Annotated in this window: 56 protein-coding genes and 1 tRNA gene (2 of these 57 running past the window's edge); 30 read left to right on the top strand and 27 right to left on the bottom strand. The window is 33.5% G+C overall.

Translation table 11 applies throughout. The features are described from left to right. From ACTU6T_RS12520 to ACTU6T_RS12495, 6 genes are all read left to right on the top strand, one after another. Nucleotides 1-80, top strand: the 3' end of a protein-coding gene (locus ACTU6T_RS12520) for an MIP/aquaporin family protein (RefSeq protein ID WP_460218533.1). 577 nt of this gene lie to the left of the window's left edge; only the last 80 of its 657 coding nucleotides appear in the window; its start codon lies beyond the left edge, outside the window; its stop codon occupies nt 78-80. Between the two features lie 227 nt (nt 81-307). Next, a complete protein-coding gene (locus ACTU6T_RS12515) occupies nt 308-532 on the top strand; it encodes a hypothetical protein (protein ID WP_460220767.1) in 225 nt (74 codons plus the stop codon). 125 nt (nt 533-657) lie between these two features. Beyond that, nucleotides 658-1,119, top strand: coding sequence for a TspO/MBR family protein (locus ACTU6T_RS12510; protein WP_460218532.1), 462 nt, complete (start codon nt 658-660; stop codon nt 1,117-1,119). Nucleotide 1,120: 1 nt separating this feature from the next. After that, nucleotides 1,121-1,588: an SRPBCC family protein gene (locus tag ACTU6T_RS12505; RefSeq protein WP_460218531.1), complete on the top strand. Its 468-nt coding sequence runs from the start codon at nt 1,121-1,123 to the stop codon at nt 1,586-1,588. A 14-nt stretch (nt 1,589-1,602) separates the two neighbouring features. Then, nucleotides 1,603-2,907: a cryptochrome/photolyase family protein gene (locus tag ACTU6T_RS12500; protein ID WP_460218530.1), complete on the top strand. Its 1,305-nt coding sequence runs from the start codon at nt 1,603-1,605 to the stop codon at nt 2,905-2,907. Nucleotides 2,908-2,983: 76 nt separating this feature from the next. Then, the gene (locus tag ACTU6T_RS12495; RefSeq protein ID WP_460218529.1) at nt 2,984-3,349 is read left to right on the top strand and encodes a SnoaL-like domain-containing protein; all 366 of its coding nucleotides are present in this window, start codon (nt 2,984-2,986) and stop codon (nt 3,347-3,349) included. A gap of 107 nt (nt 3,350-3,456) precedes the next feature. Here the strand turns inward: ACTU6T_RS12495 and murA are convergent, their stop codons facing one another. From murA to ACTU6T_RS12480, 3 genes are all read right to left on the bottom strand, one after another. Continuing rightward, nucleotides 3,457-4,773 (bottom strand): UDP-N-acetylglucosamine 1-carboxyvinyltransferase, encoded by a 1,317-nt coding sequence (murA, locus tag ACTU6T_RS12490; RefSeq protein ID WP_460218528.1) that lies wholly within the window; start codon nt 4,771-4,773, stop codon nt 3,457-3,459. A 9-nt stretch (nt 4,774-4,782) separates the two neighbouring features. Beyond that, on the bottom strand, nt 4,783-5,427 hold the full coding sequence (locus ACTU6T_RS12485; RefSeq protein WP_460218527.1) for a DUF4290 domain-containing protein: 645 nt from the start codon (nt 5,425-5,427) through the stop codon (nt 4,783-4,785). Between the two features lie 91 nt (nt 5,428-5,518). Beyond that, nucleotides 5,519-5,812, bottom strand: coding sequence for a YbeD family protein (locus ACTU6T_RS12480; RefSeq protein ID WP_460218526.1), 294 nt, complete (start codon nt 5,810-5,812; stop codon nt 5,519-5,521). A 90-nt stretch (nt 5,813-5,902) separates the two neighbouring features. Here ACTU6T_RS12480 and ACTU6T_RS12475 point away from each other — a divergent pair, with 90 nt between their 5' ends. The 5 genes from ACTU6T_RS12475 (at nt 5,903) to ACTU6T_RS12455 (ending at nt 10,458) form a co-directional block, all read left to right on the top strand. After that, nucleotides 5,903-6,442 carry an AAA family ATPase gene (locus ACTU6T_RS12475; RefSeq protein WP_460218525.1) on the top strand — a complete coding sequence of 180 codons (540 nt, stop codon included), beginning with the start codon at nt 5,903-5,905 and terminating at the stop codon, nt 6,440-6,442. Beyond that, nucleotides 6,443-8,356 carry a RecQ family ATP-dependent DNA helicase gene (locus tag ACTU6T_RS12470; RefSeq protein WP_460218524.1) on the top strand — a complete coding sequence of 638 codons (1,914 nt, stop codon included), beginning with the start codon at nt 6,443-6,445 and terminating at the stop codon, nt 8,354-8,356. Next, nucleotides 8,343-9,296, top strand: coding sequence for a methionyl-tRNA formyltransferase (gene fmt, locus ACTU6T_RS12465; protein WP_460218523.1), 954 nt, complete (start codon nt 8,343-8,345; stop codon nt 9,294-9,296). Before ACTU6T_RS12470 ends, fmt begins: the two co-directional genes overlap by 14 nt. A 197-nt stretch (nt 9,297-9,493) precedes the next feature. Continuing rightward, nucleotides 9,494-9,766 (top strand): HU family DNA-binding protein, encoded by a 273-nt coding sequence (locus ACTU6T_RS12460; protein WP_091424321.1) that lies wholly within the window; start codon nt 9,494-9,496, stop codon nt 9,764-9,766. 131 nt (nt 9,767-9,897) lie between these two features. Beyond that, entirely contained in the window at nt 9,898-10,458 is a 561-nt protein-coding gene (locus ACTU6T_RS12455) for a YqgE/AlgH family protein (RefSeq protein ID WP_460218522.1), read from the top strand. On the opposite strand, the gene ACTU6T_RS12450 is transcribed toward ACTU6T_RS12455, so the two are convergent. Further along, complete coding sequence (locus ACTU6T_RS12450) at nt 10,455-11,300, bottom strand: aminotransferase class IV (RefSeq protein ID WP_460218521.1); 846 nt, start codon at nt 11,298-11,300, stop codon at nt 10,455-10,457. The genes ACTU6T_RS12455 and ACTU6T_RS12450 overlap by 4 nt on opposite strands. 57 nt (nt 11,301-11,357) lie before the next feature. Then, nucleotides 11,358-11,750 (bottom strand): START-like domain-containing protein, encoded by a 393-nt coding sequence (locus tag ACTU6T_RS12445; RefSeq protein ID WP_460218520.1) that lies wholly within the window; start codon nt 11,748-11,750, stop codon nt 11,358-11,360. A 129-nt stretch (nt 11,751-11,879) separates the two neighbouring features. Between ACTU6T_RS12445 and ACTU6T_RS12440 the strand changes: the two genes are divergently transcribed. The 9 genes from ACTU6T_RS12440 (at nt 11,880) to ACTU6T_RS12400 (ending at nt 29,486) form a co-directional block, all read left to right on the top strand. Beyond that, nucleotides 11,880-11,956 (top strand) — tRNA-Met (locus ACTU6T_RS12440). Between the two features lie 425 nt (nt 11,957-12,381). Then, nucleotides 12,382-13,842: an arginine decarboxylase gene (locus tag ACTU6T_RS12435; RefSeq protein WP_460218519.1), complete on the top strand. Its 1,461-nt coding sequence runs from the start codon at nt 12,382-12,384 to the stop codon at nt 13,840-13,842. A gap of 1 nt (nt 13,843) precedes the next feature. Then, complete coding sequence (gene speB / locus ACTU6T_RS12430; protein ID WP_460218518.1) at nt 13,844-14,782, top strand: agmatinase; 939 nt, start codon at nt 13,844-13,846, stop codon at nt 14,780-14,782. Then, nucleotides 14,769-15,746, top strand: a complete 978-nt coding sequence (locus ACTU6T_RS12425; RefSeq protein WP_460218517.1) for a deoxyhypusine synthase family protein — start codon at nt 14,769-14,771, stop codon at nt 15,744-15,746. Before speB ends, ACTU6T_RS12425 begins: the two co-directional genes overlap by 14 nt. Before the next feature lie 10 nt (nt 15,747-15,756). Next, on the top strand, nt 15,757-16,062 hold the full coding sequence (locus tag ACTU6T_RS12420) for a hypothetical protein (protein ID WP_460218516.1): 306 nt from the start codon (nt 15,757-15,759) through the stop codon (nt 16,060-16,062). A 49-nt stretch (nt 16,063-16,111) separates the two neighbouring features. Continuing rightward, a complete protein-coding gene (locus ACTU6T_RS12415) occupies nt 16,112-16,369 on the top strand; it encodes a hypothetical protein (protein WP_460218515.1) in 258 nt (85 codons plus the stop codon). 4 nt (nt 16,370-16,373) lie between these two features. Continuing rightward, entirely contained in the window at nt 16,374-16,787 is a 414-nt protein-coding gene (locus ACTU6T_RS12410; protein WP_460218514.1) for a VOC family protein, read from the top strand. A gap of 448 nt (nt 16,788-17,235) precedes the next feature. Next, nucleotides 17,236-22,770 (top strand): M14 family zinc carboxypeptidase, encoded by a 5,535-nt coding sequence (locus ACTU6T_RS12405; RefSeq protein WP_460218513.1) that lies wholly within the window; start codon nt 17,236-17,238, stop codon nt 22,768-22,770. A 218-nt stretch (nt 22,771-22,988) separates the two neighbouring features. Further along, nucleotides 22,989-29,486 (top strand): choice-of-anchor D domain-containing protein, encoded by a 6,498-nt coding sequence (locus ACTU6T_RS12400; RefSeq protein ID WP_460218512.1) that lies wholly within the window; start codon nt 22,989-22,991, stop codon nt 29,484-29,486. A 90-nt stretch (nt 29,487-29,576) separates the two neighbouring features. Here ACTU6T_RS12400 and hisS read toward each other — a convergent pair whose 3' ends face one another. Further along, nucleotides 29,577-30,947 (bottom strand): histidine--tRNA ligase, encoded by a 1,371-nt coding sequence (hisS, locus tag ACTU6T_RS12395; protein ID WP_460218511.1) that lies wholly within the window; start codon nt 30,945-30,947, stop codon nt 29,577-29,579. A 208-nt stretch (nt 30,948-31,155) separates the two neighbouring features. Between hisS and ACTU6T_RS12390 the strand changes: the two genes are divergently transcribed. Both ACTU6T_RS12390 and ACTU6T_RS12385 read left to right on the top strand, forming a co-directional pair. Then, nucleotides 31,156-32,394 (top strand): ABC transporter permease, encoded by a 1,239-nt coding sequence (locus ACTU6T_RS12390; protein ID WP_460218510.1) that lies wholly within the window; start codon nt 31,156-31,158, stop codon nt 32,392-32,394. 6 nt (nt 32,395-32,400) lie between these two features. After that, entirely contained in the window at nt 32,401-33,306 is a 906-nt protein-coding gene (locus ACTU6T_RS12385; protein ID WP_460218509.1) for an AraC family transcriptional regulator, read from the top strand. Nucleotides 33,307-33,396: 90 nt separating this feature from the next. On the opposite strand, the gene ACTU6T_RS12380 is transcribed toward ACTU6T_RS12385, so the two are convergent. The 4 genes from ACTU6T_RS12380 to rpsF all read right to left on the bottom strand — a co-directional run bounded on the left by ACTU6T_RS12380 (nt 33,397) and on the right by rpsF (nt 35,044). After that, entirely contained in the window at nt 33,397-33,870 is a 474-nt protein-coding gene (locus ACTU6T_RS12380) for a DUF6495 family protein (protein ID WP_460218508.1), read from the bottom strand. 74 nt (nt 33,871-33,944) lie between these two features. Beyond that, nucleotides 33,945-34,394 carry a 50S ribosomal protein L9 gene (gene rplI, locus ACTU6T_RS12375; protein ID WP_460218507.1) on the bottom strand — a complete coding sequence of 150 codons (450 nt, stop codon included), beginning with the start codon at nt 34,392-34,394 and terminating at the stop codon, nt 33,945-33,947. Nucleotides 34,395-34,406: 12 nt separating this feature from the next. Next, nucleotides 34,407-34,706 carry a 30S ribosomal protein S18 gene (gene rpsR, locus ACTU6T_RS12370; protein WP_260097911.1) on the bottom strand — a complete coding sequence of 100 codons (300 nt, stop codon included), beginning with the start codon at nt 34,704-34,706 and terminating at the stop codon, nt 34,407-34,409. Beyond that, nucleotides 34,706-35,044: a 30S ribosomal protein S6 gene (gene rpsF, locus ACTU6T_RS12365; protein WP_260097515.1), complete on the bottom strand. Its 339-nt coding sequence runs from the start codon at nt 35,042-35,044 to the stop codon at nt 34,706-34,708. The genes rpsR and rpsF overlap by 1 nt, the downstream gene beginning before the upstream one ends. Before the next feature lie 199 nt (nt 35,045-35,243). On the opposite strand from rpsF, the gene ACTU6T_RS12360 reads away from it, so the two are divergent. Further along, on the top strand, nt 35,244-35,939 hold the full coding sequence (locus tag ACTU6T_RS12360; RefSeq protein ID WP_040254020.1) for a LytR/AlgR family response regulator transcription factor: 696 nt from the start codon (nt 35,244-35,246) through the stop codon (nt 35,937-35,939). Between the two features lie 64 nt (nt 35,940-36,003). Here the strand turns inward: ACTU6T_RS12360 and priA are convergent, their stop codons facing one another. Genes priA through nadC form a run of 4 tightly spaced genes read right to left on the bottom strand, consistent with a single transcriptional unit; the run spans nt 36,004 to nt 40,691 of the window. Further along, nucleotides 36,004-38,457, bottom strand: a complete 2,454-nt coding sequence (gene priA, locus ACTU6T_RS12355) for a replication restart helicase PriA (protein ID WP_460218506.1) — start codon at nt 38,455-38,457, stop codon at nt 36,004-36,006. Next, on the bottom strand, nt 38,457-38,891 hold the full coding sequence (locus ACTU6T_RS12350; RefSeq protein ID WP_460218505.1) for a DUF2147 domain-containing protein: 435 nt from the start codon (nt 38,889-38,891) through the stop codon (nt 38,457-38,459). Before ACTU6T_RS12350 ends, priA begins: the two co-directional genes overlap by 1 nt. Next, entirely contained in the window at nt 38,884-39,834 is a 951-nt protein-coding gene (locus ACTU6T_RS12345; protein ID WP_460218504.1) for a YihY/virulence factor BrkB family protein, read from the bottom strand. The genes ACTU6T_RS12350 and ACTU6T_RS12345 overlap by 8 nt, the downstream gene beginning before the upstream one ends. Continuing rightward, the gene (gene nadC, locus ACTU6T_RS12340; RefSeq protein ID WP_460218503.1) at nt 39,834-40,691 is read right to left on the bottom strand and encodes a carboxylating nicotinate-nucleotide diphosphorylase; all 858 of its coding nucleotides are present in this window, start codon (nt 40,689-40,691) and stop codon (nt 39,834-39,836) included. Before nadC ends, ACTU6T_RS12345 begins: the two co-directional genes overlap by 1 nt. Nucleotides 40,692-40,874: 183 nt before the next feature. On the opposite strand from nadC, the gene rlmH reads away from it, so the two are divergent. Beyond that, nucleotides 40,875-41,348 carry a 23S rRNA (pseudouridine(1915)-N(3))-methyltransferase RlmH gene (gene rlmH, locus ACTU6T_RS12335; protein ID WP_460218502.1) on the top strand — a complete coding sequence of 158 codons (474 nt, stop codon included), beginning with the start codon at nt 40,875-40,877 and terminating at the stop codon, nt 41,346-41,348. Between the two features lie 2 nt (nt 41,349-41,350). Here the strand turns inward: rlmH and ACTU6T_RS12330 are convergent, their stop codons facing one another. The 4 genes from ACTU6T_RS12330 to ACTU6T_RS12315 all read right to left on the bottom strand — a co-directional run bounded on the left by ACTU6T_RS12330 (nt 41,351) and on the right by ACTU6T_RS12315 (nt 46,395). Then, nucleotides 41,351-43,420, bottom strand: coding sequence for a M3 family metallopeptidase (locus tag ACTU6T_RS12330; protein WP_460218501.1), 2,070 nt, complete (start codon nt 43,418-43,420; stop codon nt 41,351-41,353). 115 nt (nt 43,421-43,535) lie between these two features. After that, entirely contained in the window at nt 43,536-43,835 is a 300-nt protein-coding gene (gene hpf / locus ACTU6T_RS12325) for a ribosome hibernation-promoting factor, HPF/YfiA family (protein WP_460218500.1), read from the bottom strand. 116 nt (nt 43,836-43,951) lie between these two features. Continuing rightward, the gene (locus ACTU6T_RS12320) at nt 43,952-45,304 is read right to left on the bottom strand and encodes a short-chain fatty acid transporter (RefSeq protein WP_460218499.1); all 1,353 of its coding nucleotides are present in this window, start codon (nt 45,302-45,304) and stop codon (nt 43,952-43,954) included. Nucleotides 45,305-45,360: 56 nt separating this feature from the next. Continuing rightward, nucleotides 45,361-46,395 carry a metallophosphoesterase gene (locus ACTU6T_RS12315; RefSeq protein ID WP_460218498.1) on the bottom strand — a complete coding sequence of 345 codons (1,035 nt, stop codon included), beginning with the start codon at nt 46,393-46,395 and terminating at the stop codon, nt 45,361-45,363. Between the two features lie 124 nt (nt 46,396-46,519). On the opposite strand from ACTU6T_RS12315, the gene ACTU6T_RS12310 reads away from it, so the two are divergent. The 4 genes from ACTU6T_RS12310 (at nt 46,520) to ACTU6T_RS12295 (ending at nt 51,165) form a co-directional block, all read left to right on the top strand. Continuing rightward, the gene (locus tag ACTU6T_RS12310) at nt 46,520-47,095 is read left to right on the top strand and encodes a non-canonical purine NTP diphosphatase (protein WP_460218497.1); all 576 of its coding nucleotides are present in this window, start codon (nt 46,520-46,522) and stop codon (nt 47,093-47,095) included. Nucleotides 47,096-47,117: 22 nt separating this feature from the next. Next, nucleotides 47,118-47,990 carry a hypothetical protein gene (locus ACTU6T_RS12305; protein ID WP_460218496.1) on the top strand — a complete coding sequence of 291 codons (873 nt, stop codon included), beginning with the start codon at nt 47,118-47,120 and terminating at the stop codon, nt 47,988-47,990. A gap of 314 nt (nt 47,991-48,304) precedes the next feature. Further along, a complete protein-coding gene (locus ACTU6T_RS12300; RefSeq protein ID WP_460218495.1) occupies nt 48,305-50,209 on the top strand; it encodes a DEAD/DEAH box helicase in 1,905 nt (634 codons plus the stop codon). Nucleotides 50,210-50,340: 131 nt separating this feature from the next. Next, complete coding sequence (locus ACTU6T_RS12295; protein ID WP_460218494.1) at nt 50,341-51,165, top strand: carboxypeptidase-like regulatory domain-containing protein; 825 nt, start codon at nt 50,341-50,343, stop codon at nt 51,163-51,165. 3 nt (nt 51,166-51,168) lie between these two features. Here the strand turns inward: ACTU6T_RS12295 and ACTU6T_RS12290 are convergent, their stop codons facing one another. Genes ACTU6T_RS12290 through ACTU6T_RS12280 form a run of 3 tightly spaced genes read right to left on the bottom strand, consistent with a single transcriptional unit; the run spans nt 51,169 to nt 52,771 of the window. Next, nucleotides 51,169-51,543: a VOC family protein gene (locus tag ACTU6T_RS12290; protein WP_460218493.1), complete on the bottom strand. Its 375-nt coding sequence runs from the start codon at nt 51,541-51,543 to the stop codon at nt 51,169-51,171. 6 nt (nt 51,544-51,549) lie between these two features. Then, nucleotides 51,550-52,077, bottom strand: coding sequence for an SRPBCC family protein (locus ACTU6T_RS12285; RefSeq protein ID WP_460218492.1), 528 nt, complete (start codon nt 52,075-52,077; stop codon nt 51,550-51,552). Nucleotides 52,078-52,117: 40 nt separating this feature from the next. Further along, entirely contained in the window at nt 52,118-52,771 is a 654-nt protein-coding gene (locus ACTU6T_RS12280; protein ID WP_460218491.1) for a TrmH family RNA methyltransferase, read from the bottom strand. 37 nt (nt 52,772-52,808) lie between these two features. On the opposite strand from ACTU6T_RS12280, the gene ACTU6T_RS12275 reads away from it, so the two are divergent. Continuing rightward, nucleotides 52,809-54,020, top strand: a complete 1,212-nt coding sequence (locus ACTU6T_RS12275; RefSeq protein WP_460218490.1) for a tetratricopeptide repeat protein — start codon at nt 52,809-52,811, stop codon at nt 54,018-54,020. Nucleotides 54,021-54,023: 3 nt separating this feature from the next. After that, nucleotides 54,024-54,704, top strand: a complete 681-nt coding sequence (locus tag ACTU6T_RS12270) for an SIR2 family NAD-dependent protein deacylase (RefSeq protein ID WP_460218489.1) — start codon at nt 54,024-54,026, stop codon at nt 54,702-54,704. 29 nt (nt 54,705-54,733) lie between these two features. On the opposite strand, the gene ACTU6T_RS12265 is transcribed toward ACTU6T_RS12270, so the two are convergent. The 6 genes from ACTU6T_RS12265 to ruvX form a co-directional block, all read right to left on the bottom strand. Then, complete coding sequence (locus tag ACTU6T_RS12265; protein ID WP_460218488.1) at nt 54,734-54,934, bottom strand: helix-turn-helix transcriptional regulator; 201 nt, start codon at nt 54,932-54,934, stop codon at nt 54,734-54,736. Next, complete coding sequence (locus tag ACTU6T_RS12260; protein ID WP_460218487.1) at nt 54,934-55,377, bottom strand: hypothetical protein; 444 nt, start codon at nt 55,375-55,377, stop codon at nt 54,934-54,936. The genes ACTU6T_RS12265 and ACTU6T_RS12260 overlap by 1 nt, the downstream gene beginning before the upstream one ends. A gap of 322 nt (nt 55,378-55,699) precedes the next feature. Beyond that, nucleotides 55,700-56,473: a nucleoside triphosphate pyrophosphohydrolase gene (gene mazG / locus ACTU6T_RS12255; protein ID WP_460218486.1), complete on the bottom strand. Its 774-nt coding sequence runs from the start codon at nt 56,471-56,473 to the stop codon at nt 55,700-55,702. An 88-nt stretch (nt 56,474-56,561) separates the two neighbouring features. Next, a complete protein-coding gene (locus ACTU6T_RS12250) occupies nt 56,562-56,987 on the bottom strand; it encodes a DUF5606 family protein (protein WP_460218485.1) in 426 nt (141 codons plus the stop codon). Nucleotides 56,988-56,999: 12 nt separating this feature from the next. Beyond that, nucleotides 57,000-57,590 carry a peptide deformylase gene (gene def, locus ACTU6T_RS12245; RefSeq protein WP_460218484.1) on the bottom strand — a complete coding sequence of 197 codons (591 nt, stop codon included), beginning with the start codon at nt 57,588-57,590 and terminating at the stop codon, nt 57,000-57,002. A 66-nt stretch (nt 57,591-57,656) separates the two neighbouring features. Then, on the bottom strand, nt 57,657-57,671 hold the 3' end of the coding sequence (gene ruvX / locus ACTU6T_RS12240) for a Holliday junction resolvase RuvX (RefSeq protein WP_460218483.1). Its footprint extends 399 nt past the window's final position; 15 of the gene's 414 nt are visible here — the last part of the coding sequence; its start codon lies off the right edge, out of view — the gene reads right to left on this strand; its stop codon occupies nt 57,657-57,659.

The following is a 57,671-nucleotide window of genomic DNA, read 5'->3' as shown; positions in this document are numbered from 1 at the left end:
TATATCTAACAGCTCCATTTGTAGGCGCCTTTTTAGCCGTTGCAAGTTGCTCTTTGGTTAAAGATGATAATTGCTGTTAATCGTTTAGTTTCATTAAATAGATAGAAAATAATAATGTTATGTTAAATTTTGTTTAACCTTTAGAATTAATTATTAAACAATTTGTAAATTTGAATCCATAAAGACATTGATTTTTAATTGAAATGTATGGAAATAATTATATAAGCGACAAAGACATTAATTGATGAAATTCAATATAAATGAACGAATATAATTTAAATTCAAAACAGCTATAATAATGAAAAGTATAGAGTTAATAAACAAAGCTTTAGAGTTTGAAAAAAGAAAGATGAAATCTCTATCAACAAGTGATCGTGTAAAAATTTCTCGTGAAGCAAAAGAACTTATTTTAAACTTAAACCTAATTTATAAAGAACAAAAAGACCAAAAGATTATGGACATTATGAAACGATTAACGACCATAAAACGAAAAGTCGAGAAACGTTTAAAAGGTGCACCCTTAACTGCATAAATTAGTTTTTATTAAAGGAAATTAAGCGTAATAGATATTCTGAAGTTATTATTTATTACGCTTAACTATTTAAACCAATCGCAATACTCAAAACATCATAATGGTGTTCCAATTTTTAAAATAAAATGAAATTTGTTAAACCTTTTATTGTTTTCTTAATTCTCAATTTCGGTGCTTTAGGCATTGGTAGTTGGTTTATGGCAAATGGTCCGCAGGGTAATTGGTATCAACAATTAGAAAAAGCGCCATGGACGCCTGATGGATGGGTTTTTGGAGCAGCTTGGACTACTATAATGATTTGTTTTTCAGCCTATATGGCATTTTTATATACAAAACAGCCTACAAAAAAGGTCCTTCTTCTTTTTTGTTTTCAATTTATCATGAATGTTGGATGGAACATCGTGTTCTTTAATCAAAAATTGATTGATCTAGGCTTAATAACTATTGTATCACTCACAATTATTGTGGCCGCAATTTTAATGACGTATTATAAAGATTTAAAAGGAAAGTCTATACTTATCCTTCCCTACTTGATTTGGCTATGTATAGCAACATCTCTAAACCTTTATATTTCATTATACAATTAATATGAAAATCTACAGACTTCATAAAAAACAGAACCTTCCAATCTCTATAGATACCGCTTGGGAATTTCTTTCTAATCCTAAAAATCTTAAAACAATAACACCAGATTATATGGGGTTTCATATCCTTTCTGGAGCAGATCGACCAATGTTTGCCGGACAAATTATTCAATATATTGTCACTCCAGTTTTGGGTATAAAAACCAAATGGGTTACAGAAATCACGCACAGTATTGACAAGCACTATTTTGTAGACGAACAACGTTTTGGACCCTATGCGCTTTGGCATCATAAACACTTTATCAAAAAAATTGATGGTGGCGTTGAGATGGAAGATATCATAGATTATAAAGTACCCTTCGGAGTTTTAGGTCAACTTGTTCATCCTATACTAGTAAAACCTAAGTTGGAAGAAATTTTTGAGTATCGCACTAAAAAATTAGAAGAATTATTTGGAACTTATAATCCTTAATATTTTTATTTTCAATGCCACAACCTATCAGTATTTTCTGGTTTAGACGCGATTTAAGATTAGATGATAATGTTGGATTATTCCAAGCCCTTTGTGGAGACCATCCCGTATTGCCTATTTTTATTTTTGATTCTGAAATTTTAGAACAACTTCCTGAAGATGATGCTCGAGTCAATTTTATTCACAATACGTTACAGAAAATGCGTAACACCTTACAGGATGAGCACGACAGTAGTTTGGCCATATATCATGGAAAACTTATTGAAATTTACAAAACCTTAATACGTGAACATGATATTCATACAGTATATACCAATCATGATTATGAACCTTATGCACAAGAACGTGATCAGGCGATAGATAAACTCTTATCACAACATAATATCCCTTTTAAAACATTTAAAGATCAAGTTATATTTGAAAAAGACGACGTGGTTAAAAAAGATGGAAATCCTTATGTCGTTTATACACCATATATGCGTATATGGAAGGAAAAATTTAAGAACATTGAACTCAAAATTTATGATACCAACTCTTATTTAGATAATGTAATCAAGCATTCTCGATTACCAAATTTAAGTCTTTCTGATATTGGATTCAAAACGTCACAACAACAGATTGCTGACTATACTATGACACCAACACTCATTCAAGAATACGAGGCTACTAGAAATTTTCCGGCACAAGATTCAACCTCAAGGTTAGGTCCGCATCTTAGATTCGGAACGGTTAGCATTCGAAAAATGGTCAAGAAAGCGATTGAAGAGCAGAACGAAATTTTCTGGCAAGAATTGATATGGAGAGAATTTTTTATGCAAATTTTATGGCATTTCCCACATACGGTTACTCAAGCTTTTAAAACTAAATATGACAGAATTAAATGGCGTAATAATGAAAAAGAGTTTAAGAAATGGTGCAATGGAGAAACAGGTTACCCTTTAGTAGATGCCGGAATGCGTCAACTAAATGAAACAGGATTTATGCATAATCGTGTTCGCATGCTTGTAGGCAGCTTTTTATGCAAACATCTACTTATTGATTGGCGTTGGGGAGAAGCTTATTTTGCTGAAAAATTACATGATTATGATATGGCAAGCAATATTGGCAATTGGCAATGGGTTGCTGGGTCTGGAGTTGATGCTGCACCTTATTTCAGAATTTTTAATCCAACTACCCAAATTCAAAAGTTTGACAAACAACATGAATACATTAAAAGATGGGTTCCAGAGTATCAAGAATTAACTTACCCTCAACCTATGGTTGATCACAAAATAGCTAGAGAACGCTGCTTAAAGACTTACAAAGAAGCTGTTAGCTAATACAATCTTAACATTCCTTTAAACCTTTTCTTTTCTTTTTTATTTACTTTTAAGTACAATCTAAAATTCAAAAGAAATGAACACAAATGATGTTGCTCAAAAATGGGCACAAATGTGCAGAGAGGGTAAAAACCTAGACTGTATTAATGAACTATATGCTGAAAATGTTGTGAGTAAAGAAATGCCAGGAATGCCTGGAGAAGTTATTTCTGGAAAACAAAATGTATGGAATAAAAGCAAAGAATGGCTAGATAGTGTGGAAGATTTTCATGCAAGCTCTATTAGTGATCCTGTAGTTGCTGGAAATTGGTTTACAGCTAAAATGGGATTTGACTGTACATTTAAAGAACGAGGAAGACAACAAATGGAAGAAGTTTGCGTATATGAGGTTAAAGATGGTAAAATTGCTAGTGAACAATATTTTTATACAATGCCTAGCTAAGCAAAAAGAAGCTGCATAAAAGTGCACTTTTCATATGTCACATTGAGCGCAGTCGAAATGTCTTATTTCAATAGAATAGATGTCTCGATTCCGCTCAAAATGACAATTTAATTACCTTCTACTCTAGTAATTTTAGCTCCAATCGCTCTTAAGCGTTCATCAATATTTTCATAACCGCGATCAATTTGCTCTATATTATGTATGGTAGATGTACCTTTTGCAGATAAAGCTGCAATCAATAAAGACACTCCTGCTCTAATATCTGGAGACGTCATAGTAGTTGCTTTTAATTGCGATTTAAAATCATGCCCAATAATAGTAGCTCTATGAGGATCACAAAGAATTATCTTGGCTCCCATATCTATTAGTTTATCTACAAAGAACAAACGACTTTCAAACATTTTTTGATGCACCACTGCACTACCTCTAGCTTGAGTTAAGACTGTAAGTACAATACTTAATAAGTCTGGAGTAAATCCTGGCCAAGGCGCATCAGCCACAGTTAAAATAGAGCCATCGATATAATTTTGAACCTCATATCCATTAATATGCGCCGGAATGTGAATGTCATCACCTTGACGTTCAATGTTAATTCCAATTTTTCTAAATACGTTTGGAATCTGACCTAAATCATCCCAACTTACATTGGTGATTGTCAATTCACTTTTGGTCATAGCAGCCAAGCCAATCCAGCTTCCTATTTCTATCATATCTGGAAGCATCCTATGTTCTGTACCTCCTAACTTATCAACACCATCAATAATTAACATATTTGAACCAACACCTTTGATATTAGCTCCCATGCGATTAAGCATTTTACATAACTGCTGTAAATAAGGTTCGCAAGCTGCATTATAAATCGTGGTTGTTCCTTCGGCTAAAACTGCAGCCATAACAATATTAGCTGTACCTGTAACCGATGCCTCGTCAAGAAGCATATATGCACCTTTTAACTTTTCAGCCTCAACACCATAAAATAAATCATCTCTATTATATCTAAACTTTGCACCTAAATTGATAAATCCTTCAAAGTGCGTATCTAATCGTCTACGTCCAATTTTATCGCCTCCTGGTTTAGGAATATACCCCTTTCCAAAACGGCCTAATAAAGGACCAACTATCATGATAGATCCTCTAAGCCCTCTCCCATCTTCTTTAAATTCGGCAGATTCTAAGTATTTCAAGTTAATATCATCAGCCTTAAAGGTATAAGAACCTTTGCCGACTTTATTAATTTTTACTCCCAGCTTTTTAAGTAAAGCTATTAATTTATTGACATCGATAATATCTGGGATATTATCAATTTTAATTTCCTCAGCAGTTAAGAGTACTGCACATAAAATTTGTAATGCTTCGTTTTTTGCGCCTTGAGGTTGGATTTTTCCCTTTAACTTATGACCTCCTTCAATGATAAATGTTGACATGAACTGTGGTTAGTAGCGTTTTCTATTTCGGTTAGAGTTATTTTTTTTATGATGCGATTTCTTATTATTAGAATATTTCTTTTTATTACGCATCAAACTAGAAGCATCTGAAAGATCTTCATCACTTCCTTTAAGATTTATTTTTCCTCCAGATAACTCAAATAAATGCTCGAAAATCACATCGTCCTCCACTGTATCTTTATTCCAGTTTAAGAAACACTTTTTCATGTGATTAGCAATTGTGTATACTAATGCCTCTTTCAGTTCTCCTTCTTCCCATGTGTTTGCCACATCAATCATCGTTTTAATGTTATTTCCGTAGAAACGATATTTAGGGTGACTTTGAGGATATTTTAAAGGTTCAGGCTTTTCATTTAACTCCTCTTTAGATGGTGTTGGATATGGAGAATCCACATCTAACTGAAAATCTGCAATAATAAAAAGTTGATCCCAAAGTTTATGTTGAAAATCTGGCACATCTCTCAAGTGTGGCTGCAAATTTCCCATTACATTAATAATGGATTTAGCGACTTTATTTCGCTCTTCTTTAGTTGGTAATCCTTTAGCGTAATTTACCATCTTTTGAAGATGTCTTCCATACTCAGGAATAATTAAATGTTCACGCTCTGTGTTGTATTCTATATCGTCAATCAAAATATATATTTGTGTAGTGTTTGTATCTTATGCATGAAGTGCTTCTGCATATGCATGCAAAATACAAAAAAATAGTTATCGAAACTGTTTTTTACAAAGAAATCACTCCCTCAACAGATTCTGCAACTTCTTTGTATTTAGCGATTACCGCATCAGGGTTTTTCATTTGTAAATTTACAGAAACACTTGTATAAGTACCTTTACCCGATTCTTTAGTCGTAATAACTGCTCCTAAGTTATCAAATAAATCTTCAATTTGTCTGATTTTTTCAACATCTGTTGGGACAATAAATTTATAGAGATACTCTGAAGGCCAGCTTGCCGTTTCATACAATTGCTCTCTCAATTTTTTATAGAATTCTTCTGATTTTTTCTGTGCGCTCATATCTTTTTTACTTCAGAAGCAAATATACATTATACTTTGTATTTTGCTTTACCTAATTATTGTTAATTTTACAGCTAAAACCTTGCCAATTTGAATACAAGAAAAATAGTCATCACTGGTGGTCCAGGAACCGGTAAATCTTCCATTATCAATGAACTCATTTCAAGAGGCTATCACTGCTTTGAAGAAGTATCGAGACAAGTAACTTTAGAGGCTAGAAAAGATGGTATTGATCAACTTTTTCTAACTAAACCATTACTTTTTAGTGAGCTGCTCTTAAAAGCAAGAACGCAGCAATTTAATGACGCACTTATTGCACAAGATCCATTGGTGTTTTTAGACCGTGGTGTACCAGATGTTTTAGCTTATATGGACTATGTAAAAAGCGACTATCCTGATTCATTTACTGAAGTTTGCAAAAAGCACAGATATGACCAAGTATTTGTTTTGGCACCATGGCAAGACATATTTGTAAGTGACAGCGAGCGCTACGAAAATTTCGATCAAGCCGTTGAAATTCATCATGCCTTATTAAATACGTATCAGCGATTTGGATATGAACTCATTGACGTTCCTTTTGGTAGTATAGAGAGTCGCGCAGATTTTATATTAGGTGTTTTAAATATTTAGATGCCTCATCCAATAAACATATTAGAACAGTACTGGAACCACACGTCTTTTAGACCTCTACAAGAAGAGATCATTAATTCGGTTTTAGACCACAACGATACCTTTACACTTCTACCTACTGGAGGTGGAAAATCAATATGTTTTCAAATTCCAGCACTTATAAAAGAAGGTATTTGTATTGTCATCTCACCGTTAGTCGCTTTAATGAAAGACCAAGTAACAAGTCTCCAAAACAAAGGTATTAAAGCCATGGCCATTACAAGTGGAATTTCTTATCAAGACCTTGACACTTTGCTTGATAATTGCATCTACGGAAATTACAAGTTTTTATACTTATCGCCTGAGCGTTTACAACAAGATATTGTAAAACAACGTATCGAACAGATGAACGTGAATCTCATTGCTGTAGATGAAGCACATTGTATTAGCCAATGGGGTAATGATTTTAGACCAGCTTATAAAAACATCTCCATTTTAAGACAAATCCAACCAAGTGTAAATGTTATTGCATTAACAGCTACAGCAAAACCCAAAGTCATTGAAAAAACAATGCAAGCATTAGACTTTACATCACCTAAAGTATTTAAAGCATCATTTTCAAGACCCAATATATCCTATCAAGTTTTATCTAGCGAGGACAAGCTTTATGACTTAGAACAGCTCCTAGTTCGTCACAAAGGTTCTTCAATTATATATGTAAGAAGTCGAAAATTGAGCATTGATATCCACAATATTTTAGAAAGTAAAGGGTTTAGCTCTACCTTTTTTCATGGTGGTATTCCTACAAAAGATAAACAAGACCGCTTATATCAATGGATGCATAACCAAAAACACATAATGGTAGCGACAACCGCTTTTGGTATGGGAATTGATAAACCTGATGTAAAAACAGTTATTCATATTAATTTACCAGAAAGTTTAGAAAGTTATTATCAAGAAGCGGGTCGTGCTGGACGAAATAATAAAGATGCCTTTGCTATACTTCTGACCAATAGATCTGATGAGCAGGTTTTAAAAAATCAATTTATCAAAAGCTTACCTTCAATTGAAGACATAAAATTAATATACAGGAAACTGTGTAACTTTTTTCAAATCTCTTATGGTGAAGGTGAATTAACTACACATCGCTTTAATTTTAGCGACTTTTGTAAAGCTTATGATTTTAAGAGTTCTAAAACCTATAATATACTCCAGCTATTAGACAGAAATAGTATTATCAAATTATCACAGCAATTTAATTACAAAACAAAATTACAGTTTGTTGTTAGTAATCCTGTGATGTTTTCATATTTAGAAACACACTCACGATATAACACTATAGTTAAAACCATACTGAGAACATATGGTGGGATTTTTGAACACCAATTAGCCATTAATCTTACGCTGGTTGCTGATAAAGCATCGACAACAGAAAAACAGGTGATTGCCGTTTTAAATCAATTACACAAAGACGGAATTGTAGATTTCCTATTTTCCAACACCGATTCGGAGGTCATCTTTATTCAACCAAGAGAGGACGACAAGACTATAAATAGAATTGCTACTGTAGTTGGACAACAACAGGAATTAAAACGTTTACAAGTCAATGCTGTACTAGACTATTTACATAACAATAAGCTTTGTAAAAACAGACAACTTTTAAAGTATTTTGGTGAAGATTCACATAGCAATTGCGGACAATGCACAGTATGTTTGTCAGAAGATGTTTCCGAAGATATAATGACGCAAAACAACATTAAACAGGACATTATGAGTGCCTTAGAAAATGAACCTCTAAGTTCTCGACAGTTGGTAGAACGCTTACCCTATAACAAAGAACAACTATTAAGCAGTATTAAATTAATGCTAGAATATGGAGTCGTTACGATGACGACAGCAAACAGATATAAATTAAAAAGGAATGAAGAGAGATAAATTGAGAATTATATTTATGGGAACGCCAGATTTTGCGGTCACTACATTAAAAAGTCTTATTGATAATAAATACGATGTTGTAGGAGTTATTACAGCTCCCGATAAACCCGCTGGACGAGGAAGACAACTTAATGAATCGGCTGTAAAAAAATATGCAGTTGCACAGAGCTTAAATGTTTTACAACCGACCAATCTCAAAAATGAAGAATTTGTTAAAGAATTAAGAGCACTAAATGCCAATCTACAAATTGTTGTGGCTTTTAGAATGTTACCAGAAGTGGTATGGAACATGCCAAAATATGGAACATTTAACCTTCATGCTTCTCTACTTCCCAACTATAGAGGTGCAGCTCCAATACATTGGGCTATCATAAATGGTGAAACAAAAACAGGTGTTACCACTTTTTTTATTGACGAAAAGATTGATACTGGCGCGATGATTCTTCAGGAGGAACTAGATATTGAAGATAATGAAACGGTGGGTTCGTTACATGACAAGCTAATGAATCTAGGTAGTAATCTCGTAATGAAAACAGTAGATCTTATACAAGAAGATGATATTGAAACCACAATACAACCAAAAACGGAAAATCTAAAAACAGCCTACAAACTCAACAAGGACAATTGTAAAATTGATTGGTCTTTAGACATCGACGCTATTTATAATAAGATAAGAGGATTGAACCCATTTCCCTCAGCTTGGACTACACTTAGTAATGGAGACAATGAGTTAAAAGTCAAAATTTTCAACATTGAAAAAATACAAGATCAACATCATTTTGACGCAGGAACTCTTATTGCTAATAAAACCGATCTAAAAGTAGCAGTACAAGGTGGTTACATTAATATAAAGGAAATGCAACTTCCTGGAAAGCGAAAAATGGATGTAAAATCACTATTAAACGGATATCAATTTAATAAAAAAGCAAAAATGCTCTAAAACCCTTATGTACATTGATATTTGAAAAAAATCCGATGAAATGCAATTCTTTATTAACAAATATTCTAAGTTATCAACAAATCCTTGTATTTCCCTTGCTATTACTTGCGTAGGTTGAATTTACGTATAAATTTGTAGACGGATTTAACAATAACGTTTAACCCAACTATTTTTTAACAATTTAAAATACAAATTTTATGAACAAAACAGATTTAATCAATGGGATGGCAGAAAATGCTGGAATCACTAAAGCAGCTGCTAAGAAAGCATTAGATTCATTATTAATTGATATCGAAGGATCTTTACAAAAAGGAAACAGAGTATCTTTAGTAGGATTTGGATCTTGGTCAGTTTCTAGAAGATCTGCAAGAGAAGGAAGAAACCCTCAAACAGGAAAAACGATACAAATCAAAGCGAAAAACGTAGTAAAGTTTAAAGCTGGTTCTGATTTAAGCAATGCTGTAAACTAGTATTTCTCTAAATAGATTACGAAAAGCTCACTATAAAGTGAGCTTTTTTGTTTTGTAGCCGTGTATTCTCCTTAAAAATTATTGTTTATTAAGAAAATATGTTTTAGATTTAGTACATAAATCATAAACAAATGATTATATCAAAGCCCAAAAAAGGTCATCTTTTGATTGCCGAACCATCAATTATTGGAGACTTATCATTTAATAGGTCGGTCATTTTACTTGCCGATTATAATGATCAGGGTTCTATAGGCTTTATTCTTAACAAACCTCTTGAGTATACATTAAACGATTTAATCCCTGAAACTGACGCCTCTTTTAAAGTGTATAACGGAGGGCCCGTTGAACAGGATAATCTGTATTTTATTCATCAAGTCCCTGATTTAATTCCAGACAGTATTGAGATTTCTCATGGTGTCTTTTGGGGAGGAAACTTTGATATTGTTCTAGAACTTTTAAAAGATGGTAAGCTCTCAACGTCTGATATTAGATTTTTCTTAGGATATTCTGGGTGGGATGCCAAGCAATTAGATAATGAATTAGAGTCTCAAGCTTGGATTGTTTCTGAAAATGTGTACAAAAACGAACTTATTAACAAATGTTGTGATTCTTTCTGGAAAGAAAAAATGCTAGAATTAGGTGGCGACTACTCGCTTTGGTCAAATGCACCTGAAAATCCAAGTTACAACTAAGTCAATCTTAGTTTAGTATTTAATCGTCTTAAAATATCTTCGGAAATCTTAGTATTAAACTCTTTTTTGCGATACTTTAAAATGGGTTGAATTCCAATTATTACATTTGTGATAAACAATTCGTCTGCTTTCTGAAGTTCAAACGGTGAAATAGACGCTTCTTCTAGAACATAATCTCCAGAGTTTAAAATCACATCTTTAACCTGCTTTCTCATCACACCATTAAGACAGCCATCTTCTAATGGAGGTGTTTTTATCTGTTCTCCTGAGACTAAAAACAAATTACCTTGTAGTGCTTCTACAACATTTTTATTGGTATTTAACAATAAACAGTTATCAAAATCATTGTCTTGCGCGTATATACTACCTAAAACATGAATTGCTTTATTTGTTGTCTTTAGTGTAGACAACAATCCAGGAGCTACAAAATAATCTTTGAACAAGTCTACAGTATACTTATCTAAGCTAGATACTGTATAAAAATCTTCATTCAAAATTTCTACAACAATAGAATAATTAATAAGTTTATCCTTAGGAAGGTATTTACCGCCATCGCCTCTATCAATATTTAACCTCACTCTAGCCGATGATTTTGCAAATCCGTTAGCATTAATAGTCTTTAAAATTTCAGCCTCAAGAAATTCCATGGTAAAATTCATTGGTATTTCCATACGCATAATACGCATAGACGCCATCAGTCTAAAATAATGATCTTCCCAAAATAAGATTTTCCCATGCACTACTTTAAGGGTTTCAAAAAGAGCATCACCATATTTATAGCCTCTATTTTCTAGAGTAATTATCTTAGAGTTTTCTATAAGCTCACCGTTAAAATTTATCATAAAAAAAGTCTCGATTAAACATCGAGACAAATATAAAATTAATATGATTGAGAAGTTCTAAGCAGAACCTAAAACTTGTTTTAAATCTGAAATTTGATTATCCCACAACATTTTAACTTCATCTACCTCATCATCTTCTGCATAATCAGTTACAATTAGCGATACATCTTTCGTTATTTCGTCTACTTGAATTCTGATTTCAAAATAATAAGAAGCTCCATCTTCTTCATCATTAATCCATCTAAATTTTACACGTTCTCCACTCTTTTTACTTAATAACTTCGCCTTTTCTTCGCTACCATCCCAAATAAAAGTGAACAGTTCACCACGAGAATTCACATTATCAGCAAACCATTCTGATAAGCCAGAAGGCGTTGAAATATATTGATATAAAAGTTGAGGCGAGGCGTGAATCACAAACTCCATCTCAATTTTAACTTTGTCTTCCATAGGTCTATAATTATATCGCTCAATATATACATTAATTGTTGAGTTTAAAACTAAAACTGAAAAAAAATAATTTGCTCATTTATTGTTTGCGCAGATAGATTTTATTTTTAAATTTGCACCCTCAGAAATGGCGAGGTAGCTCAGTTGGTTAGAGCGTCGGATTCATAACCCGGAGGTCACGAGTTCAAATCTCGTTCTCGCTACCACTGTAAACAAAGGAAAACCCAAGAGTCAAGTTCTTGGGTTTTTGTTTGGGCACAACATAGGTACAACAGAAAAAAGTAAACATACTATTATTAAATATGATCTTCTGTATCTTATTTTCTTTTTTTTATTTAACTTAGTTTCACGAAAGCTTTGACTATAGGAGCTTTTAGCTAAACAAAGTGAGAACTGTTTTTACGTTCGGGCTTTTGAAAATTAGGAAGTCAAATTCAAAAGCAGCTTATGGTGTAAGTACCCGAAATTTAGAGCTAACTTCCGAGGTTAAAATATTTACTACGCAATACAAAAGATTGTGTTTTGTCCCCAAAACGCAATATCAGATTATGATTTGATAAAAGTTGTTAATGCCTTTTAATGAAGGTGGCTTTGCTATGCCTTCTATTTAATAACTTTTAAAAATTATAAGATGAATACCAAGTATATTGATTTAATCAATCAGACATTCGACTTCCCTCAGCCTGAATTTGAATTGGAGGAAGACAAACTCTTGTTTCATGGTTTAGACTTAAACGAGTTAGTAGAAACCTATGGAACACCATTAAAATTTACCTATTTACCACAGATTTCTAATAATATTACTAGAGCAAAAGAATGGTTCAATAATGCTATTAGGAATCATAACTATAATGGTGAATATAAATACTGCTATTGTACTAAAAGCTCACATTTCAAACATGTTCTGGATGAAGCTTTAAAAAATGATATTCATATTGAAACATCTTCGGCTTTCGATATTGATATTGTAGAAAACCTAAAGATAGAAGGCAAAATAAACTATGATACGTTCATTATCTGTAATGGTTTTAAAAGAGAACAATACATTACTAATATTGCTAGACTTATAAATAATGGTCATAGAAATTGTATTCCTATAATTGATAATTATGAGGAAATAGATTTACTGTCTAACGAAATAGAAAGAAAGTTTGAGATTGGTATTCGCATTGCCTCGGAAGAAGAACCAAAGTTTGAATTTTATACGTCAAGATTAGGTATCGGTTACAAAAACATTGTGCCTTTTTATAATAAGCAAATAAAAGAAAACCCTCAAGTAGAGCTAAAGATGTTACATTTCTTTATCAATACTGGGATTAAGGATAATGCCTATTATTGGAACGAACTGCTAAAATGTTTAAAAGTATATACAAGTTTAAAAAAGACTTGTCCATCATTAAATAGTTTGAACATTGGCGGTGGTTTCCCTATAAAAAATTCACTGGCTTTTGATTTTGATTACCAATACATGGTTGATGAAATCGTAAATCAGATTAAACTCGCATGTGATGAGGCAGATGTTGACGTACCTAATATTTTCACCGAATTTGGAAGCTTTACTGTAGGTGAAAGTGGTGGTGCAATTTATGAAGTGCTCTATCAAAAGCAACAAAATGATAGAGAGAAATGGAATATGATAAATTCATCCTTTATTACCACGCTTCCTGATACTTGGGCAATTAATAAACGCTTTGTGATGCTTCCCATCAATAGATGGAATGATAGCTACGAACGAGTGCTATTAGGTGGCTTAACTTGTGATAGTGATGATTATTACAACAGCGAACAGCATATAAATGCTATTTACTTACCAAGATACTATAAAGACAAACCACTTTATATAGGCTTTTTCAATACAGGTGCGTACCAAGAAACTATTGGTGGTTATGGAGGCTTACAGCATTGTTTAATTCCAGCACCAAAGCACATCTTAATTAATAAGGATAACTACGGAAATATAACAACAGAACTATTTAGAGAACAACAAAAAAGTGAAGACCTAATGGAGATATTGGGATATAGGAAAAACTCAAAAAACAAAACAATAACAAAATCAAATTCTAATACGGAATTACAATTAGAGAACTCATAAAATGAATACTAAAACCTATGCTGGTATACCAGATGAATATGCAAAATTAGAGACATCAAAAATCGTCTTAATGCCTGTGCCTTACGATGGCACAAGTACATGGCAAAAAGGTGCAGATAAGGGCCCTGAAGCATTTTTGGAGGCTTCAGAAAACATGGAGCTCTATGATATAGAGACAGATTCAGAAGTTTATAAAAATGGAATATATCTTACTGAGCCAGTTACCTTAAATGCTACACCTGAAGCTATGGTAGATGCTGTACATCAGGAGACAAAAAAATATATAAAGAAGAATAAGTTTGTTACTATTATTGGTGGAGAACATTCAGTATCTATAGGCACAATAAGAGCTTTTAATGAGGCTTTTCAAAGCCTAACAGTTTTACATATTGATGCTCATGCAGATTTAAGGAAGTCTTATGAAGGAAGTACTTGTAACCATGCTTGTGCAGTATACGAAGCAAGTCAGAATACTAATTTAATTCAAGTAGGTATTCGTTCTATGGACGTACAGGAAAAGTCTGTAATGGATTTTGACAAGACCTATTTTGCCCATGAGATGGCTACAGATGATTCTTGGATGGATTCAGCAATTGACCAAATGACCAATAATGTATTTATCACTTTTGACTTGGATGCTTTTGACCCATCTATATTACCAAGCACAGGAACACCAGAGCCAGGAGGGTTGTTTTGGTATGAAACTTTAGAGTTTTTAAAGGAAGTTTTTAAAGAGAAAAATGTGGTTGGTTTTGATATTGTAGAACTCTGTCCTAATAAAAATGAAAAATCATCAGACTTTTTAGCAGCTAAACTGTACTACAAGATGTTAAGTTACAAGTTTCAGAACGAAGATGAAGAGGAAGATTATGATGATACTTATGAGGAATCGAACCGTTTAGGTAACTATTTAAAATTTGAAGAGGATGACAACTACTAAAGGAGCTATTTCAAACTTTATAGAAGAGTATTACTTACACTTTAATGCTGCTACTTTGGTAGATGCAGCAAAAGCTTACGAGTCTCAATTACAGAATGGAGCAAAAATGTTAGTGTCTTTGGCTGGAGCAATGAGTACTGCTGAAATAGGAAAAATATTTGCTGAAATGATACGACAAGGCAAGGTTCATATCATTTCTTGTACAGGAGCAAATTTAGAGGAAGATATTATGAATTTAGTAGCACATTCGCACTATAAAAGAGTTCCTAATTACAGAGATTTAACGCCACAACAAGAATGGGATTTATTAGAACAAGGACTAAATCGTGTTACCGATACATGTATACCAGAGGAAGAAGCATTTAGAAGACTACAAAAACACATTTTTGAAATATGGAAAAAAGCAGATGTAAACGGAGAACGATACCTGCCGCATGAGTATATGTATAAGTTATTGCTATCTGGAGTTTTAGAAGAATACTACGAAATCGATCTAAAAGACTCATGGATGTACGCGGCAGCAGAAAAGAATTTACCAATCGTATGTCCTGGATGGGAAGATAGTACAATGGGTAATATTTTTGCAAGCTATGTTTTAAAAGGAGAAGTCAATGCCAACATTGTGAAGTCTGGGATTGAATACATGACTTTTCTGGCAGATTGGTACACAAATAATTCCCAAAATGGTATTGGATTCTTCCAGATAGGCGGAGGCATTGCAGGTGATTTCCCTATATGTGTGGTACCAATGTTATATCAAGATATGGAACGAACAAACACACCCTTTTGGAGCTACTTCTGCCAAATCAGTGATTCTACAACTAGCTATGGTTCTTATTCGGGAGCAGTTCCTAACGAAAAAATCACTTGGGGGAAACTAGATATTAACACTCCTAAGTTTATAATAGAAAGTGATGCAACTATTGTAGCACCCTTAATTTTTGCTTATTTATTAGATATGTAATACAAAACAGATGATACGTAAAATTGTAGACTACCAAAAACTAAATGAGGAGCTTTTAAATCTACTCGTAGAAAAATTCCCAGAAGGCTATGGGGATAAAGATATTATTGCATTTAAAAATGCTCAAAATGAACATATAGAAGCTGTTGAGATTCGAACTGAGGATACAATATATCTTGTAAAAGTTGGGAAACGCTTAATACAAGCTATGGAAGATTTTGAAGATAATGAAGATGATTATGATAAAGAAGATAAAACAGACGATGAAGATGTTGATTTTAATACTTTCGATGACATTAATTTGGAAGAAGATTGATTTCGATTTTCAATAAAGAAAAGTTGTTTAACTAAAACTGAATTATATAATGAATTACTATAACACAGAAGAAATTAGAACCGAAGAAGGTGTATTTATAAAGTATCAAAATGGTTTTTTTACTTTTCGGTTCTCGTTTGATGAACTCATTGTTTTTGAGGAAGTGAATACTGCCGTATTAGAAGAATATGATCTTCGTAAGGAGTATATAGGTTCGACTTTTGAAGTAACTTATAAGGAGATTATTAACGATTTGGATGATGATGATTTTTTGACATTTAGAATCATGAAATTAAAACTTATATAAATAAATGAAAAAATTATTTCACTTATCACTTCCATGTAATAGTATAGTCGAAACTAAAAAGTTTTATGTGGACACTATAGGAGGCTCCCTAGGAAGATATGCTAATAATTGGGTAGACATTAACCTTTTTGGGCATCAGTTAACATTTACACAGGTAGGAAAGTTTGATTTTAATAATCCTAATTATACTTTTGAAGGTAAAGTCTTATCATCCTTTCATTTTGGAATAATATTAGACATAGATTCTTGGGGTAAAATGTATTCTAAACTAGCTAATCAGAATTTAGAATTGACTACTCAAACTACTTTTTTAAAGAATCAATCAGGCGAGCATTTATCTTTCTTTGTTAAAGATCCTAATGGATATATGTTAGAGTTCAAGACCTTTAAGAAAGATGATGAGATATTCTTAAAATAGACAGTTTTTTCAAAATAAATAAGCCAATCTCAACTAAAAAATTAACTCGATTCTTCATCTTTTGGATTAATATTATTCTAAAAAGCGGATAAAATTTAAACACCTGATTATTAGGAGCTTGTATTTATTTTTGAAACATTAATTTTCATAACCTGGAGGTCACGAGTTCAAATCTCGTTCTCGCTACTACTGTAAAAGTCTGTTACAGTATTGTATCAGGCTTTTTTTTTATACCTTTTTCTAAAGTATTCTTGCTATAATAAGTTAATTAACATTCTTACTTCAATAAAAATGATTATTGGAGACATTATGGATCAATCATATTCATAAAACGACTTCAACACTGCATTTCAACGGTTTTTTTTGCATTTTACAGATAAAATCATAATTATTTTAATATATTAGCTGCCCCAAAACTAACGACATAAATTCATTAAACCCCAAACTAATGAAAAAAACTACCTACTTAGTTGTGCTATTATTTACAATAGCGCAATACTCTTTCTCACAAGATATTTACAAAAGAGTCTCCATTAATAGAATAGATAATTCTGTTATTGAAATTCTAGATCACAGTGGCATTGACATGACTTGTGGTGCCATGTTTATTGATGATAAATTACAAATTGAATTGAGTGAAACTGAGCTGCAAAAATTATCTAATCATGGTGTTAGCTACACTTTTTTAATAGATGATCTCGTACAGTTTTATAGTGATCGAGCAACAAGAGATCTCCCAAAGGCACGCTTAGAATTAGAACGCGAACAACAAATATCCATACAACAAGCAAGATATAGCGTTAGTGAGGTTTTAAATAATGTAGGGCAATATGACGAATGTGATGAGATTGATTGGGCTGTGCCCCAAAATTGGAATTTAAATCCAAATAGTTCGCCAAATTCTTTTGGAGGTTGTTTAACCTATGATCAGGTTCTTCAAGAATTAGATGATATGAGAACCTACTCCATTGCAAATGGAATCAATATTATTTCCGAAAAATTAGATGCCTCATTAGTATCAGGAGAGGCAGATATACCAGCAAACAAACAACAAACTGTAGAGAATAGAACGATTTATTATGTTAGGATTTCAGATAATCCAGATACGGATGAGGCAGGAGAGCCAGAAACGCTTTATCAATCTTTGATTCATGCAAGAGAATCTGCAACTGTGATGAATCAATTATTTTTCATGTGGTATATTTTAGAAAATTATAATAGCGATCCTGCGATTAGAAATCTAGTGAATAATCAAGCTTTATACTTTATTCCTGTTTTTAATCCAGATGGCTTTGTTTATAACGAAACCCAAGCGCCAAATGGTGGTGGATTACAACGAAAAAACAGAAATACATCTGGCGGATGTTCTACATATCTAGACGGTATTGACCTCAACAGAAACTCTGCTTATTATTGGGGAAATGGTGGTGCATCTACTAATACATGCAGTGATACTTATTTAGGTACTGCTCCATTTTCAGAAAATGAAACACAAATCATGCGTGATTTCTTTCTAGATCACGATTTTGAATTAGCCTTAAACCACCACTCGTTCAAAAATGCAATGCTTCATGCTTATGCAGGTACAACTATAACGAATCCAAGACCTGACGAATATTCGAAATATAACCACGACATGACCTATTATAATAGATATGCTCATGGACCCAGCACATCTATTAGCTCTTTAAATAGTGGTAATATGAACGACTGGATGCTTGGAGGGCCTGCAGGAACAAGTGCCAACGGTACTCCAACAGGAACAGGTTCTGGTAAAGAAACGTTAGCTTGGACACCCGAAAACGGAACAAGCTCTGAAGCGGGTGCTACTGGAAGTGGTTTTTGGCCTGCGCCTTCAAATTTTTTACCTATTGCCAAACGTGCTATGAGAATGAATTTTATGGCAGCTTATTTTAGTGGTAAATACGGTAAAATTCACGACTTAAATCAAAGTGATATAACAACATCATCGGGCAATCTTACTTTTGCTATTGAAAATCTTGGACAAAAAGCTTCAGATTTTACTGTCACTGTTACTGCTATATCGTCTAACATTACAATCCCTGGAGCAACAAATTCTGTTACTGAAAGCTTTACAGCCTCTCAGGTTTTAGAACAACGTTTTGTTAACATTCCTTATACTCTTGATGGAGGTATTCAAGCCGATGATGAAATCGAATTCAAAATTGTGTTCACAAATAACTATGCTTCTGATAATATTTTATATGAAGCCAATATAAAAAAGACCTACGCTCCTTCTAATATAATTTTTAATGATAATACAGACGATTTATCTAATTGGACACCAGTAGGTTCAGGAGGATCTTGGAGTACAACAACTGACAAATATCCAAATTCAGCTGGTTCATCAGCAATACGCTCAACTAGTTCAATCCCTTATGGAAATAGTGAAGCCAATGGCATTCAACTGAACACACCTATTAATTTAAACGGTGTCTCAACATCACTTATTCAGTTTTATGCGAAATGGGATTTAGAACGTAGTTTTGATTACGTGCAATTAGAAGCTTCTCTAGATGGAAGTTCAGGTTGGACACCCTTGTGCGGAAAATTCACAAAAGCTGGAGCTCCAGATAATAACAATACATATTCTGGCAAAAACAATACCAGTAATGACTTTCAACCAGATGGCGAACCTCTCTACGATGGTGATACACAAGACCGATGGTATATGGAAGAAATTGTTATAGACGCTTCAAACAACTCTATTTTTAACCAACAAAATACAGTTCATCTAAGATTTGTTTTCTTTTCAGATTCATCTAATAGACAAGACTCTTACGCCAATGTAGATTTTGAAGGATTCACTTTTGATGATTTTAAAATTACCGAAATAAAAATTCCATGTGCATTAACGGTGCCAACTAATGTAGTAGTAAATGGAATTACAACATCAACAGCAGATGTGTCTTGGGATCTTGTACCATCTGCAACTTACGATTTAAGATATAGAGAAACTGGCACTACACCTTGGACCGAGGTTCAAGATATAACGATGAATAATTACAACATCTCAGGTTTAAATACACTTACAGAATATGAAGTGCAAGTGAGAACAAAATGTACGTCTTCGACCTCAACCTACTCTAACTCTGAAGTATTTACTACACTCGACAATTGCCTAGATGGAACAATTTCTACGTTTCCATACACACAAGGATTTGAAAATGCAACATCCTTTACAAACGAATGGAAACAAGGTGTAAATAATACTGATGATGATATTGATTGGACTCGAGACAGTGGAGGAACTGTATCTAGCGGTACAGGGCCATCAACTGGTTCTGGTTCAACATGGTATATTTATACAGAAGCCTCAACAAATTCTGGCCCAGCTGGAAGTCCGCAAAAATCAGCAATCATAATCAGTGATTGTATTGACTTTACCAATTGGGAAAATGCAAAAATTAGTTTTGATTATCATATGTTTGGTACTGACCTTGGAAGTTCTGGCGAGAATCCAATAGAAACAGGTTATGTTGCTTTGGAAGTTAGTAATGATGATGGTTTAACTTGGTCTACTCAAACAATTATAAATGATGACAGTCAAGACGAGTGGAAATCAGCAAATAATATCGACCTCTCAGCATATGATGGTCAAGTGATTTTAATTCGTTTTAGAGGGGTCACAGGATCTTCTTGGAGTAGTGACATGGCTCTTGATAATATAAATATAGAAGCCGATGACGCTACTGGATCTGCTCCTCCTACTGCAATATGCCAAAACATTAACGTACAATTAGATAACACAGGGGATGCAACTATAATCGCAGACGATATAGATGGAGGATCAACTGATGATGTTGCAATTATAAGTAAAAGTATTAATATCAATACATTTGATTGCACAAATATTGGAACACCAGTCGACGTTATTTTAACAGTTGAAGATGCAGAGGGGCAAACTGATACCTGTACTGCAACTGTAACTGTTCAAGATCAGATAGACCCAGTTTTTGTGAATGTCCCAGCTAACATTACTTTAACCTGTGGAGACAATCAACCATCTTGGGCCGATCCAACTATTACTGATAATTGTGGTACTGGATTAACACCAACAAGAACAGATGGTACAAGTCTGAATACTGGTGATGTTTTTCCTCCAGGAATAACAACAATCAGCTATGCGGCAAATGATGGCAATGGGAATACAACTACAGCATCTTTCACAGTTAACGTCATTGCTGATAATCAAAATCCAACAGCTGTATGCCAAAACATATCTGTACAACTAGATGCTGGAGGTAACGCTTCGATAACAGCCGCTCAATTAAACAATGGATCTTCAGACGACTGCGAAATAGCCTCTGTTACGGCTTCGCAAACCGCATTTACTTGTGACGATGAAGGAGCGAATAATGTAACGCTAACAGTTACAGACACCAACGGAAATGTAGACACTTGTACAGCAATAGTAACAATTGTCTTACAGGATGCACCTACTGGACTAGAATGTTGGGAAACTGCGAATTATAATTATACAGCATGTACATGGGATGTGAGTGGCACTCCTCCTACTCCTATCGTTACAGATGTAACCATATGTTCTGATGAATCATATACTTGGTCAGTAAATGGAATTACCTATAATGGTGCCGACGACTCAACAACAGTCACTGTTTCTGGGACAGGATGTAATCCTGATCAAACATTAAACTTAACTGTAACGCCTAAACCTGCTCCTATTAGTATTGATATCACTATTTGCTCTGATGAAACGTATACCTGGACTGAAAATGGCATCACCTATAATGGAGCTGATGGTTCAACTTCTGTAACTATTGAAGGTGTAAACTGTGCCGCAGACCAAACACTTAACTTAACTGTAACACCCGAACCTACTCCTATTAGTACTGATATCACTATCTGTTCTGACGAAACGTATACCTGGACTGAAAATGGCATCACTTATAATGGAGCCGATGGTTCTACTTCTGTAACTATTGAAGGTGTTAATTGTGCAGCAGACCAAACACTTAACTTAACTGTGACACCTGAGCCTGCTCCTATTGTTACTGATATCACTATTTGCTCTGATGAAACGTATACTTGGACTGAAAATGGCATCACATATAATGGAGCCGATGGTTCTACTTCTGTAACTATTGAAGGTGTTAATTGTGCAGCAGACAAAACACTTAACTTAACTGTGACACCTGAACCTACTCCTATTAGTACTGATATCACTATCTGTTCTGATGAAACGTATACCTGGACCGAAAATGGCATCACTTATAATGGAGCCGATGGTTCTACTTCTGTAACTATTGAAGGTGTTAATTGTGCAGCAGACCAAACACTTAACTTAACTGTGACACCTGAACCTACTCCTATTAGTACTGATATCACTATTTGCTCTGATGAAACGTATACCTGGACCGAAAATGGCATCACATATAATGGTGCCGATGGCTCTACCTCTGTAACTATTGAAGGTGTTAATTGCGCAGCAGACAAAACACTTAACTTAACTGTGACGCCTGCAACCAATGCCTATTATGCAGATACTGATGAAGATGGATTTGGTGACCCAAACAATTCAATTCTTACGTGTATGCAACCAAGTGGATATGTTCTAGACAATACAGATTGTGATGATACTAATGATCAAATTAACACAAGTGCTGTAGACATTCCAAATAATGGAATCGATGAAAATTGTGATGGGATGGATGAGACAACCTTAGATATTGATGATATATCAATAAAAAACATATCCATTCAACCTAATCCCTTCAATACATCAATTACCATTAATTTGCCATTAAGCATAAATGAACTAGCTTTTGATATAAACATCTATGATATAAATGGACGTATTGTTTATTACAAGCATAAATCTAGTACTAATGGAGAAATTTTCTTAAACGATCTAAGCATGTTAGAACAAGCACCATACTTTATAAAAATATCGAGTAAAGATAATGAAGTTAGCATTACAAAAAAGCTAATCAAATTTTAGAATTCAAGGCTATGCAATGGAGGCTGGATTACTACGTTCAGCTTTCATTATTGTAATTAAGCTCTCAATAAATCACAAAAAACACATTTTACATATAGCTGAAAATCAGCATTATAAAAATTAATGATGTATTTCATCGATTAAATTTGCATTTCATAGAGTTTTAAAGTAGGTTTGTATCATAATTTTATTAGTCCCAAACTAAAATTTAACCGCTTATGAAAACGTCTACACTTTCACTAAGAAAGTATGCCATAATATGTTGCATACTTTTACTAACAAGTTTATCATTTTCTCAAACTACCATTGCCAGCCACTATTTTGATACTGGTTGGGAGTCTTGGACAGATGGAGGAAATTACGCAGGTAGAAACTTTAACTCTAACAGTTGCACAAATTATGGTGCATTATACACGTATTATAATTATCCTACAAATTCAAGTTCTAATGTACTTTCTCCAACTTACGATTTAACTCCCTATACAGATGTTACTTTTTCATTTTGTAATGTAAATAGTACAGGGCAAGCAAATGGAGATGGTTTTGATTTACAATATTACAATGGGTCAACATGGACTACAATTAGACAATTTAGAAAAGGGACCGATTATACTGGTGGGGGTCCAGCTAATAGTGCTTCTTTTAGTGTTACCTTGAATAGTGGCACTTATACTTTTGCTACGAACTCAAGATTTAGATTTCTAGGTCAATCTGGTTCATCAAATCAATGGAGTGTATATGATGATATAATAATTACCGGTTCTGGTTGCGGAAGCTCTGTTGGAACTTTCCCATATAATGAGGGTTTTGAATCTGGTCTTGGTGCTTGGATTCAAGATGCTGGTGATAATAGTGATTGGACACGTCATTCTGGAGGCACACCGTCTGGAAGTACTGGACCAAATGGAGCTAATGGTGGCTCGTATTACTTATTTACAGAAGCCAGTAATCCAAATTTTAACTACACTTTTAATCTAGTAAGCCCGTGTTTTGATTTAACTGCACAATCTACTGGTCAATTCTCTTTCTATTACCATATGTACGGTTCAGATATGGGAAGTTTAAATGTAGAACTAAGTACAGATAATGGACTTACCTACCCTATATCGCTTTGGTCTAGATCAACACAAGATCAAAGTAGCAGTAACCAAGCTTGGACCCAAGTAAATATAAACCTTGCTAGCTATGTAGGTCAATCAATTAGAATACGATTTAGAGGCGTTACAGGCTCAGACTATAGAAGTGATATGGCTATTGATGATATTTCATTAACTGCCACGGCTGTTTCTGGTCCAGAAATTAATATTCTAGGTAATAGCTTAACAATTTTAGATGGTGATACAACGCCTAGCGTTACAGATGATACTGACTTTGGAAATGTAGATACAGCAGCAGGAACAAACGTTAATACATTTACAATACAAAATGTAGGCACAACGTCATTATCTATTGGTGCTATTTCAATTACAGGTGCACACCCAGGTGATTTTACAGTAACCGCTACTCCTGCAGGATCAATTGCTGCTTCAGGAAGCACCTCTTTCGACATTACATTTAACCCAAGTGCTGATGGACTAAGAACAGCTACCGTTAGTATAGTAAATGGTGATAGTGATGAAAATCCTTATAACTTTGATATTCAAGGAACGGGAACAACTCCTGGCCCAGAAATTAATGTGGAAGGTAATGCTACAACTATCGTAGACGGAGATATAACACCTTCTGGAACAGATGATACCGATTTTGGAAGTATCAATACGGTAAGTGGTACAAACGTTAATACATTTACGATTCAAAATATTGGAACATCTTCATTAACTATATCCAGCATAAACGTAACTGGCGCAAACGCATCAGACTTTACATTAACATCATCTCCTACAGGATCTGTTGCAGCATCAGGAAGCACAACTTTTGATATTACGTTTGATCCTAGTGGTGTTGGACTGCGAACGGCTTCGGTAAGTATTGCAAATAATGATAGTGATGAAAACCCATATAATTTTGATATCCAAGGAACTGGAATAGCTGGACCGCCTTCATACACTGCTTATTTTGAAGATTTTGATGCAACTAATGGAGGTTGGACACCAACTACAAGCACTAATGATTCTTGGGTATGGACAAACAGTTTCCCTACTTCAGAATTAGGAGAAGGTTATTTTTGGAGAAATACCAATTTCAACACTTATAACAATAACACAGATATTATTATTCAAAGTCCAATTATTGATCTTACTGGTTTATATAATCTTCAACTAAGTCTAGATGTAAAATGTAAAACGGAAGATGATTATGATGGAATGATTATTCAATATTCTATTGCAGGTGGCTCATGGACCACTCTCGGAGTCAGTGGTTCAGGTACCAATTGGTATGAAGATAATACATCTGTATTTGGAGGTGATGCTTGGAATGGTGATACACATACCCAATCACCTTCATTTAATCCGCATAGTCAATTTCAAAATACTAGATATGTTCTAAGTGATGCTCTGTTTTCAAATCAAAACAATATTAGATTTAGATTGCAATTTAGATCAGATGGATCAGGCACCGACGATGGTGTAGCCTTTGACAATTTTAGAATTGAAGCTGATCCCATTTCAGCATTAGCTGATGCATCAATCGCACCAGCTAGCCTTACCAGTAATTTAAGATTATGGTTAAAAATGAATGATGGTGTTTCAGTAACAGATGGAGATCCTTTAACTACATGGGAAGATCAAGCATACGATACTGCTTTAGATAAAGAAGATGCATATGCTGCAGCAACTTTAGCACCAACATACAGAGATAATGCCTCAAGAAACATCAATTTTAATCCAGTAGCCGATTTTGATCATAATAATATTGAGTATATGAATGGAAAAGGAGGATTCTTCTCTCAAGATTATTATGTCGTTTTTTATTCAGATGACGAAATTGATACCAGTACAGGTAGCTTTAGCCCTGGTCGACAATTTGCTATAGGAGGTCGATATTCAGATGACCAATTCCATGAAGACCCAACTGGTTTAGGAGTTGGAAGTGTCTCATCGAGATATGCTAATGAAATTTTAGCACATACTATAAGTTCATTCTCTAATTCTGGAGCCTCAGCCCCTGAGTCTTATGGTAGAGCATTTTTAACAACTACAGATAGCTACCAAAATCATCCAACAATTGTAAATGTTAAAACGAATACAGCTGGAACCGAATCAGAAATTTATAAAAATGGTAAGCGCGTTGATAACTCAACAGGAATTTCTGGAGATGGAAGCACACTTAGTTTTAATGAATTTAGCAACTTACCATTTTTAATTGGAACAGGTCGAAGTGGAATTGCGGGAAGAACAACTTCTCAAATGAACGGTATGATTGCTGAAGTAATTTCATATACTTCACCTAACTCTGCTTTAAATCAACAAAAAATACAAAGCTATTTGGCTTTAAAATATGGAGTTACTCTACAAAGCTCATCAACTGCTTATGCACACAGCAATCATAGACAAAATGATGTTGATTATATTGATTCTCAAGGGACCATTATATGGGACAGTAGTGCAAATAGCACTTATAATTATGATATTGCTGGTATTGGACGTGATGATGCCTCTATTTTAAATCAAAAACAATCTAAAAGTCAAAATGTAGAATCGGATGGAACAGATGCATTTGGTCCAACATTAACTAGCGGATTCTTAACTATGGGATTAGATGATATTTATGATACCAACAATCAACATATCTCAGGTAATCCTATTTCATTAAATGACAGAGAATTTTTAGTATGGGGAAATAACGGCGCAGATTTAGATCTTGCCTCAGCAACTATCTCTGTAAATATGAGTGCAGGAATTTCTCCAGCCTTAACCACCAACGTGTCCTTTACAGCAATGCAACGCGTATGGAAGGTAGTAGAAACAGGAGGTGACATTCCTTCTGTAAAAGTAAGGTTGCCGCAAAATGCTATTAGAAATATTTCACCTCCTGGTAATTACTATATGTTTATTTCTAGTACTGGAGTATTCGATCCTACTGCAGATTATCGTGTGATGAGATCTGATGGAAATGGAAACCTAGAAACTGATTATGATTTTGATGGTACAAAGTATATCACTTTTGGTTATGCCCCACAAATTGTTGTAGAACGTTCAGTATATTTTGACGGTAACGTTGACTATATTGATATGGAAAATGCATTAGACATTAATCCTTCTGAATTTACAATTTCTGCCTGGATTAAAAGAGATATTACAGACTCTGCGACTAAATCCATAGCCTCTAAAAGAAATGACCCGTTTACCGAAGGTTACGATTTAAGAATTTTGAATGATAATAGAATTCAAATGTTTTGGAAAAATGGAACTAATCAAACATTGACATCAATCACTTCAATACCAAGAGAGGAATGGCATCATATAGCAGTAATTTACAATGGAGCAAGATTATTCATATATATTGATGGCGTGTTAGACAATTCCGCAAATAGAACCCCTCCTGTTGCAACAAATCAATCTTTCTTTATTGCTGCTGCCGCTAAAAATAATCCAAAGCAGTTTTTCAGAGGCAACATCGATGAAGTTCGAGTTTGGGATACAGCACTTACAGTAGATCAATTACGTTTTGTTATGAATCAAGAAATTGAGGATAATTCGAACTTTGTTGCTGGTATTGAATTACCAACAACGATTACCAAAAACGATATCGGTTCTATTCCATGGTCAGAACTAGCTGGATACTACCCAATGTCAACATATACATACACCAATACTGATGACGCCTCTGGCAATAGCAATCAAGGAGCATTAAGAAATTTAGACACAGTTGATAGACAAACAGCTCCACTACCATATGAATCTCAAAATGATGGTGATTGGACAACTGACGCCACTTGGTTAAATAATGCAGTACAAACATTACCAAATGCTTTATCTATTGTAGATGGCACCACTCCAATTGATTGGAATATTGTTAGAGTGAGTGATGATGTAACAATCGATACTGAGACTAACTTAGGTCGTGATAGACAAGTTTTAGGACTATATGTTGATTCTGGTGCAGAATTAACAGTAGATGGTAATAATGCGGATGCAACAGCTGGAAATGGTTTAACTATATCTCATTATTTAAAGCTAGATGGAAAACTAGATCTTGAAGGTCAATCGCAATTAGTACAAACTATTGGCAGTGATTTAGATCCAACATCAGATGGTTCTTTAGAAAAAGACCAACAAGGTACAGCAGACGTTCACACATACAATTACTGGTCTTCACCAGTAGGTGAGCTTAATAATACAACTAATAACAATTCCTATTCAGTAAGCGATGTAATGTATGATGGTGTTAATCCTGTAAACTTCATCAATAATTCTTATGATGGATCAGACGGGTCAACAATAACCATTGCCGACTACTGGATTTGGAAATTTGCTAATCAACTTGACGATGATTATTCGGCATGGCAGCATGTACGACAAAATGGAACACTATTAGCAGGTGAAGGATTTACAATGAAAGGACCAGGATCTGGAACTATTGTTGATCAACAAAACTATGTGCTTTTAGGAAAACCAAATAACGGTGATATCAACCTCACATTAAATGCAGGAAATGATTACCTTGTTGGTAACCCATACCCTTCAGCATTAGATGCTAATCAATTTATTACTGATAATGGACCAAATATTACAGGTGCTGGTGCCGACCCATTAATTAGTGGTACCCTATATTTCTGGGAGCATTGGGGAGGTGGAAATCATAACCTTCAAGACTATCAAGGTGGATACGCAACCTATAATTTCTCAGGTGGTGTAGGTGCTCCTTCTCTAGGAACAAATGATCCAGATGTTGGTACAGGTGGAACACCTACAAAACTACCTGCTCGTTATATCCCTGTAAGTCAAGGTTTCTTCGTTGTTGGAGAAAGTACAGGATCAATTAACTTCAATAATGGTCAACGTGCTTACAGAAAAGAATCTACTGGAACTTCAGTATTTGTAAGAAATGATGGTAGTGGAAATAATACAGCTTTCAACGATGCTGAAATTGATGACCGAATGAAATTTAGAATTGGATTTAATTCAATTAATACCATTCATAGACAATTGTTATTAACCATAGATGAAAATACAACTACAGGTTATGATTGGGCTTTTGATGCAAAAATATACGATAATCAAATGGATGATTTATTCTGGATGATTGATAATGAAAAGTTCACTATACAAGGTAGTAATGAAGCTAATCCAGAAAGCACATATCCATTAGGTATTAAGACAAGAGATGATGGGTTAAATACTATTACTATAGATGAACTAGAATATGTTCCAGATAGTATAGATATTTTTATTCATGATATTGAAAACAACACCTATCATAATCTGAGAGAAGGAGATTTTGAGTTCTTCCTCCCTGCTGGTGAATATTTAGAGCGATTTGAATTAACATTTAGTGAATCTGGTGATGCCTTAAGTGTTGATGATTCAGATCTAAAAACGCTTGATACGTTTTATAATAATGAAACACAAAGTATAGCATTACATAATCCAAATTTTGTTGAAGTTAAGTCTATAGAATTATACAACATCATTGGACAAAATATTATTAAAATTGAAAATATTTCAGAACTGGACTATTCTGAATACCAAGTTAAGAACCTAAGCACTGGAACTTACATCATTAAGATAGATACTTTAAGCGGTTTGTTATCTAAGAAAGTTTTGGTGAAATAACATAGACCCAAATCTACCGTGATCTTAACTTAAAGATAGCCTCTCTCCTTATTGGATTGAGGCTTTTTTTTTAATCTATAAATGAACTTTCTATTGCAATGTAGAAATAAGCGCTTCTAATGACAATTGTTGTTGCTCACCAGACTTCATGTTTTTCAAAGTATAGGTACTTGAATTTAATTCAGACTCTCCCAATAATACAACAAACGGAATATCACGCTTGTTCGCATAATTAAATTGCTTCTTTGTGTTTTTATTATCTGGAAACAATTCTGCAGAAACACCTTGTTCACGAAGACTCTTAATAGCTTTCATACTTGCCATAGCTTCTGCCTCTCCAAAATTAAGAAATAGCACCTTTACAGTATTAGTAATGGTTTCAGGGAATAAGTTCAAATCTTCTAAAACTAAAGCAATACGATCCAAGCCAAAACTAATACCAACACCACTCATATCTTTTAAACCAAATATTCCTGTTAGATCATCATAACGACCTCCACCTCCTATAGACCCCATCTTAACACCTTCGGGAGCAGCGACTTCAAAAATAGCGCCTGTATAATAATTTAAACCACGTGCTAGTGTAACATCTAACTGTAGGGTTGCTGTTTTTAGTCCAAGTGATTCAATTCCGGTATTAATGAATTCTAACTCTTCAATTCCTTTTTGCCCTTCTTCAGAAATTTTAAGAATCGATTTTAATTCGTTAATCTGCGAACCAAAATCTCCTGATAAAGTAAATAAAGGTTGAAGCTTATTGATTCCTACTTCAGAAATACCCTTTGCCAACATTTCGGCTTTAACTTTCTCCTCTCCTATTTTGTCTAACTTATCTAGAGCTACAGTGAAATCTATGAGTTTATCTTGAGCACCTATCACTTCGGCAATACCAGACAATATTTTTCTATTATTAATTTTAATGGTAACACCATGTAATCCTATAGCAGAAAAGACAGCATCATATAATTGTACAAACTCAACTTCTTGCCATAGCGAATTACTTCCAACCACATCGGCATCACATTGGTAAAACTCTCTAAAACGCCCTTTCTGTGGACGATCTGCTCTCCAAACCGGTTGAATTTGATAGCGTTTAAAAGGAAAGTCAATCTCATTTTGGTGCTGTACTACATAACGTGCAAACGGAACGGTTAGATCATAACGCAGGGCTTTTTCAGAAATACTAGAAGTAATTTTATTCGAATCTTTAGCTTGATATAATTTATCATTAACCTTATTCAAAAAATCCCCAGAGTTCAAAATCTTAAAAATCAAGCGATCACCTTCCTCTCCATACTTACCCATCAATGTACTAGAGTTTTCAAAACTTGGTGTTTCTATAGGTTGAAATCCGAAAATTTCAAATTGTGAACGTATCGTATTAAAGATATAATTTCGCTTAGCTACTTCTTGCGGATTAAAGTCTCTAGTGCCTTTTGGTATGCTTGGTTTTTGTGCCATGTTTATTTCCCATGAAAACGGGAATCTCATTTTCAGTAATCATTACTATTTCCGAAGAGAAAAGAATATTTACTAGGTTAATTCTCATTTAATGAGTCACAAAAATATTATAAATTTTAGTCGCATTCGAAAGTTATTTCAATTTTATAGTAACTTTATAGGTGTTTTGTAGTCTTATTGTAAAACGCAACCAACTTTTAAGTGTTCTATGTTTTCATTAGTTAGAGAAAATATCCGCATTGCCTTTGATTCGATAAGAAGTCAATTGCTTCGTACCATTCTTACCATTTTAATTATCGCCATCGGAATTACTGCATTGGTATGTATTTTAAGTGCTGTATCTGCATTACAAAACACCATTTCTAGTGACTTCTCATCTATGGGAGCAAACACCTTTAATATACAACGTTATGAGTTTAATACCCAACGACGTGGTGATGAAGCTCAAAAAATTAATCCTGTAATTAATTATAGAGAGGTTAAAAAATTTAAAGAAGACTATAACTTTCCTTTTACAAAGACTGCCATTTCATTTTTAGGCACACGTGGTGCTGAAGTAAAATACGAAAATGAAAAAACAGATCCTGAAGTACAAGTATTTGGGGTCAACGAACATTTTATTCAAAATTCTGGATTAGAAGTTGATACCGGAAGAGCGTTAAATTATTTTGATGTAGAAAACAGCAACAGTGTTTGTGTAATTGGTAGTGATTTAAAAAAAGCATTATTAGATGATGTTAATCCGTTAAACAAAACGATTAGCATTAGAGGCGCAAAATTTAAAGTGGTTGGTGTTCTAAAAGAAAAAGGAGCTACTTTTGGTAATAATCAAGATTTACGTGTGTTAATGCCTCTACAAAAAGCGAGAACAATTTTCACCAATGCAAATATTAATTACAACCTCAGTATAAAAACCGAAAAGAAGGATATGCTTGAAGGTGCGCAGGATGAAGCGATATTATTGTTCAGAAACATTAGAGGGTTAAATCCTGTAGAAGAAAACAATTTTGGTTTAGAGCGCAGTGATGATTTAATAAACCGTGTTGGTTCTATTACTGGAATCTTAGAAACTGCGGCATGGATCATCGGAATTATTACCATATTTGGATCTACAATTGCATTATTGAATATGATGCTCGTTTCCGTATCAGAGCGTACTCGAGAGATAGGTGTAAGAAAAGCATTAGGTGCAAAACGTGGTACGATTGCGTTTCAGTTTTTAATTGAGACCATGATTATAAGTCAGTTAGGTGGCCTTTTTGGGATCTTACTGGGTATCTTAGCTGGCTGGGGTATTTCGGCTGGATTAGGCTTTAAGTTTACTACACCATGGCTCGCGATGATGAGTGCAGTTGTTATCACATTTATTGTTGCTATTGTTTCTGGTTTGATGCCTGCTGTAAAAGCTGCAAAATTAGATCCTGTGGAATCGTTACGTTATGAGTAATTATTTATGACACTTTCAAAAGACCACATCAAAAGCATTACTAAAGCCCTCCACTATATTGAACAACACCTAGAAAGCGATTTAACACTTGAAGAGGTCTCGAAAGTAGCTCACTACTCTCCTTTCCATTTTCATCGGCTATTTAAAACTTTCACAAAAGAAACACTTAATGCATATATCTCTAGGAAACGTGTTGAAAAAGCATCTGCGTCTTTATTACATCATGAAGACGTAACGATTTCAGAATTATCAACTCAATTCGGATTTACAAGTAATTCCTCATTCACAAGGGCGTTTAAGAAGTTTTATGGAATGAGCCCATCACATTTTCGAAAAGAAAGTAAAGGAAAATATAGCAAGATTAGTCAAGTGAAAAGCAAGAATGGGCAAGCAATCACTAGTTTTGAACCTTATGTTTGGACTTCAAATCAAAACTACGATAGTAATATGACATCACAAATTGAAGTAAAGCGAATACCAACCATTCATACAGCTAGCATCACCTGTATTGGAAAACAAGAATTGAGTTCAACAATATATCGTTTATTGGAATGGGCTGAACAAAAAGGTTTATTACGGAAGTCTGATTTTAAAATTGCAACTATTTTTTACGACAGTTTTAAAATTACAGCTCCAAATAAAGTACGGATGAGTGCCTGCTTATTAGTTGATACGCCAATTAAAGCTAATGGCGAGATCATGCCAACAATCATTAATTCTGGATTATATATCATTAGACGCTGCGAAATTGAGATTCATGAATTCCCAACTGCATGGTCTCATTTATTTAAATGGATGAATGCGAATGGGTATAAAAAAAGGAATGAGCCTCCTTTTGAAATTTATCACAACGATTTTAACACGCACCCTGAGAAAAAGTGCATTGTAGATTTATACATTCCTGTGGAATGATCTAGCTATAGTGTTATAGAGATACTTGTTATGACACTTCGACTGCGCTCAGTGTGACATTCTATAAGATATAAAATCTTGCCCTTATATTTACTTACTCACTAAATTCTCGAAGTATAGATATAATTGGCCTTTAGTAATATTTGCGCCTTCTTGAATAAGCTTAAATTTATCTTGATTCTTATCTTTTGAATAATCTTTGGATGCTGTAAAGAATTCTATATCATCAGACATTAAATTGTCTCTAAACCATGCATAGCCATCTTTAGTAGTGATATCTATATCTGCATTTTTAATTTTAAGTGCAATTAATCGCATTTGTTTCTCTGAGCAATGAAATAAATGCATTTGTTGAGGAGAAATATGCTCTAAGTATTGAACTTTTGACAATACACCTTCCCAGATTAAATCACTAAACACATCCAATTCTTGTTCGGCAATTTCAGGTTTATTAGCTTTAATATCTGCCCATTCTTTGGCAGTAATAGATTGTGTAGCCAAGAAGTTAATAAACTCCTGGTGTAATTCTTCAAATTGCTCTTTTGAGAGTCTAGAATATTTCATAGTACTTAAAATTAAGTATTGAAAAAGCCTCAACGTATATTGCTGAGGCTCTTAAATATGATGTGTTTTGAGTTTTAAGCTTCAGCTATAACCTCAAATGGTAAATCTACCGATACTTCTCTGTGTAATCTAACTACAGCGTCGTATTTTCCTAAACGTTTTACAGTTCCACCAGCTACAGAGATGAATTTTTTATCAATCTCATGACCAGCATTTTGTAATGCGTTAGCTAAATCAATATTGTTTACAGATCCAAATAATTTGTCTCCAGCACCAACTTTAGAAGAAATTTTAATTTCTAATTCTTTAATAGCATCTGCAGTTTTCTGAGCCGCTTCAATTATTGATTTTTCTTTATAAGCTCTTTGCTTAAGTGTTTCTGCTAAAACTTTCTTTGCAGATAACGTTGCCATTATAGCTTGTCCTTGAGGAATTAAAAAGTTTCTACCATAACCGTTCTTTACTGTTACAATATCGTCTTTAAATCCTAAGTTCTCAACGTCTTGTTTTAATATAAGTTCCATTGTTATGATATTTTATTTTAATAAATCTGCTACGTAAGGCATTAACGCTAAATGACGTGCTCTTTTTACTGCTACAGATACTTTTCTTTGGTATTTTAATGATGTTCCTGTTAAACGTCTTGGTAAAATTTTACCTTGCTCGTTTACAAAACCTAATAACCAATCTGGATCTTTGTAATCAACATACTTGATTCCAGATTTCTTAAAACGACAATATTTCTTCGTTTTGCTAGTGTCAATGTTTAACGGAGTTAAATATCTAATTTCTCCGTCTTTCTTTCCTTTTGCTTGTTGTTCAATTGAAGACATAATTACGCTTTTTGTTTATCTCTGTTTCTTCTCTTTTCTGCCCAAGCAATCGCATGCTTGTCTAATTTTACTGTTAAGTAACGCATAAAACGCTCATCACGTCTAAACTCTACTTCCAATGGATTTACTACTTCTCCATCTACAGTGTACTCAAATAAGTGATAAAAACCACTTTTTTTGTTTTGAATTGGGTATGCTAATTTTTTTAAGCCCCAATCTTCTTTGGCTACCATCTTCGCTCCTCTAGAAACAAGAAAATCTTCATATTTCTTTACTGTTTCCTTTATCTGGTCATCAGATAAAACGGGATTTAAGATGAAAACAGTTTCATAATGATTCATAAAAATCTATTTATTGTGTTAAAAATGAGTGCAAAAATAACTATAATTTCTATTTCTGGCAACGTTTTTGTATATAAAAATTTGGATGTCATAGTTTTCTTAAAATTTTGTTAAAATTAACACTTTACCGATGTTTTTTGGTTTTTAACCGAATTTTTTGTACTATTGTCGATATCTTAACCTAAAATATAATAATGTTATGACTTTAAACTGTGTAGTAGTTGATGATTCTGCGATTCAACGATTATCGATTGTAAAGTTAATTGAGAATCATTCCTCACTTAACCTTATTGCAGAATACAGTAGCGCATTAGAGACCAAGAACGGGCTCAATACTCATAAAGTAGATTTAATCTTCTTAGATATTGAGATGCCTGTACTCAACGGTTTCGAGCTGCTCGACGTACTCAACAACAAACCCCAAATTATTTTCGTTACAGGTAAAACTGAATACGCGTTTAAAGCTTTCAATTATGATGCAACCGACTACCTACAAAAACCTATTACTAGGGAACGTTTTAATACTTCTGTAGAAAAAGCTCTTGAGCAACATAAACTTAAGCTAGATTTCAATGAAACAGATGGCGAACATATTTTCGTTAAAAGTAACTTGAAAAAACGAAAAGTATACATTAAAGATATTAAATGGATTGAAGCTCTAGGTGATTACGTAAAACTAGTTACCGAAGAAAACAGCTTGGTCGTTTTATCTACAATGAAAGCTTTTGAACATGAATTACCAGAAGGTAAATTCCTTAGAATCCATAAATCATATATTGTAAACCTAGATAAGGTGGATCGATTTAATAGCAAGAACGTAGAAGTTGGTGCTTATGAGATTCCATTGAGTAGAAATAAGAAAACCCAACTTGTAGATGCTTTAAATAATATTTAAGGCCAATAAAGACGAATTTCGTTTGAAGATATAATGTTAAAGACCCTAACTAATTAACTTTTAACTAATAATTATCGACATTTAAAATTACTCTTATTGCCCTAAAATCTTTCACACTCAAGAAGCTGTTATTAATTTTAATAATAGCTTCTTTTGTTTTAGATAACGATTGCTTTTGAGGAATCTTTATCAAAATATGTTTTAAATATTGATTTCGAATTCTAGCCACAGGAGGAAATTCTGGACCTAACACATGCTGATCAAATATAGTACGCAGAGATCGAGCGTACCAATCTGCTCCTAAATTAACACGGTTATAATCTTTATGTTTTAAGGTGATTTTTATCATTCTGAAAACAGGTGGATATTTATAAATATGGCGTTCATCTAACTGCTCATCAAACATTTGCTCATAATTATTGGTAGAGACCTGCTGCAATATCTTATGATAAGGGTTATAGGTTTGAATTAACACTTTACCGCGCTCTTCTGTTCTCCCTGCTCTACCTGATACTTGTGCCATTAACTGATAACTACGTTCGTGTGCTCTAAAATCTGGAAAATTAAGCAAATTATCAGCATTCATTATCCCAACTAGCTTCACATTTCTAAAATCCAAACCTTTGGTTAGCATTTGCGTACCAACCAAAATATCAATCTCACCTTGCTCTAATGCCGTAATTATCTTTTCATAACCATATTTACCTCTTGTTGTATCTAAGTCCATACGTCCAATATTATAATCAGGGAATAACAACTTCGCCTCCTGCTCTACTTGCTCAGTTCCAAAGCCCTTACTATCAAGTTCGACGCCTCCACAAGCTTCACAGGTTTGCGGCATAGCTGTATTATATCCACAATAATGACAACGCAATTGATTTTTATATTGGTGAAAAGTTAAACTCACATCACAATTTGGACATTGAGGTGAATGCCCACAAGTATTACATTCTACAATAGGTGAAAAACCGCGACGGTTTTGAAATAGAATAATTTGATGTCCTTGTTCTAGTGTTTCAGTCATCTCCTCTATTAATCGATCACTAAAATGCCCTTGCATACGCTTGCGCTTATGCTTATCCTTAATATCAACCAATTCAATATCTGGCATTAGCACATTATTAAAACGATGATTCAACTTTACTAAACCATATTTTCCTTGTTTGGCGTTATAGTAGCTTTCTAGACTTGGTGTTGCAGATCCCAAAAGTGTTTTACTTTGAAATAGGTTAGCCAAAACAATTGCTGTATCGCGGGCATGATATCGAGGTGCAGGATCAAATTGTTTATAAGACGACTCGTGCTCTTCATCAACAATGACTAATCCTAAATTTTGAAATGGCAATAAGACCGAAGAACGTGCTCCTAAAATCAGTTGAGCAGTTGGTGAGTTATCTAATACATTATTCCAAACTTCTACACGCTCATGAACCGAATATTTACTATGAAAAACAGCCACTTTTTCTCCAAAATAATGTTGAAGGCGTTCAACTAATTGCGTAGTTAATGCAATTTCTGGAAGCAAATATAATACTTGCCTATTCGCTCTTAACTGTGCCTCAATAAGCTTAACATAAACTTCTGTTTTACCAGATGACGTCACACCATGAAGCAATGTAATATTTTGATTTCCAAAAGATTCCACTATCTCATTTAAAGCCTTGGCTTGATGGTTATTTAAATGTTTTGAATCTTCATTATCTCCTCCTTGGTATTGAACTCTATCAGTTTGGATATGGTATTCTTCAAGAATTCCTTTATCAATTAATGCTTTAACAATTGCTGACGACGCTCCACTTTCCGAAGACAAATCAGACACTTTAACTGGTTTTTTTGTTTGTGCTGAAATCGAGAATAAGGTCATCACTACATCTCGTTGCTTAGGTGCTCGACTTAATTCTGACAGCAATTCTTGAAGACCACTTTCCGAAGAGTACAATACACCTAATCTCACATAACGCACCAATTTTGGTTTATACTTTTCAAAGATTTCTTCTTGAACTGAAATAGCATTTTTATCCAATAAACGCTTAATAACAGGCACTACATTTTTTCGGTCCAAAATAGACATTAAATCCTGAATTTTTAAAGACGACTGATGATGTAATGCTTCATAAACAATAAACTCATCATCTTTTAAATCGGTATCATTGATAAAAACATCAGCATTTTTACTAATAATCGTCTCACTTTCAAGAATGAATGCACTTGGCAAAGCAGCGCGCATCACCTCACCCAATGTACACATGTAGTATTGAGAAATCCATGCCCAATGCTTTAGTTGTATTTGGGTAACAATAGGCGTATCATCCAGTATTTGATGAATTTCTTTAGCTTCATAAACCTGAGGCGCATTGTTATGAATTTCAATGACTAAAGCCGTATAAATTTTTGTTTTTCCGAAAGGTACAGACACTCGAATACCTGGTTTCAAAAACTCTGCTTCAGCTTTGGTAATGGCATAGGTAAAGCTCTTTTCTAGCGGTATTGGCAATATGACGTTGATAAAGTACTGCATTAATCTTTAATCCTCAACCAATACTGCGTCCTATAAAAAAAAGCGATATACCCTCTTACTTGTAATCGATCATTATTGCCATCATCAAGTTTAATGCGGCAATCATAAACTTTTCCATCCTCAGGATTGGTAATGGTCCCTTTTTTGTAACTACCACCAGATTTCACCATATCTTTTATTATTGTGAGTCCGAGAATAGGCTTATTATAATCTGACTCTGAACATAATACACAAAGAGCATCTTGCTTTTCAGGATCTGAAATATCAATAATTTTACCATAAACTTTTCCCTTTAATTCATAAATCTCTACAATTGATTTTTGTTCTCCTGTTTTATCATCAATGGTTTTCCATTTTCCAAGTATGCTTTGCGACATAACCGACATGGTCAAAAAAAGCATTAAAGTTAGTATATAAAAACGCTTATTACTCATCTTGTTCTTTTCGTTTTAAACGCCTAATTGTTGCATTTAGTTCATACCCTAATAATAAAATATTTGCGTTCAACCATAAATACAATAATAAAATTAATAAAGCCCCAATTGAACCGTAAAGCTTATTATACTGAGAGAAATTTTCGATATAAACGCCAAATAGGTAAGATGTTAAAATAATTAATAAGGTTGTAAAGAGCGCACCAATGGAAAAGAATTTTGAAGTGCGACCAGCTTTAGTTCCAAAATAATATAGGGTTGCAGTAGCAATATATACCATAAATACAAAAAAGAGATATTTTGCAAAGACTACCCAAAACAAACTATTATCATTGGAAGAATGTGTTAGGTTCTCGAACTGATCATATAGTGGCTGAATGACATATATCTGCACATATCCAAACACTGCTACAGTAACAATTACCAACAAAGCTAAAATTAATGCAACGCCTAAAGCGTACAAGTACTGTTTAAATATATTTCGAGTTGATTCTTGATGATAAGAATTTTCGAATCCAGAAAACACTGCATTAACACCATTAGCCATCAATAACATTGAGATTACAAAAACAGAAGACAACAATCCTCCACGTTCAGTATTTTCTATGTTTTCAAAGATATTAGAAAAGAAAAAATCTGAAGTTTGAGGTGGCAAAAAAGACATTAAAAATTCCTGGAAATCTAATTGAAAACCTTCAATTGGAATGTAAGGCATCAATATCAAAACGAATAATAAAAAAGGAAATATTGCGGTAAAAAAACTAAAGGCAATGGCACTAGCACGAGCCGTTAAAGCGCCTTCGAAAATACCAATAGCATACAACTCCAATAGATCGTAAAGTGATAAGCCCTCAAGTCCTGGAAGTTTTATTTTTCGAAGTAAACCAACAACATGATTTACTACAGGAATTTTACTTAATATCTCTTTTAAGGATTTAGACATTAAACCGCTTTTAGGCTTAAATCCATATTATAAACAGAATGTGTCAACGCTCCAGATGAAATATAATCAACACCACACTCGGCATAGTGTCTTATTGTCTTTTCATTGATCCCACCTGATGACTCTGTTAAACATTGATCACCAATTAATTTAACGGCCGTTCTTGTATCTTCATAATTAAAGTTATCAATGAGAATACGATACACTCCTTCGGTCTCAAGAATTTCTTTGATTTCTTCTAGGTTTCTTGCTTCAACAATAATTTTTAAATCGCGATTGGTTGCTTTTAAATAATCTTTTGTCTTATTAATCGCTTTAGTTATTCCGCCAGAAAAATCAATATGATTATCTTTTAGCATAATCATGTCATATAGTGCAAATCTATGATTCTCACCTCCTCCTATTTTAACCGCCCATTTCTCTAGAGCTCTAATGCCAGGTGTTGTTTTTCTAGTATCTAAAATCTTAGTCCCTGTTCCTTCGAGCAAATCGACAAACTGTCTTGTTTTTGTTGCTATTGCGCTCATGCGTTGCATGGCATTTAAAACCAAACGTTCGGCTTTTAGTATCGATTGCGAAGCTCCTTCAACATAAAATACGATGTCACCATATTTAACCTGACTACCATCTTCAATAAGTGTTTCTACTGTCATATTAGGATCTACATATGAAAACACCTGCTTAGCAAATTCCACACCAGCAATGATTCCTTCATCTTTAACCAAAAGTTTCGCTTTTCCTTGAGCTGAAGCCGGAATGCATGCCAAAGAGCTATGATCTCCATCACCAACATCTTCACGTATTGCATTAGAGATAATACCTTCTATTTCTTTATCAAATTGTTCTTTAGAAATCATGTTTTAAATATTTAATGTAAAAATAGCAATTGACTTCAATTAAATGAAAGGTTATCAATTCGAATTTTAGAATTTAGAACGAAAAACATAACTTTGAGCCATCTCAATTTTCAAGAAAAAAGACTTCTATATGCAGTCAAGAGTTTTTATTGAGATTTCGACTGCGCTCAACCAAACAGTATCATGACCATTAAACTTCTTGCCATTGGCAAAACAGACAATAAAGATTTACAATCGTTAATTAATGACTATCAGAAACGATTAGGTCATTACATCAAATTTCAGTTTGAGATAATTCCAGACTTAAAAAAAACCAAGCATCTTAGTGAAGATCAGCAAAAGCAAAAAGAAGGTGAACTCCTATTAAACAAAGTCTCATCTTCAGATGTTCTCATACTTTTAGATGAAAACGGTAAACAATTAGATTCGATTGGGTTTTCTCAATACTTACAAAAACATATGAATTCTGGTATTAAACAATTGGTTTTTGTGATTGGTGGACCTTATGGTTTTTCTTCTGAAGTATATCAAAAAGCAAATGGGAAACTATCATTATCTAAAATGACCTTTTCACATCAAATGATTCGCTTATTTATTATAGAGCAATTGTATCGTGGTTTCACAATTTTAAAAAATGAACCCTATCATCATCGCTAAGCCTACTCTAACCCTAGACTTTTAATATAAGCCGCGTTATTCATAGGTCTCCCTAAAAATTCTTCAACAGCTTCGTCTACTGGTCTTTGACTGCCATTGGCGAGAATTAATTTTTTATACTTCACTCCAGTATCTTGATCTCGCAATCCATTATTTTCAAATACGGTAAACATATCTTGTGCATATACTTCCGACCATAAATACCCATAATAATATACAGGATGTGTATTAATATGAATCCAAGATGCTTGCGGATGTGTCCCTTCAATATACCAATCCATAACACCTAATTGCTTATCAATATCTCTCCATAATTGATCGGTATCTAGTGGTTTATTAGGATCGTATTTATCATATAAGTTCATATCATAAATACTGCTTCTCAATGAGCCTTGAGCAGATAAACCCGATGAGACGTTTTTAGCCTTTACCATATTGTCAAATAATTCTTTTGGCAACACTTCTCCCGTTTTATAGTGCTTTGCAAAAGAACTAAGCGTTTCATAATCCCAAATCCAGTTTTCAAAAATTTGAGACATAGCCTCTACAAAATCACTTTTAGTATCAGATTGCAAACTATATTCACCATCATAAGACATTTTATCCATGATATGTCCGAACTCATGAAATAATGTACTCAACTCGTTGTGAGTTATCATTGAAGGCATTTTATCGGTTCCTTTTGTAAAATTCCCTAGCATCATTGACACTGGCACTTCATAACCATCTATCATTTGTTTACCTGAAGATAATGGCACAGCATAAAACCACGATTCTTTAAATGGTCTTGGGTATAAATCTAAAAAGAAACGTCCTTTCAACTTATCATTTTCATACACATCATATGCCAGAACATCTTCATGCCAAACAGAAGCGTCTTTTATTTCCCTAAACTCAACACCTAGTAATTCTTGATACAATTCGAACATACCAGATAAACAAGCGCTCATTGGTAAATATTCTCGAATTTTTTCAGAGTCTACTTGATAATCCGTTTTTAAAATTTGATTTTTATAGTATGATAAATCCCAAGCATTTAAAGGTTTATCTTTAGAAATACCATCTATTTTCTCTCTCGCCTCTTTTAAAACCTCAACATCTTGAATCGCTTTATCTTTAGATTCGGCTACCAAATCATTTACAAACTTCCAAACAGTTTCTGGGTTCTTGGCCATTTTCGGAACAAGATTGTATTCGGCATAAGACTTTTGTCCCATTAATTGAGCCAATTGGTAGCGCTTCTCAACTAATTGATTCAAAATCTCAATATTTTTTTCGGCACCTCGGTTAGCGTACAACATTTGGTAAGCCTTTCTAGTTTCAGGATTTGTTGCGTTGTCCATTACTGGCCCTCTGGTTGATGGCTGTGCAGGGATTTTATATGTCCCATCTTCTGTTATATACTTTTCTTTCAAACTTTTTGGAAGTCCTTTAGCACCAGCTTCATCAATGGTTAGCACAGCATTAGCAGTATTCATATTTGTTGAATATTCTGAAGTTAATTCTGAAATCTCAGCTTTTAGGGTTTTAAATTCTTCTAATTTACTTTCAGGAAGATTCACTCCAGATTGTTTGAAATTATCAATAATATCATTTACGAATCGCTGTCGTCTATCATTTAATTTAGAATAGTCTTCTGATGCAGCATAAGTTTCAAATTTTTCAAAAAGAGCTTTGTCTGAAGATATTGCTGTGTTTAAAGAGTCTACTTTTTGAGAATATTCTATCCCTTTAGCTCTTGTTATAGAATCTGTAGACGTCCAATATAACATAAAGGCATTGGTATTGGCCTTATACAATCTATTATAAGCTTCATCAAATGGCAAAAACGTATTCTCTAAAGTTGGTGTGCTTTGACTTTTAATTTTATCAATGGTGGCAGTAGCATGATCGATTTCGTAATCGACAAATGCGGCAATAGATGCTCCTGTCACATTAGCATAATCAAAAGATTCGTTCAAACCTACATTAAAAGGATTATCATCTGGTAAGGCTTCAACTTCAGGTTTAGTTTCTTTTTCAGAACAGTTCATAAGCGTCAATAATACAATAGATAAAGCTATTTTTTTCATTTGGATAAAACATTTAGTGTACACAAAGATAACATTCAAATTCTAAATTAACAGTTACAAAAAAAGCCCTATAAAATTCTCAAATTCTATAAGGCTCATTTATACACTAAATCCATTAATGTGTTTTATAAATTTCTTTTCGTTTTTTTAACTGACGTTCCAAATCACGAATGGTTTCTCGTACAGCGACTTCATATTGACTTTCATCAGATGTTGCAAAAATTCGTGGCCCAGGCAGACTTAACTCTATATCACATATCTTCCCTTTTGTGTGATTATTTGGGTCTTGCTTAAATCTAACTACAGCATTAATTAAAAATTCATATCTGTTAAATAATTTACTCAATTTTTCTTCGGTAAATGTGTTTAAAGTCTTGCTTACATCTACATCCACGTATCTAATCGTCACACTCATAATAGTACTCGTTTAAAGGTTAATTTCATTACTCTAAGTTACAAAATTAAAGGCATTATTTACTAATAAATCTCATAAAGTACTATTAATTTTTCTTCGGAAATTTGCACGTCTTTTTATAATGGAATATACAAGACCATCAATACTTGAAGTATAAAAAAAGTGAGAAACGGCAACACCAAATACCCCATAACATCTCTGGCTTGTAATTTCACACCAGCAGTCATAACAGGCAATACTAATAACAAAAAGAAGGGTTGCATTAAATTACTTAAACTTTCGCCATAGGCAACCGCTAGGGAAGCCCTAGACACCATAGCCGTTACTTGATCTGGCGGCAAACCAGTAGCTATATTCTGAACAGCATTGATAATACTTGGACCAACGACAGCAAATTCTCCTCCAGCTGAAGGAATTGCAAAATTCACTAGCCCTCCAGTAATGTAAGCATAGAATGGATATGTATCTATAGTTGCTACCGAAGCCAATACATCTGCTAATTGAGCACCTAATCCAGTTGCCAACATGATTCCCATAATACCAGCATAAAAAGGGTATTGAAATAAAATACCAGAAATATTACTACTAGCACGTTTCATAGCTATACTAAAACGTAAAGGTGTTTTGTGAACGATTAAGCCTAACATCATAAAAATAAATATCATGATATTAAAATTCAAGTCAAATCCATTGGTCATAAAATGATAGACGATATAACTAAATCCAGCAGCAGCAACACACCATTGTAAGATCATACTATTATTAAGTGTATCGGAAACTGCTTTAATTGGTAATTTATAACTTTCAGCTTCATCTTTTATAGAAACTTCTGGTTTGACATCTCCTCCATTATCTAACAAATCTTTGAGTTCTTTAATGTGTTTTGAACGAGGAATGATTGTCAAAATAAAAAATGGTACAACCACAATAAACACTCCCATCATTATAATGTTCAAAGTAGAACCTAAAGTATAATCCATTGGTATTGTTTGATTAAGAATACCTGCTTTAATGAGAAAATTATCAGGTGTATTTAATAATAATGGTATAGAACTAGATAATCCAGAAACCCAACTTCCTCCAGAAAAATATACACAGGCAATCAAAAATGGGTAATTAACACCTTTAACCCTAAGCGCCAATTCTCTTGCTAAAACACAGGTAATTACAATCCAACCAAAGCTTACTAATGACAAAAGCACACCAATGAGCATTACAAAAAAATAGACTTGTCTTGGCGTCTTAATGTAAGTCGACAATTTATCAATCCCTTTATTAATTACTGGAGATAGTGCAATACTAAATCCTGTGATGATAATAAGTACAATTTGCATCCCAAAACTTAATAAATCAAAGAAACCATCGTACCAACAAGATATAATTTTCAAAGGCGAATTCTCTGTAAATATAAAAGCTGCTATACCGACTAAAAGTGTTAACAGTAATGCAAACACAAAAGCGCTTGGCATGTATTTTTGAAATAAAATTGTGAATCTCTCGCCGAGTTTGGTTAGCATACTGTTTTTTAGTTGAATTTTATCTTTTTACCTTTTAAAGTCCCTCGCGAATAGGATTCGGCATCAATCCAAAGTACTTCGCCATATGTTCCATATTTAATGCTAGAGTCCACCGCAAATATCTTTTGGTCGTATAAATGAAGTACCGAATCTTGAGAGCAATGTCCAACAACAAGGTGATTAGCATCAATTTGTTTTAAAATCTCACCAATGGACTCATCATTTAAAGTATCATTAAAATAGCCTCTGTACCAAATTGGACCATGTTTTCCATAATACCTGTTATAAAATCCACTCGATTTCATTTCAACCTTTTCACGATCAATCGACGCTCTCATTAGGTCATTAGTCATAACAATATTAAAGTCTTCAATCAAGAAATCTGGAGAAATCCCTCCATGAACAAAAATGTTGTCATTAATTTTTACTAGAGCTGCTTTTGAGCGTAGCCATTTTCCTAAAACTGAGTTTTCTCCAAAGAGTTCTGAATACTCTAATTGTAATAATTTTGAAGTTTCAATATACTTCTCATGTATATATCTCAAATCATTATGTAATACCATATACTCATGATTCCCAAGTAAAAAATGCACTTTTCCTCCTGCTTTTTTGGCTTGAGCTTCTAAATGATAAAGAAACCAAAGCGTTTCTGTTACTTTTGGGCCACGATCAAACACATCTCCAACAATTACAAAATGTCCTTCACCAAATTTCCAATTTAAGTTCTCATCAATAATATTGTTATTTATCAGTAGTTCAATTGCCAAATCAAATTGACCATGAATATCACTTAAAGCCACTATCTGATCAACATTTTTATAAATAGAAGCTTCTGGATCAAATTCAGTTTGATATGAGTTCAAGTCAGTTTTTGTGACTTGAACCTTATTATTTAGAATACGTTTTTCTATTAAATGGTCTTTTTCAATAAAAACATAAGGCCCATCATTCACTACAATTGCAATACTATCTTTAGATACAGATTGCGCACTTAATGCTAAACTGCATAGAATTGTAATGCTTAGCAAAAGAATTTTATTCATGCTTTTAAATTTGAGTGTAATATAATAAAAGATTTATGTATGGTATACTGGGACTATATTTTACTTTAGGCAATTTTACGATTTAGGATTAATAGTATAATTTTGAATTCAAATATTGATATTCATGAAACTTGTGTTCGCTACAAACAATCTAAACAAATTAAGAGAAGTTCAATCTTTAATTCCTTCATATATTCAATTATTGAGTTTAAGAGATATTAGCTGTTTTGAAGATGTCCCAGAAACACAATTGACTATTAAAGGTAATGCTATTCAAAAAGCAGAATATATTAAAGAACATTATGGTTTTAATTGTTTTGCTGATGATACTGGTTTAGAAGTTGAAGCGCTTGATGGAGAACCAGGTGTATTTAGTGCACGATATGCTGGAAAACAACGTGATGCCAATGACAATATGAATTTGTTACTGAAAAATCTTGAGAATAAACCAAATAGAGCTGCGCAATTTAAAACAGTTATTGCTTTACATCTCAATGAGACACTCAACACCTTTACTGGCATTTGTGAAGGTCTAATCACTAAAACTAAATATGGAGAACAAGGCTTTGGCTATGACCCAATATTTAAACCTGAAGGCTTTGATAAGACTTTTGCTGAAATGTCATTAGATAAAAAAAATGAAATAGGCCATCGTGGAAAAGCGGTTAATCAATTAGTGAATTTCCTTAATAATATTTAATTTGATCAAAACCTCATATCATATGCAAACAATTAAACCGTATTCTCTTCTCATAGTTTTATTATTCTCTACATTTTTTAGTTGTGCTCAAAGCGAAGAAAGCAAAATAAAAACCACCTGCAATCAATTTATCCAAGGTAGAATTGCATTACGCAAAGGAGATTCTTTGAAATTAAAATTGGTTACCGAAGATTCATTATTTCGCTTAATCATGCTTCATCAAAAGTATGCAAATATGCTTAAAGCTCCTGTGATTGAAGCTGATTTATCTATGCGAGTAAAATCGGTTACTATTGATAAGGATTGTGCGTCTTGCTTAATGACTAGTTATTCGCATTATGAAATTAAGTTATGTAAAGAAGGAGACCATTGGAAAGTAAAAGGTGAAAATGATATTTATGCAACTTCAGAACGCATTAATAAAGCTAGACAAAAAATAATAGATTATAAAGAAGAGCTCAAAAGAAGGCCAGCTGTAGATTCAATACTTAAAGTCGTTAACAAATTTTTACCTAGCGTAAAAGCTTATTTTAAAACTCAGAATCTCGACAAATTAAAGCCAATCTGTAATGAAGCTACATTACATTTTATACAAAGGCTTTACTCCTATTCTAAAGAACGAACAGGGTTAGAATTATTACACGACGAAATGGATAAACCCAATTTTATGGTTGGTGATGGTGTTTTTGAAACTGACAGAACCTTGTTTAAATTTTACAATGAAGACATTTTTATTGTCCTAAAAAAACATAACAACAACTATATAATTACTGGGTTCAATAAAATGAATTCAGATACGATAGATACTACAATTATGGAAGCACAATATTTAGACTTGTTAAGATCCATGAAACTAATACGGCAACCACGATATCGCAATAAGGAATTAAAGTAATTAATATATCATCAAATAACATTGTTAATTGCGTTAACGATGGAGCAACTGTTGGAGCTCTTTTTTATTATGAGTAAAAGGTCTACTGGCTGAGCTCAAAGTGACAACATAAAAAAAGCGACTTGCGAGAGCGTGTTAAAACGCCCAAAATATTGATTATCCAAATAATAGTCTATCTTTGCAGCTTGAATTCCGTATAATCGGAATCATTGACTCCTCAGAGTGAGGATGTGTTACCTAGAAGTTTAAGTGTTAAGTATGTCGATTCGCTTCTTTTGTAACACCAAAGAACATAATCGAATACAAACAAAAGAATGAGCACATTCCAAGAACTCGGTCTTAATGAAGACCTATTAGCTGCTATTACCGATTTAGGATTTGAAACGCCTAGTGACGTTCAAGCTAAAGCTATCCCACTTTTATTAGAAGAAGAATCAGACCTTGTTGCTTTAGCACAAACAGGAACTGGTAAAACTGCAGCATTTGGCTTTCCAATGCTTCAAAAAATTGATATCAACAGTCGTACAACGCAAGGTTTAATTTTATCACCTACACGAGAACTCTGCTTGCAAATTACCAACGAGCTAAAGCTCTACGGAAAGCATTGTAAAGGCTTAAATGTTACAGCAATTTATGGTGGAGCAAGTATTACAGATCAAGCAAGGTCTGTAAAACGTGGGGCGCAAATTATCGTGGCGACACCTGGTCGTATGAAAGATATGATTAGTCGAAACATGGTAGATATTTCTAAAATTGAATATTCAGTTTTAGATGAAGCTGATGAAATGCTAAATATGGGGTTCTATGAGGATATCACTGATATTTTATCTCATACTCCAGAAGATAAAAACACATGGTTATTTTCTGCTACCATGCCAAAGGAAGTTGCTAGAATTGCAAGAGATTTTATGCACGATCCCATAGAAATTACTGTTGGAAATAGAAATGAAAGTACCAATCAAGTCTCTCATGAATTCTATCTTGTAAACGCTAGAGATCGCTATCAAGCCTTAAAACGTTTGGCTGATGCAAATCCAGATATCTTTTCGGTTATTTTCTGTCGTACAAAACGGGATACACAAAAGGTTGCTGAAAACTTAATTGAAGACGGTTATAGCGCAGGTGCATTGCATGGAGATTTGAGTCAGAACCAACGTGATTTGGTAATGAAATCTTTCAGAAACAAACAAATACAGATGCTTGTAGCTACCGATGTTGCTGCTCGTGGAATTGATGTAGACGATATTACACACGTTATTAATTATCAATTACCAGATGAAATTGAAACCTATACACATCGTTCTGGACGAACTGGACGTGCTGGAAAAACTGGGGTGTCTATGGTCATTGTTTCTAAAAGTGAAGTTCGCAAGATCAAAAGTATTGAACGTATCATTAAGAAAGAATTTGAAAAGAAAGATATTCCTGATGGCATGGAAATATGCGAAGTACAGTTAATGTCGCTCGCTAATAAAGTTCATAATACTGAAGTAAATCACGAAATTGATGCTTATTTAACAAGTATTAATGAACTATTTGAAGACACCAATAAAGAGGAATTGATTAAAAAATTCTTTTCAGTAGAATTCTCTCGATTCTTTAATTATTATCAAAAAGCAAAAGATTTAAACGTAACAGACTCATCAAGAGGTCATGATGGCGATGGTTCAGGATGTAGTGGCAATGAAACACGTTACTTCATAAATGTTGGTCGCAAAGACGGCTACGACTGGATGAAGTTAAAAGACTTCTTAAAAGAAGTTTTAGAACTAGGTCGTGATGATGTATTTAAAGTGGATGTAAAAGATAGTTTCTCTTTCTTTAATACTGAAAAGGCAAATCAAGAAAAAGTATTAGCATTTTTCACCGATTTTAAACATGGAGGACGTTTTGTTAATGTAGAAGTAAGTGAAGATCGTGGTGGCGGACGAAATCGAGGTGGCAGACGTCGCGATGGTGGTGGAAGACGAAGACGTGATGATAAACCAAGAGGTGAAAGACGTTCGAGGCGTAATGATTCTGAATCTGGAAACAGAAGTGATAGACGCTCTAGTGAAAGCTCAGGAAGACGCAGCGATTCAAAAAACAGAGGTGACAGACGTTCGAGTGAAGGTTCTGGAAATAGAAAAGATAGACGCCGTTCTGATAGAGCTTCAAATGATTCAAGACGTTCAGAACGAAAATCGGCATCTGATAGACCTAGACGTTCGAGACGTTGAGAATAACTATAGTAACCTTGTAACTTTGTTGCAAGGTTTTTTTAACCTTCATGTTAATATTAAGTCAAATTTACGTCTATAGCTATAGTGGTATGCAATTTGTTTACTATTTTTAACGCATAATTGAATACATGAAGTACTTTTTTTCTATAATTCTATTAGTTTTTGTTGTTCAATCTAGCATTGCGCAAGACACTAATAATGAAACTACTGCATCTCAAGATTCTACATTCTCTCAAGTTAGAACTTATGTAAAAGGTACTGTAATAGATTTAAATACCAATAAACCAATAGATAGAGTTAATATTGTCAATCTTAATCAAGTTATTGGAACCTCTACAGATGATAATGGTGATTTTGAAATAAGGGCGAAACTTAATGACACACTACACTTATCATATCTAGGTTATAAATCTATAAAAGTTCGTGTTACCAATGACTGGCTAAAGTTTGGTGAAACCAAAATAGGCATGACAGAATTGGCTTTAGCACTAGAAGAAGTTGTGGTTAACCAATTAAAACTCACAGGCTATCTTGAAATTGACGTTAAACAGGTACCTATCAAATCTAATTATCGCTATAGTATCTCAGGCTTAAATAATGGTTATGAAGCTGGTAACAAAAGACCAAATGCAGTAAGTAAAGTTTTAGGAGCCATCTTCAATCCTGCCGATTTCTTACATAATATGTTTGGAAAAAAACCACGAGAATTAAGACGCCTAAAAAAAATGAAGCAAGATGATGAGATTAGAAATTTACTCGCATCACGTTTTGACAGAGAAATGCTAATGGTTTTACTGCAAGTAGATCGTTTTGATTTAGATGAAATTGTTAATCAATGTAACTATTCAAAAGACTTTATAGATTCTGCAAATGACCTTCAAATTCTAGATGCTATCAACGAATGCTATGAGGAGTATAAAGTATTAAATAGAAACAAATCTGGACGTTTCTAAATATTATTTATTAGAGTGTAATGCCACTCGATTACCTTCAGTATCAATAAATACAGCCATATAACCATGTTCTGGAGAAATTTGGGTTTTTGGTTGATAAATAATGCCTCCAGCAAGTTCTACTCTACCAATTTCGTTTGCAACATCCTCACAAACAAAATAAACCAAAGTACCTTCTTGACTTGGAATATAAGACTCCTGTTTTACCAATGTGCCTGATGCTCCTGGAGCATTTTCAGCAAAAGGAAACCATCCCATTAAAATACCTCCAAAATCATGAATAGTAATTTCAACATTAAAAACTTGTTCGTAAAACGTTTTGGCCCTATCCATATCATGAACAGGAATTTCAAACCAACCTACCATATTATCTTTCATAATTTATTATTTAGATTCTAAAATAGTTTTCAAACTTGCCAAGCCTTCTTCAAAGTCTTTACCAACATGCTTATCTACATTATAAAGCATCATAAAAATATTTGCTGGAACCTTATTTGTTCCTGAGAATCCCCAAGTTACTTTTGTTTGGTCATTACTATCTTCTTCTACTTTAGTAACTGCATCAGATTCAGATTTCCAAGGCTTAAAAAACCGAAGTCGGGTCTCTAACCGATCATTTTCAACAATATTCATAATTTCTTGTTCTCCTTGTCCTACCTCTTTATTTCCGTTCCATTTTGCAATAAATCCAACCTGACCGTCTATACCTTCAAATTCTTGTTTCATTTCTGGGTCTCTTTTCTTCCAAGGCGACCAATCATCTTGGTTTTTAATATGCTTTAAATAATGAAACACCTCAGATTTAGGTTTATCGATAATAATACTGCGATGTACTGCATATGTTTTTGGTGCCATTAGAGCCAATAAAACAAAAAGTAAAACAATAGTTCCTAGAATGTAGAGGATAATCATGATCTTGACGTATTGGTTGTTCTATAAAAATACAAAATTATTAGACCTCATAAAAACGTTCAATAATTGCCTTATAACTTTTTATAGTTTTTTTACACCAATCTAACCGCTTTTCTAAAATTTCTTCATCTGTCAACTGCCAATTGAGATCTGTAGCTTTTAATTTTGTCGTAACATGCTGTAAAATAATTGCAGCCGAGACAGAAATATTTAAACTTTCAGTAAAACCTACCATAGGAATTTTTAGAAACACATCGGCTTCATCAATAACCTCTTGAGATAAGCCACTAATTTCTCTTCCGAAGAAAAAACAAGATTTTTTAGAAATATCAAAATCTTGTAATAAACTATCAGAATCATGAGGTGTCGTCGCTACAATTTGATACCCTTTAGCTCTGAGATTCGTTATAGCATCTTTTACCGAATGATATCGATTTATATCGACCCACTTTTGCGCTCCCATTGCTATTTCTCTATCAATAGTTTTGGTGTTCTGCTCTTCAACAATATTAACTTCTTGTATACCAAACACATCACAGCTTCGTATCACTGCACTTGTATTATGCAATTGAAAAACATCTTCTGTAGCAACAGTAAAGTGCTTAGTTCGCTCAGCTAAAACTCTTAAAAACGTATGTTTTCGCTTATCGGTGAGATAACTTTCGAGATGATCTAATAGTTTGACGTCTATCATTAAAAGTGCTATATTTAGTTCAAAATATAAAAACTCTATGGGATTAAAAAACCTAGCATTTCTTTTTTTTGCATTGTGTTTAAGCCATTTTCAGCTCTCGGCCCAGAACTCTATAAAAGAAGCAGCTCAAGACACTATGTCTTACAATGAAGCAAACTCAAAAAAGGTTATTGAAATTGGCGAATATATAGAAACAACTATTCACAATAATGACCCCGAATCATTTACTTCAAAAATTAATAAAGACCAATTTTACAATAGAGTACTTCAGGAATATCCAGATATCAACCGAAAAGACCCATTTATTATAGGTTACTTAATTGGAATTTCCCAGACTTTAAAATCGTTTCCAACAGAAATCATCTCCGAAGTTGAACAAGGTGCATATTATGATTTTATCAATTATAGATATGATATCACATCACAAACCTATTATGCCCTTTTTAGATTATATTCTTCTGAAACCGGATTGAATTATCATGATTACAGACTAAGCAATAATAATGGAGAGCTTGAAATCTCAGACATGTACATTTACCTAGCTGGTGAGCATTTTGCTAGTACTATTGGTAGAATGATGAGCTATTCAGTTCCTGAACAGAAATTATATGGTAAAAAAAGTAAGGCTCCAAACCCTGAAGCTAAAGATCTTTTTAAAGCTGTTCTACAAAATAACAATGAAAATTATGCAAAAGCCTATCAAATTATGGATGGCATGACATCTGAATTGTCAAAAGAAAAATTTCTGCTCATTTTCAAATCGATAATCGCCAGCCAAATAGATGAAGAGAAGTATTTAAAATCTCTTGAAGATTTGATTACAACCTTTCCAGATGATCAAACTATAGCACTTAACAAAATAGATTATCATATTTACAAAGAAGAGTATTTTGAAGCCATCCAAGTGATTAATCAATTACAAAATGAAACTGAAGATGATTTTTTAAATTTCCTAAAAGCTAATGTTGCTTTTGAAGATAAAAATTATGATTTAGCCCTAAATTTATATGAATACATCATTGATAACTATATTGATTTTTTTGACGGACAAGCTGGCTATCTTAGTACTTTGGTAATGATGAAAAACTATCCAGATACCGTAAAATATCTTGATAGGTTACTAGAAGAAGATTATGACAAGCAATCACTAATTGAATATATTGAGGAGGAAGATGAAAATGGTGAAAATATTTTAGATCAATTTATGGCTTCAAACGATTACAAAGCTTGGAAAATAAAAAAACAATAATGTATGAGACATCTGGTAGTTTTAACAGGAGCTGGAATGAGTGCCGAAAGCGGTATCAAAACTTTTAGAGATGCCGATGGACTATGGGAAGGTCATGATGTCATGGAAGTTGCAACACCGCAAGGCTTTGCCAAAAACCCAGAATTAGTACTAGAATTTTACAATCAACGGCGACAACAATTGCACGAAGTAACACCAAATTCTGCACATTTAGATTTAGCAGTTTTAGAAAAGCAATTTAAAGTAACTATCGTAACTCAAAATGTAGATGATCTACATGAACGTGCAGGCAGTAGTAATGTTATTCATTTACATGGTGAATTATTAAAAGTAAGAAGTACTAAACACCCAAACGATATTAAAATATGGACTACCGATTTGCATTTAGGTGATTACTGCGAAGAAGGACATCAATTACGTCCACACATTGTTTGGTTTGGCGAGGATGTTCCTATGATAGAAAAAGCCATAGAGGTTTGTGAAACTGCAGATATTTTATTAATTATTGGAACCTCAATGCAAGTCTATCCAGCTGCTGGTTTAAAAAATTATATACCTTACAATACCCCAATTTATTTCATTGATCCAAATCCAACAATAGATAGTGATAAAAATGTGACTGTCATATCTGAGACTGCGACTTCAGGTATGACAACATTTAAATCATTATTAGGATTAAATTAATGATGACTTGTACGAGAAATAACAATACTTTAATCATCTTCTGAAAGTTTAAAAAAGGCATTAACGGGTTTATCAAAGACATTGGAAAGTTTTAATGCCAAAACTGTTGAAGGTACGTACCTGTTAGCTTCAATTGAATTTATAGTCTGGCGTGATACACCAATTTTTTTAGCTAAATCATCTTGAGTTAAGCTCAAGATGGCACGTTCTACTTTGATTGTATTTTCCATTATCTATTTCGCTTTAAAACTTCGAAAAACATAATTTGAACAAGAAGCATAAACCATAATATTTGGAAATAACTAAACGTATTATTACCACTTGCCTCAAATACGTACTCATGTATTAAATAATCAATAACCGGTTGTACTAATGCATATAATACACCAAAAATAAATGCGAGTGTATACGACTTAGCTCTCAAAGACATGATCATTTCATCTTCTTGCTTCTCCTTTGAAATTGATATTATCAAGAAACTTACAATGAGTAATCGCTTTAAAACTTCTGAAGTCCATTGTGGCCTATCATCAACAAACTTGAAACCAATTAACACTAAAAATACTAATACTGAGATGGTAATTCCAACGGTTTTCCATGTATTGGACAATTGAAATCGAGACCATTTTTCAATTTTTGTACGTTCGCAATTTTGAATATCATTTAAATTCATGACAAATATATTTTATATTAAGTAAAAATATTTTTACTATATGACAAATATACTTTACATTTTTGAATTACACAAATTAGATGAATTATTCTAAACGAATAAATATTGTTTTAAGAAAAAGGAAAGTATCTATAATAATAAAATCCTGTCTGAATACACAGACAGGATTTTACCCCTAACTAAACTAAATTTTAAATCTTAACGTGTCCGCTTAACTACGACATTAAGATTACCTACTTATGATTAAGAAACTCTTATTGAGTTTCCATCTATTTTATATACGTACTATTATATCTATTTGGATTACGAGATTGAAAAAAAACTATATTTTTTTTGCTTCTTCCCAAAAGACATCCATCTCAGCAAGGCTCATCTCAGATAAAGGCTTATCTAATGCCTTCGATTTTTGCTCTAAATATTGAAACCGTTTAATAAATTTTTTGTTGGTTCGCTCCAAAGCACTTTCAGGATCTATTTTAAGAAAACGGGCATAATTAATCATTGAAAACAACACATCACCAAATTCGCTTTCAATACGATCTTGGTTTCCATTCTCTACTTCATCTTGCAACTCTTTGAGTTCTTCTTCTACCTTTTCAAAAACTTGCTGTGGTTCTTCCCAATCAAAACCAACACCAGCTACCTTATCTTGAATACGATTAGCTTTAACCATTGCTGGCAAACTTTTTGGCACACCTTGCAAAACACTCGTTTTACCTTCTTTAAGTTTTAATTGTTCCCAATTACGTTTAACATCGTCTTCATTATTTACAGTAACATCTCCATAAATATGAGGGTGACGTTCTATAAGTTTATCACAGATACTATTACATACATCTGCGATATCAAAAGCATTAGTTTCACTTCCAATTTTTGAATAGAACACAATATGAAGCAAGACATCTCCAAGCTCTTTTTTAACCTCATCCAGATCATTATCTAAAATGGCATCTCCAAGCTCGTAGACCTCTTCAATTGTCAAATGACGTAGTGTCTGAATCGTTTGCTTCTTATCCCAAGGACACTGGTCACGGAGCTCATCCATAATAACAAGCAAGCGCTCAAATGCTTTTAATTGCTGAGTTTTATCAGTCATAGTTTGTATTTAAAACTCAAAAATACAACGCTTTCATTCAGATAAGACTTCTGAATGAAACTTAATATAAACAATCTATTAACGACACTTATTCTTCCTCTTCGCTTACGGCTTTTTCATCGTCTTCTAAAGCCCCAAGCATATCATGCTTTTGAAGTAAGTTATACCACTGTACAATTTTTTTGATATCACTGGCATACACACGATCTTCATCATAATCTGGTAAAACACCAAAGAAATACTCTTCCAAAGTATCTTTAGAATCTTTATGACTTATTGATGTTTGTTGTGCATTTTCTTTGTCTCGAATCTTTTTAAAGACTTCTTTTAATGGTAGTTCTTCAGTTAAAGTATAAACTGCGATTTCACTTAATACACTTATATTATTATGAATCCCAACAGAGACCTTTTTTTGATCTATTAAAGATTGTGCAACAAAACCGCTTCTAGTTTGCGTTACGATTTTATATAATCCTGGTTTTCCAGAAATGGAAAGTATTTTATCTAAACTCATATATTTTCAATATTAGCGCTTCTTTTTCATTAACGGGAAGCGCATTCTATAATCTGCTTTTATTTTTCCTTTGGAAATATTAGCCAATTTCCCTTTAATTAAACGCTTTTTTAATGACGATAGTTTATCAGTAAATAAAATACCTTCTATATGATCATACTCATGTTGAACAACTCTCGCAATCAATCCGTCAAAAACTTCTGTATGCGTCTTAAAATTCTCATCTTGATATTTAATCGTTACTTTAGGCTGTCTAAACACATCTTCCCTTACATCAGGAATACTTAAACAACCTTCATTAAATGCCCACTCATCACCTTCTTCTTCTAATATTTCAGCATTAATAAATGTACGTTTAAAGCTTTTAAGTTCTGCTTGCTCTTCTTCAGAATACATATCATCTTCTGCAAAAGGTTCGGTATCTACTAAAAAAACACGAATAGGTAATCCAATTTGAGGTGCTGCCAAACCTACACCATAAGCACCATACATGGTTTCCCACATATTATCTAGAAGCGTATCAAGATTAGGATAATCTTTAGTGATGTTCTCAGCTTTTTTTCTTAGAACTGGGTCGCCATAAGCAACAATTGGTAATATCATTATTTTATAATTTTCGGGTGCAAAAATACGATTCTTATTGTTATTTCAGAACTTTTTAATACGGATTTAAGACAGATTATA

The organism is Psychroserpens citreus (genome assembly GCF_055686305.1).
This window is presented reverse-complemented; position numbering and strand designations above follow the sequence as displayed.

Excerpts from the sequence above, each read along its gene's own strand:
- ACTU6T_RS12510 (WP_460218532.1), top strand. The coding sequence starts at position 658 with ATGAAATTTGTTAAACCTTTTATTGTTTTCTTAATTCTCAATTTCGGT.
- ACTU6T_RS12505 (WP_460218531.1), top strand. The coding sequence starts at position 1,121 with ATGAAAATCTACAGACTTCATAAAAAACAGAACCTTCCAATCTCTATA.
- ACTU6T_RS12500 (WP_460218530.1), top strand. The coding sequence starts at position 1,603 with ATGCCACAACCTATCAGTATTTTCTGGTTTAGACGCGATTTAAGATTA.
- ACTU6T_RS12495 (WP_460218529.1), top strand. The coding sequence starts at position 2,984 with ATGAACACAAATGATGTTGCTCAAAAATGGGCACAAATGTGCAGAGAG.
- murA (WP_460218528.1), bottom strand. The coding sequence starts at position 4,773 with ATGTCAACATTTATCATTGAAGGAGGTCATAAGTTAAAGGGAAAAATC.
- ACTU6T_RS12480 (WP_460218526.1), bottom strand. The coding sequence starts at position 5,812 with ATGAGCGCACAGAAAAAATCAGAAGAATTCTATAAAAAATTGAGAGAG.
- ACTU6T_RS12470 (WP_460218524.1), top strand. The coding sequence starts at position 6,443 with ATGCCTCATCCAATAAACATATTAGAACAGTACTGGAACCACACGTCT.
- fmt (WP_460218523.1), top strand. The coding sequence starts at position 8,343 with ATGAAGAGAGATAAATTGAGAATTATATTTATGGGAACGCCAGATTTT.
- ACTU6T_RS12460 (WP_091424321.1), top strand. The coding sequence starts at position 9,494 with ATGAACAAAACAGATTTAATCAATGGGATGGCAGAAAATGCTGGAATC.
- ACTU6T_RS12455 (WP_460218522.1), top strand. The coding sequence starts at position 9,898 with ATGATTATATCAAAGCCCAAAAAAGGTCATCTTTTGATTGCCGAACCA.
- ACTU6T_RS12450 (WP_460218521.1), bottom strand. The coding sequence starts at position 11,300 with ATGATAAATTTTAACGGTGAGCTTATAGAAAACTCTAAGATAATTACT.
- ACTU6T_RS12445 (WP_460218520.1), bottom strand. The coding sequence starts at position 11,750 with ATGGAAGACAAAGTTAAAATTGAGATGGAGTTTGTGATTCACGCCTCG.
- ACTU6T_RS12435 (WP_460218519.1), top strand. The coding sequence starts at position 12,382 with ATGAATACCAAGTATATTGATTTAATCAATCAGACATTCGACTTCCCT.
- speB (WP_460218518.1), top strand. The coding sequence starts at position 13,844 with ATGAATACTAAAACCTATGCTGGTATACCAGATGAATATGCAAAATTA.
- ACTU6T_RS12425 (WP_460218517.1), top strand. The coding sequence starts at position 14,769 with ATGACAACTACTAAAGGAGCTATTTCAAACTTTATAGAAGAGTATTAC.
- ACTU6T_RS12420 (WP_460218516.1), top strand. The coding sequence starts at position 15,757 with ATGATACGTAAAATTGTAGACTACCAAAAACTAAATGAGGAGCTTTTA.
- ACTU6T_RS12415 (WP_460218515.1), top strand. The coding sequence starts at position 16,112 with ATGAATTACTATAACACAGAAGAAATTAGAACCGAAGAAGGTGTATTT.
- ACTU6T_RS12410 (WP_460218514.1), top strand. The coding sequence starts at position 16,374 with ATGAAAAAATTATTTCACTTATCACTTCCATGTAATAGTATAGTCGAA.
- ACTU6T_RS12405 (WP_460218513.1), top strand. The coding sequence starts at position 17,236 with ATGAAAAAAACTACCTACTTAGTTGTGCTATTATTTACAATAGCGCAA.
- ACTU6T_RS12400 (WP_460218512.1), top strand. The coding sequence starts at position 22,989 with ATGAAAACGTCTACACTTTCACTAAGAAAGTATGCCATAATATGTTGC.
- hisS (WP_460218511.1), bottom strand. The coding sequence starts at position 30,947 with ATGGCACAAAAACCAAGCATACCAAAAGGCACTAGAGACTTTAATCCG.
- ACTU6T_RS12390 (WP_460218510.1), top strand. The coding sequence starts at position 31,156 with ATGTTTTCATTAGTTAGAGAAAATATCCGCATTGCCTTTGATTCGATA.
- ACTU6T_RS12385 (WP_460218509.1), top strand. The coding sequence starts at position 32,401 with ATGACACTTTCAAAAGACCACATCAAAAGCATTACTAAAGCCCTCCAC.
- ACTU6T_RS12380 (WP_460218508.1), bottom strand. The coding sequence starts at position 33,870 with ATGAAATATTCTAGACTCTCAAAAGAGCAATTTGAAGAATTACACCAG.
- rplI (WP_460218507.1), bottom strand. The coding sequence starts at position 34,394 with ATGGAACTTATATTAAAACAAGACGTTGAGAACTTAGGATTTAAAGAC.
- rpsF (WP_260097515.1), bottom strand. The coding sequence starts at position 35,044 with ATGAATCATTATGAAACTGTTTTCATCTTAAATCCCGTTTTATCTGAT.
- ACTU6T_RS12360 (WP_040254020.1), top strand. The coding sequence starts at position 35,244 with ATGACTTTAAACTGTGTAGTAGTTGATGATTCTGCGATTCAACGATTA.
- priA (WP_460218506.1), bottom strand. The coding sequence starts at position 38,457 with ATGCAGTACTTTATCAACGTCATATTGCCAATACCGCTAGAAAAGAGC.
- ACTU6T_RS12350 (WP_460218505.1), bottom strand. The coding sequence starts at position 38,891 with ATGAGTAATAAGCGTTTTTATATACTAACTTTAATGCTTTTTTTGACC.
- ACTU6T_RS12345 (WP_460218504.1), bottom strand. The coding sequence starts at position 39,834 with ATGTCTAAATCCTTAAAAGAGATATTAAGTAAAATTCCTGTAGTAAAT.
- nadC (WP_460218503.1), bottom strand. The coding sequence starts at position 40,691 with ATGATTTCTAAAGAACAATTTGATAAAGAAATAGAAGGTATTATCTCT.
- rlmH (WP_460218502.1), top strand. The coding sequence starts at position 40,875 with ATGACCATTAAACTTCTTGCCATTGGCAAAACAGACAATAAAGATTTA.
- ACTU6T_RS12330 (WP_460218501.1), bottom strand. The coding sequence starts at position 43,420 with ATGAAAAAAATAGCTTTATCTATTGTATTATTGACGCTTATGAACTGT.
- hpf (WP_460218500.1), bottom strand. The coding sequence starts at position 43,835 with ATGAGTGTGACGATTAGATACGTGGATGTAGATGTAAGCAAGACTTTA.
- ACTU6T_RS12320 (WP_460218499.1), bottom strand. The coding sequence starts at position 45,304 with ATGCCAAGCGCTTTTGTGTTTGCATTACTGTTAACACTTTTAGTCGGT.
- ACTU6T_RS12315 (WP_460218498.1), bottom strand. The coding sequence starts at position 46,395 with ATGAATAAAATTCTTTTGCTAAGCATTACAATTCTATGCAGTTTAGCA.
- ACTU6T_RS12310 (WP_460218497.1), top strand. The coding sequence starts at position 46,520 with ATGAAACTTGTGTTCGCTACAAACAATCTAAACAAATTAAGAGAAGTT.
- ACTU6T_RS12305 (WP_460218496.1), top strand. The coding sequence starts at position 47,118 with ATGCAAACAATTAAACCGTATTCTCTTCTCATAGTTTTATTATTCTCT.
- ACTU6T_RS12300 (WP_460218495.1), top strand. The coding sequence starts at position 48,305 with ATGAGCACATTCCAAGAACTCGGTCTTAATGAAGACCTATTAGCTGCT.
- ACTU6T_RS12295 (WP_460218494.1), top strand. The coding sequence starts at position 50,341 with ATGAAGTACTTTTTTTCTATAATTCTATTAGTTTTTGTTGTTCAATCT.
- ACTU6T_RS12290 (WP_460218493.1), bottom strand. The coding sequence starts at position 51,543 with ATGAAAGATAATATGGTAGGTTGGTTTGAAATTCCTGTTCATGATATG.
- ACTU6T_RS12285 (WP_460218492.1), bottom strand. The coding sequence starts at position 52,077 with ATGATTATCCTCTACATTCTAGGAACTATTGTTTTACTTTTTGTTTTA.
- ACTU6T_RS12280 (WP_460218491.1), bottom strand. The coding sequence starts at position 52,771 with ATGATAGACGTCAAACTATTAGATCATCTCGAAAGTTATCTCACCGAT.
- ACTU6T_RS12275 (WP_460218490.1), top strand. The coding sequence starts at position 52,809 with ATGGGATTAAAAAACCTAGCATTTCTTTTTTTTGCATTGTGTTTAAGC.
- ACTU6T_RS12270 (WP_460218489.1), top strand. The coding sequence starts at position 54,024 with ATGAGACATCTGGTAGTTTTAACAGGAGCTGGAATGAGTGCCGAAAGC.
- ACTU6T_RS12265 (WP_460218488.1), bottom strand. The coding sequence starts at position 54,934 with ATGGAAAATACAATCAAAGTAGAACGTGCCATCTTGAGCTTAACTCAA.
- ACTU6T_RS12260 (WP_460218487.1), bottom strand. The coding sequence starts at position 55,377 with ATGAATTTAAATGATATTCAAAATTGCGAACGTACAAAAATTGAAAAA.
- mazG (WP_460218486.1), bottom strand. The coding sequence starts at position 56,473 with ATGACTGATAAAACTCAGCAATTAAAAGCATTTGAGCGCTTGCTTGTT.
- ACTU6T_RS12250 (WP_460218485.1), bottom strand. The coding sequence starts at position 56,987 with ATGAGTTTAGATAAAATACTTTCCATTTCTGGAAAACCAGGATTATAT.
- def (WP_460218484.1), bottom strand. The coding sequence starts at position 57,590 with ATGATATTACCAATTGTTGCTTATGGCGACCCAGTTCTAAGAAAAAAA.